Annotated in this window: 51 protein-coding genes and 3 tRNA genes (1 of these 54 cut by a window edge); 31 read left to right on the top strand and 23 right to left on the bottom strand. The window is 56.5% G+C overall.

From position 1 onward, the window contains the following. Window positions 1-16: 16 nt before the first annotated feature. The 3 genes from ACR0DG_RS01440 to pdxH all read right to left on the bottom strand — a co-directional run bounded on the left by ACR0DG_RS01440 (window position 17) and on the right by pdxH (window position 1,745). Entirely contained in the window at window positions 17-484 is a 468-nt protein-coding gene (locus ACR0DG_RS01440; protein WP_480693653.1) for a DUF192 domain-containing protein, read from the bottom strand. 6 nt (window positions 485-490) lie between these two features. Next, window positions 491-997 (bottom strand): cold-shock protein, encoded by a 507-nt coding sequence (locus ACR0DG_RS01445; RefSeq protein WP_480694959.1) that lies wholly within the window; start codon window positions 995-997, stop codon window positions 491-493. Between the two features lie 142 nt (window positions 998-1,139). Beyond that, entirely contained in the window at window positions 1,140-1,745 is a 606-nt protein-coding gene (gene pdxH / locus ACR0DG_RS01450) for a pyridoxamine 5'-phosphate oxidase (RefSeq protein WP_480693654.1), read from the bottom strand. Between the two features lie 135 nt (window positions 1,746-1,880). On the opposite strand from pdxH, the gene fabI reads away from it, so the two are divergent. The 5 genes from fabI to trpE all read left to right on the top strand — a co-directional run bounded on the left by fabI (window position 1,881) and on the right by trpE (window position 7,865). Then, window positions 1,881-2,687 (top strand): enoyl-ACP reductase FabI, encoded by an 807-nt coding sequence (fabI, locus tag ACR0DG_RS01455; protein WP_480693655.1) that lies wholly within the window; start codon window positions 1,881-1,883, stop codon window positions 2,685-2,687. Between the two features lie 4 nt (window positions 2,688-2,691). Beyond that, window positions 2,692-3,201 carry a xanthine phosphoribosyltransferase gene (gpt, locus tag ACR0DG_RS01460; RefSeq protein ID WP_480693656.1) on the top strand — a complete coding sequence of 170 codons (510 nt, stop codon included), beginning with the start codon at window positions 2,692-2,694 and terminating at the stop codon, window positions 3,199-3,201. Between the two features lie 39 nt (window positions 3,202-3,240). Beyond that, window positions 3,241-4,416 (top strand): aminotransferase, encoded by a 1,176-nt coding sequence (locus tag ACR0DG_RS01465; protein WP_480693657.1) that lies wholly within the window; start codon window positions 3,241-3,243, stop codon window positions 4,414-4,416. 84 nt (window positions 4,417-4,500) lie between these two features. Continuing rightward, the gene (locus ACR0DG_RS01470) at window positions 4,501-6,342 is read left to right on the top strand and encodes a peptidyl-prolyl cis-trans isomerase (protein WP_480693658.1); all 1,842 of its coding nucleotides are present in this window, start codon (window positions 4,501-4,503) and stop codon (window positions 6,340-6,342) included. 11 nt (window positions 6,343-6,353) lie between these two features. Beyond that, window positions 6,354-7,865 (top strand): anthranilate synthase component I, encoded by a 1,512-nt coding sequence (gene trpE, locus ACR0DG_RS01475; protein ID WP_480693659.1) that lies wholly within the window; start codon window positions 6,354-6,356, stop codon window positions 7,863-7,865. A 37-nt stretch (window positions 7,866-7,902) separates the two neighbouring features. Here the strand turns inward: trpE and ACR0DG_RS01480 are convergent, their stop codons facing one another. Further along, the gene (locus ACR0DG_RS01480; protein ID WP_480707063.1) at window positions 7,903-9,432 is read right to left on the bottom strand and encodes a divergent polysaccharide deacetylase family protein; all 1,530 of its coding nucleotides are present in this window, start codon (window positions 9,430-9,432) and stop codon (window positions 7,903-7,905) included. Between the two features lie 195 nt (window positions 9,433-9,627). On the opposite strand from ACR0DG_RS01480, the gene ACR0DG_RS01485 reads away from it, so the two are divergent. The 6 genes from ACR0DG_RS01485 to lexA all read left to right on the top strand — a co-directional run bounded on the left by ACR0DG_RS01485 (window position 9,628) and on the right by lexA (window position 14,452). Then, window positions 9,628-10,209, top strand: coding sequence for an anthranilate synthase component II (locus ACR0DG_RS01485; RefSeq protein WP_480693661.1), 582 nt, complete (start codon window positions 9,628-9,630; stop codon window positions 10,207-10,209). After that, window positions 10,206-11,225, top strand: coding sequence for an anthranilate phosphoribosyltransferase (gene trpD, locus ACR0DG_RS01490; protein ID WP_480693662.1), 1,020 nt, complete (start codon window positions 10,206-10,208; stop codon window positions 11,223-11,225). Before ACR0DG_RS01485 ends, trpD begins: the two co-directional genes overlap by 4 nt. Then, entirely contained in the window at window positions 11,222-12,034 is an 813-nt protein-coding gene (gene trpC, locus ACR0DG_RS01495; RefSeq protein ID WP_480693663.1) for an indole-3-glycerol phosphate synthase TrpC, read from the top strand. Before trpD ends, trpC begins: the two co-directional genes overlap by 4 nt. Next, a complete protein-coding gene (moaC, locus tag ACR0DG_RS01500; protein ID WP_480693664.1) occupies window positions 12,034-12,507 on the top strand; it encodes a cyclic pyranopterin monophosphate synthase MoaC in 474 nt (157 codons plus the stop codon). Before trpC ends, moaC begins: the two co-directional genes overlap by 1 nt. Further along, window positions 12,504-13,676, top strand: a complete 1,173-nt coding sequence (locus tag ACR0DG_RS01505; RefSeq protein ID WP_480693665.1) for a molybdopterin molybdotransferase MoeA — start codon at window positions 12,504-12,506, stop codon at window positions 13,674-13,676. Before moaC ends, ACR0DG_RS01505 begins: the two co-directional genes overlap by 4 nt. Window positions 13,677-13,753: 77 nt before the next feature. After that, window positions 13,754-14,452 carry a transcriptional repressor LexA gene (gene lexA, locus ACR0DG_RS01510; protein ID WP_480693666.1) on the top strand — a complete coding sequence of 233 codons (699 nt, stop codon included), beginning with the start codon at window positions 13,754-13,756 and terminating at the stop codon, window positions 14,450-14,452. On the opposite strand, the gene ACR0DG_RS01515 is transcribed toward lexA, so the two are convergent. Further along, window positions 14,446-16,491, bottom strand: a complete 2,046-nt coding sequence (locus tag ACR0DG_RS01515) for a ComEC/Rec2 family competence protein (protein ID WP_480693667.1) — start codon at window positions 16,489-16,491, stop codon at window positions 14,446-14,448. The genes lexA and ACR0DG_RS01515 overlap by 7 nt on opposite strands. 78 nt (window positions 16,492-16,569) lie before the next feature. Here ACR0DG_RS01515 and gltX point away from each other — a divergent pair, with 78 nt between their 5' ends. Then, window positions 16,570-17,970, top strand: a complete 1,401-nt coding sequence (gltX, locus tag ACR0DG_RS01520; protein ID WP_480694961.1) for a glutamate--tRNA ligase — start codon at window positions 16,570-16,572, stop codon at window positions 17,968-17,970. Window positions 17,971-18,090: 120 nt separating this feature from the next. After that, on the top strand, window positions 18,091-19,386 hold the full coding sequence (gene gltA / locus ACR0DG_RS01525) for a citrate synthase (protein WP_480693668.1): 1,296 nt from the start codon (window positions 18,091-18,093) through the stop codon (window positions 19,384-19,386). 48 nt (window positions 19,387-19,434) lie between these two features. Here gltA and ACR0DG_RS01530 read toward each other — a convergent pair whose 3' ends face one another. Next, window positions 19,435-20,502: a PA0069 family radical SAM protein gene (locus ACR0DG_RS01530; protein ID WP_480693669.1), complete on the bottom strand. Its 1,068-nt coding sequence runs from the start codon at window positions 20,500-20,502 to the stop codon at window positions 19,435-19,437. A gap of 288 nt (window positions 20,503-20,790) precedes the next feature. Here ACR0DG_RS01530 and ACR0DG_RS01535 point away from each other — a divergent pair, with 288 nt between their 5' ends. After that, window positions 20,791-21,489 carry a corrinoid protein gene (locus ACR0DG_RS01535; protein WP_480693670.1) on the top strand — a complete coding sequence of 233 codons (699 nt, stop codon included), beginning with the start codon at window positions 20,791-20,793 and terminating at the stop codon, window positions 21,487-21,489. A 136-nt stretch (window positions 21,490-21,625) separates the two neighbouring features. Next, a complete protein-coding gene (locus ACR0DG_RS01540) occupies window positions 21,626-22,288 on the top strand; it encodes a DUF1638 domain-containing protein (protein ID WP_480693671.1) in 663 nt (220 codons plus the stop codon). A gap of 10 nt (window positions 22,289-22,298) precedes the next feature. Here the strand turns inward: ACR0DG_RS01540 and ACR0DG_RS01545 are convergent, their stop codons facing one another. Further along, entirely contained in the window at window positions 22,299-22,709 is a 411-nt protein-coding gene (locus ACR0DG_RS01545) for a SufE family protein (RefSeq protein WP_480693672.1), read from the bottom strand. Between the two features lie 138 nt (window positions 22,710-22,847). Between ACR0DG_RS01545 and ACR0DG_RS01550 the strand changes: the two genes are divergently transcribed. Further along, window positions 22,848-23,372, top strand: a complete 525-nt coding sequence (locus ACR0DG_RS01550) for a hypothetical protein (protein WP_480693673.1) — start codon at window positions 22,848-22,850, stop codon at window positions 23,370-23,372. 6 nt (window positions 23,373-23,378) lie between these two features. Here the strand turns inward: ACR0DG_RS01550 and rnd are convergent, their stop codons facing one another. The 3 genes from rnd to purM all read right to left on the bottom strand — a co-directional run bounded on the left by rnd (window position 23,379) and on the right by purM (window position 26,292). Next, complete coding sequence (gene rnd / locus ACR0DG_RS01555) at window positions 23,379-24,536, bottom strand: ribonuclease D (protein ID WP_480693674.1); 1,158 nt, start codon at window positions 24,534-24,536, stop codon at window positions 23,379-23,381. Window positions 24,537-24,652: 116 nt separating this feature from the next. After that, window positions 24,653-25,249 carry a phosphoribosylglycinamide formyltransferase gene (gene purN, locus ACR0DG_RS01560; RefSeq protein WP_480693675.1) on the bottom strand — a complete coding sequence of 199 codons (597 nt, stop codon included), beginning with the start codon at window positions 25,247-25,249 and terminating at the stop codon, window positions 24,653-24,655. After that, complete coding sequence (gene purM / locus ACR0DG_RS01565) at window positions 25,246-26,292, bottom strand: phosphoribosylformylglycinamidine cyclo-ligase (protein WP_480693676.1); 1,047 nt, start codon at window positions 26,290-26,292, stop codon at window positions 25,246-25,248. Before purM ends, purN begins: the two co-directional genes overlap by 4 nt. A 107-nt stretch (window positions 26,293-26,399) precedes the next feature. Between purM and ACR0DG_RS01570 the strand changes: the two genes are divergently transcribed. Continuing rightward, a tRNA-Ile gene (locus ACR0DG_RS01570) sits at window positions 26,400-26,476 on the top strand. 544 nt (window positions 26,477-27,020) lie between these two features. On the opposite strand, the gene ACR0DG_RS01575 is transcribed toward ACR0DG_RS01570, so the two are convergent. Continuing rightward, window positions 27,021-28,340 (bottom strand): ATP-binding protein, encoded by a 1,320-nt coding sequence (locus tag ACR0DG_RS01575; RefSeq protein ID WP_480693677.1) that lies wholly within the window; start codon window positions 28,338-28,340, stop codon window positions 27,021-27,023. Window positions 28,341-28,384: 44 nt separating this feature from the next. Here ACR0DG_RS01575 and ACR0DG_RS01580 point away from each other — a divergent pair, with 44 nt between their 5' ends. From ACR0DG_RS01580 to ACR0DG_RS01590, 3 genes are all read left to right on the top strand, one after another. Next, window positions 28,385-29,299 carry an MBL fold metallo-hydrolase gene (locus ACR0DG_RS01580; RefSeq protein ID WP_480693678.1) on the top strand — a complete coding sequence of 305 codons (915 nt, stop codon included), beginning with the start codon at window positions 28,385-28,387 and terminating at the stop codon, window positions 29,297-29,299. 76 nt (window positions 29,300-29,375) lie between these two features. Then, window positions 29,376-29,450, top strand: a tRNA-Asn gene (locus tag ACR0DG_RS01585). A 127-nt stretch (window positions 29,451-29,577) separates the two neighbouring features. Continuing rightward, window positions 29,578-29,652: transfer RNA gene (locus tag ACR0DG_RS01590), tRNA-Asn, on the top strand. Between the two features lie 21 nt (window positions 29,653-29,673). Here ACR0DG_RS01590 and ACR0DG_RS01595 read toward each other — a convergent pair. The 4 genes from ACR0DG_RS01595 to zwf all read right to left on the bottom strand — a co-directional run bounded on the left by ACR0DG_RS01595 (window position 29,674) and on the right by zwf (window position 35,195). Then, entirely contained in the window at window positions 29,674-31,293 is a 1,620-nt protein-coding gene (locus tag ACR0DG_RS01595; RefSeq protein ID WP_480693679.1) for a long-chain-fatty-acid--CoA ligase, read from the bottom strand. A gap of 169 nt (window positions 31,294-31,462) precedes the next feature. Then, a complete protein-coding gene (gene pgi / locus ACR0DG_RS01600) occupies window positions 31,463-33,073 on the bottom strand; it encodes a glucose-6-phosphate isomerase (RefSeq protein ID WP_480693680.1) in 1,611 nt (536 codons plus the stop codon). Window positions 33,074-33,078: 5 nt separating this feature from the next. Further along, window positions 33,079-33,750, bottom strand: coding sequence for a 6-phosphogluconolactonase (gene pgl, locus ACR0DG_RS01605; protein WP_480693681.1), 672 nt, complete (start codon window positions 33,748-33,750; stop codon window positions 33,079-33,081). Then, window positions 33,747-35,195, bottom strand: a complete 1,449-nt coding sequence (gene zwf / locus ACR0DG_RS01610) for a glucose-6-phosphate dehydrogenase (RefSeq protein ID WP_480693682.1) — start codon at window positions 35,193-35,195, stop codon at window positions 33,747-33,749. Before zwf ends, pgl begins: the two co-directional genes overlap by 4 nt. A gap of 163 nt (window positions 35,196-35,358) precedes the next feature. Between zwf and ACR0DG_RS01615 the strand changes: the two genes are divergently transcribed. Together ACR0DG_RS01615 and ACR0DG_RS01620 are read left to right on the top strand one after the other, a co-directional pair. After that, complete coding sequence (locus tag ACR0DG_RS01615) at window positions 35,359-36,312, top strand: radical SAM protein (RefSeq protein WP_480693683.1); 954 nt, start codon at window positions 35,359-35,361, stop codon at window positions 36,310-36,312. A 94-nt stretch (window positions 36,313-36,406) separates the two neighbouring features. Then, entirely contained in the window at window positions 36,407-37,966 is a 1,560-nt protein-coding gene (locus ACR0DG_RS01620; RefSeq protein ID WP_480693684.1) for a caspase family protein, read from the top strand. A 4-nt stretch (window positions 37,967-37,970) separates the two neighbouring features. On the opposite strand, the gene ACR0DG_RS01625 is transcribed toward ACR0DG_RS01620, so the two are convergent. Beyond that, window positions 37,971-38,240 (bottom strand): usg protein, encoded by a 270-nt coding sequence (locus ACR0DG_RS01625; protein ID WP_480693685.1) that lies wholly within the window; start codon window positions 38,238-38,240, stop codon window positions 37,971-37,973. 192 nt (window positions 38,241-38,432) lie between these two features. Between ACR0DG_RS01625 and gyrA the strand changes: the two genes are divergently transcribed. Continuing rightward, window positions 38,433-41,159 carry a DNA gyrase subunit A gene (gyrA, locus tag ACR0DG_RS01630; RefSeq protein WP_480693686.1) on the top strand — a complete coding sequence of 909 codons (2,727 nt, stop codon included), beginning with the start codon at window positions 38,433-38,435 and terminating at the stop codon, window positions 41,157-41,159. Window positions 41,160-41,234: 75 nt separating this feature from the next. Here gyrA and ACR0DG_RS01635 read toward each other — a convergent pair whose 3' ends face one another. The 4 genes from ACR0DG_RS01635 to ACR0DG_RS01650 all read right to left on the bottom strand — a co-directional run bounded on the left by ACR0DG_RS01635 (window position 41,235) and on the right by ACR0DG_RS01650 (window position 45,995). Further along, complete coding sequence (locus ACR0DG_RS01635; RefSeq protein ID WP_480693687.1) at window positions 41,235-42,497, bottom strand: DsbA family protein; 1,263 nt, start codon at window positions 42,495-42,497, stop codon at window positions 41,235-41,237. A 78-nt stretch (window positions 42,498-42,575) separates the two neighbouring features. Next, window positions 42,576-44,045: a carboxypeptidase M32 gene (locus tag ACR0DG_RS01640; protein ID WP_480693688.1), complete on the bottom strand. Its 1,470-nt coding sequence runs from the start codon at window positions 44,043-44,045 to the stop codon at window positions 42,576-42,578. A 1-nt stretch (window position 44,046) separates the two neighbouring features. Next, the gene (ctaA, locus tag ACR0DG_RS01645; RefSeq protein ID WP_480693689.1) at window positions 44,047-45,192 is read right to left on the bottom strand and encodes a heme A synthase; all 1,146 of its coding nucleotides are present in this window, start codon (window positions 45,190-45,192) and stop codon (window positions 44,047-44,049) included. A 59-nt stretch (window positions 45,193-45,251) separates the two neighbouring features. Then, on the bottom strand, window positions 45,252-45,995 hold the full coding sequence (locus ACR0DG_RS01650; protein ID WP_480693690.1) for an RNA methyltransferase: 744 nt from the start codon (window positions 45,993-45,995) through the stop codon (window positions 45,252-45,254). Between the two features lie 155 nt (window positions 45,996-46,150). Here ACR0DG_RS01650 and ACR0DG_RS01655 point away from each other — a divergent pair, with 155 nt between their 5' ends. The 4 genes from ACR0DG_RS01655 to ACR0DG_RS01670 all read left to right on the top strand — a co-directional run bounded on the left by ACR0DG_RS01655 (window position 46,151) and on the right by ACR0DG_RS01670 (window position 49,360). Then, window positions 46,151-46,768 carry a thiamine phosphate synthase gene (locus tag ACR0DG_RS01655; RefSeq protein ID WP_480693691.1) on the top strand — a complete coding sequence of 206 codons (618 nt, stop codon included), beginning with the start codon at window positions 46,151-46,153 and terminating at the stop codon, window positions 46,766-46,768. Between the two features lie 45 nt (window positions 46,769-46,813). Beyond that, window positions 46,814-47,707, top strand: a complete 894-nt coding sequence (locus tag ACR0DG_RS01660) for a PfkB family carbohydrate kinase (protein WP_480693692.1) — start codon at window positions 46,814-46,816, stop codon at window positions 47,705-47,707. Further along, a complete protein-coding gene (locus ACR0DG_RS01665) occupies window positions 47,704-48,618 on the top strand; it encodes a pseudouridine-5'-phosphate glycosidase (RefSeq protein WP_480693693.1) in 915 nt (304 codons plus the stop codon). The genes ACR0DG_RS01660 and ACR0DG_RS01665 overlap by 4 nt, the downstream gene beginning before the upstream one ends. A gap of 64 nt (window positions 48,619-48,682) precedes the next feature. After that, entirely contained in the window at window positions 48,683-49,360 is a 678-nt protein-coding gene (locus ACR0DG_RS01670; protein WP_480693694.1) for a DUF502 domain-containing protein, read from the top strand. Here the strand turns inward: ACR0DG_RS01670 and ACR0DG_RS01675 are convergent, their stop codons facing one another. Both ACR0DG_RS01675 and ACR0DG_RS01680 read right to left on the bottom strand, forming a co-directional pair. Beyond that, entirely contained in the window at window positions 49,361-50,386 is a 1,026-nt protein-coding gene (locus tag ACR0DG_RS01675; protein ID WP_480693695.1) for a patatin-like phospholipase family protein, read from the bottom strand. Window positions 50,387-50,400: 14 nt separating this feature from the next. Continuing rightward, complete coding sequence (locus tag ACR0DG_RS01680) at window positions 50,401-51,174, bottom strand: 3-hydroxybutyrate dehydrogenase (RefSeq protein WP_480693696.1); 774 nt, start codon at window positions 51,172-51,174, stop codon at window positions 50,401-50,403. Window positions 51,175-51,467: 293 nt separating this feature from the next. Here ACR0DG_RS01680 and ACR0DG_RS01685 point away from each other — a divergent pair, with 293 nt between their 5' ends. Both ACR0DG_RS01685 and ACR0DG_RS01690 read left to right on the top strand, forming a co-directional pair. Beyond that, window positions 51,468-53,282: an extracellular solute-binding protein gene (locus ACR0DG_RS01685; RefSeq protein WP_480693697.1), complete on the top strand. Its 1,815-nt coding sequence runs from the start codon at window positions 51,468-51,470 to the stop codon at window positions 53,280-53,282. 510 nt (window positions 53,283-53,792) lie between these two features. Then, window positions 53,793-54,029 (top strand): hypothetical protein, encoded by a 237-nt coding sequence (locus tag ACR0DG_RS01690; protein WP_480693698.1) that lies wholly within the window; start codon window positions 53,793-53,795, stop codon window positions 54,027-54,029. Here ACR0DG_RS01690 and ACR0DG_RS01695 read toward each other — a convergent pair. Continuing rightward, window positions 54,018-54,641, bottom strand: a complete 624-nt coding sequence (locus ACR0DG_RS01695; RefSeq protein ID WP_480693699.1) for a helix-turn-helix domain-containing protein — start codon at window positions 54,639-54,641, stop codon at window positions 54,018-54,020. The genes ACR0DG_RS01690 and ACR0DG_RS01695 overlap by 12 nt on opposite strands. 65 nt (window positions 54,642-54,706) lie before the next feature. On the opposite strand from ACR0DG_RS01695, the gene ACR0DG_RS01700 reads away from it, so the two are divergent. Together ACR0DG_RS01700 and ACR0DG_RS01705 are read left to right on the top strand one after the other, a co-directional pair. Continuing rightward, the gene (locus ACR0DG_RS01700) at window positions 54,707-56,224 is read left to right on the top strand and encodes a class I adenylate-forming enzyme family protein (protein ID WP_480693700.1); all 1,518 of its coding nucleotides are present in this window, start codon (window positions 54,707-54,709) and stop codon (window positions 56,222-56,224) included. Then, window positions 56,221-56,851, top strand: the 5' portion of a protein-coding gene (locus tag ACR0DG_RS01705) for a DsbA family oxidoreductase (RefSeq protein ID WP_480693701.1). It continues 17 nt past the right edge of the window; the window shows 631 of its 648 coding nt (coding positions 1-631); it begins with the start codon at window positions 56,221-56,223; its stop codon lies beyond the right edge, outside the window. Before ACR0DG_RS01700 ends, ACR0DG_RS01705 begins: the two co-directional genes overlap by 4 nt.

The following is a 56,851-nucleotide window of genomic DNA, read 5'->3' on the forward strand; positions in this document are numbered from 1 at the left end:
TCTGATTTGAAAAGCCCTAACAGGGCCAAATTGCGGGGCCTTGCGAAAAAACTTCGTGCCGCATCTGGGTTTCGGGCGCGATAAGGTATCTATCTGCCAAACCAGCGTTGATTTCCAACACGGCGTACACCGAATCTCCACCATCGATCGGTGTCAGATCACCGGGTATTGCGTTGCTGTGCACGTGGACCACCGTTCCCGTTCGGTCCAGGAAAATCATGTCCAAGGGAATCAGTGTGTTCTTCATCCAGAACGCAACCGGCTGCGGCGGGTCGAAGATAAACAACATGCCCGACCGTTGCGGCAGTGATTCCCTGAACATCAAACCGCGTGAACGTTCCTGCGGCGATACGGCCAATTCGATATCGAAACTGACTTGAGACTTATCGTTTCTAAGGCTAACCCGATCTGGGTTACATGCGGCAGTCGCAACTCCGGCGTAGCAAGCCAAGACAGTCGCAATTGCCGCAATACCTTTGATCATCTTGGGTTAATCATCCAGCGCAGCTTCCCAGGCCAAAACCTGAGCCGCCATACGCCCCCGCTTCCCGTCAATGACGCGCATCGCAAGCGCCTCACCGGGTTGCAAATCTGCCAAACCCGATCGCCGCAGAACCTCGATATGCAAAAACACATCTTCGCCGCGGCCGAAAACATTCGCGAATCCGAATCCCTTGCCTTTGTCGAACCACTTGACCCGAGCAGCCTCGAGCGGGGCCGCAGCAATCGCCGTCGGATCCAGTTCTGCAAAATCCGCCAACATCAACGAGTCGGCTCTGGCGGGGGGATCGACACTGATCACCTCGACCGCCTGAACACCGCGATCCGTGCGGTGCGTCATGATCTCGATCCCGGCCCCATCCGCGACCGAGCTTTGACCAAAATTACGTAACACATTCACATGTAACAGAATATCCGGACCGCCTTCATCAGACACGACAAATCCGTACCCTTTGGCAGGGTCGAACCATTTTACGTGTCCATGTACACGGTACATGTTGTTCAGATCTTCTGGCACAGTGTTCCCATCGCGTGTTTTTTCAAAACGTTAAGGGTTCGATGTGTATGTGAATGGCTCACAAATTCAAGCCGAAAAAATCCTTTGTTCTCTGAGTGTTGCATTTCACGATACGTGAACGTCATGGATTCAACCTTTGCACTTGCCACCCAGCGCCTGTCTGATCACGCCGCCACTGAAACCGATCATGCAGCCGGAACGCCCCGTCTGCCCAAAACTCTATCTCTGTCGGCTCCAATCTATAACCGCCCCAAAACGGTGGGCGCGGCGGATTCGGACCCAGTTTTGCCGTTACTTTCGCAACCTCGGCCATCAGTGCGGCGCGGCTGCTCAGGGGTTGAGACTGCTTGGATGCCCAGGCCCCCAAACGGCTTTTTAGCGACCGGGATGCATAGTATTCATCTGCCTGCGGCCCGGTTTCGCGTGTTATTGTACCACGAACTCGGATTTGACGCCGCAAAGATTTCCAATGCATTACAAATGCAGCTTTTCCGGCACTGTCCAACTCGGCTGCTTTGGCGCTTTCATAGTTGGTGTAGAACACAAATCCGTTCTGCTCGATCTCTTTCAGCAATACCATACGGACGTTTGGCAAACCGTCCTGGTCCACGGTTGCCAAGGCAATCGCGTTTGGATCATTCGGTTCACTGTCCCTGGCCTCGTCCAGCCACCGAGCCGCGATTTCAAACGGATCGGTGCCGGCAAAAATGCCTTCTCTTTCGCTCATTTCCATCCCCTGGAAACTCTTGTTTTCCACCCTAGGGCGAGAACCCGCCACGAGCAAGGGCGCACGGCCTTGATGCAGCGCACCCAATGGCATAAACCATCCCAACATGACGCGAAGACAGGCGGAGAACCAAACATGTCAAATCAGTTGATGGCCGGCAAACGCGGCCTCATCATGGGACTGGCCAATGACAAATCAATCGCATGGGGGATTGCCCGCGCTTTATCCGAAGCCGGGGCCGAACTTGCATTTTCCTATCAAGGGGATGCGCTGAAAAAACGCGTCGATCCTTTGGCGGCTCAGCTTGGCAGTGAAATCGTGCTGCCATGCGATGTCAGCGACGAAGCATCGATTGACGGGCTGTTTACAGAACTCTCCGCAAAATGGGGCAAGCTGGATTTCGTCGTTCATGCGATCGGGTTCTCGGACAAGAACGAGCTTCGCGGACGTTATGTGGATACCTCGCGCGCGAATTTCAACCTGACCATGGATGTTTCGGTTTATTCTTTCACCGCGGTTATGCAACGCGCTGAGAAACTGATGACCGACGGCGGTAGCGCGATTACCCTGACCTACTATGGTGCCGAGCAGGTGATGCCGCATTACAATGTGATGGGTGTAGCAAAAGCTGCCTTGGAAGCTTCTGTCAAATATCTTGCCGAAGACTTGGGCAAAGACGGAATTCGCGTGAACGCGATTTCGGCGGGTCCGATCAAAACGCTTGCAGCCAGCGGAATCGGCGATTTCCGCTACATCATGAAGTGGAACGAATATAACTCGCCGCTTCGTAGAAACGTCACCATCGACGACGTCGGAAACTCGGCACTGTATCTTCTGTCTGACTTAAGCGGTGGCGTGACGGGCGAAAACCTGCACGTAGATTCGGGTTACCATATCGTCGGCATGAAGGCCGTCGACGCTCCGGACATTGAAAAAGGTTAATGCAATGAGCGCCAAGGACCGCCTGCCCCACGAAAAAGGCTTTCACATCAGCTGGGACCAAATCCACCGTGATTCCCGTGCTTTGGCATGGCGATTGGATGGACAAGGCCCTGATGACGGCGCGTGGCGCGCCGTGGTTGCGATTACCCGTGGCGGCATGGCCCCGGCCATGATCGTAAGCCGGGAACTGGATATTCGTACCGTCGACACCATCAGCGTTCGGTCCTACCACCATCAGGAACAAGGCGAGGCCGAAGTGCTCAAAGCGCCGGATAAAGACCTGATGGGTGACGGCACCGGCGTTCTGATTATCGATGATCTGGTTGACAGCGGTAAAACGCTTGAACTTGTACGGGCCATGTATCCCAACGCGCATTTCGCAACTGTCTACGCAAAGCCCAAAGGTCGCCCAATGGTGGATACGTTCATCACCGAGGTCAGCCAGGATACGTGGATTTTCTTCCCGTGGGATATGGCCTTGCAATATGTCGAGCCGTATCGCGGTACCGACTGATACCGCCTGCATCAATAGCCCCAAATTCAGAGAACGCGCATGAACCGGACCCGTACCGCCGCAACCTTCGCCCCTCCGGTGATGGAGGCGCGCCGCTGGTTGGAGGGCGTGCAATTCACTGAAGACCAGCCACTGATCAACGTCAGTCAGGCGGCGCCTGTCGATCCGCCTCCGCTGGCGTTGCGTCAGGCAATGGCCGAGTTTGCCGTCAGCAACGACGACGCGCATCTATACGGGCCAGTTCTTGGAAATTCCGATCTGCGCGAAGAGTTGGCGCTCCAGATCAGCCATCATTATGATGCAGAGGTCGCGCCTTCGCAGGTCGCCATTACGTCAGGCTGCAACCAAGCGTTTGCCGCTGCGATTTCGGCAATCACAGATGAAGGGGACGAGGTTATCCTACCAACCCCTTGGTATTTCAACCATAAAATGTGGTTAGATATGGCGGGCGTGGTCGCCGTAGACCTGAAAACCGGTGACGATCTGTTGCCGGACCCTGCTGCGGCGCGTGCCCTCATCACTGACAAAACGCGCGCGATATCACTTGTCACCCCTAACAACCCTGGTGGCGTAGAATACCCAGCCGAATTGGTACAGGCATTCTATGACCTGTCGCGCGAGACCGGTATTCGCCTGTTGGTCGACGAGACATACCGCGATTTCGACAGACGTAGCGGCCCGCCGCACACCTTGTTCAGCCAACCAAACTGGGATCGCACACTGGTTCACCTGTATTCATTCTCAAAGGCTTACAGGCTGACCGGTCACCGTGTCGGAGCCATGGCCACCAGCGCAGATCTTTTGGCTGAGGTTGAAAAGTTTCTGGATACGGTGGCGATCTGCCCCGGCCAAATGGGTCAATACGCAGCGCTTTGGGGCATGCAAAACCTATCGCAATGGGTATCCGGCGAACGTGATGAGATTCTGGATCGTCGCGCTGCCATCGCAGAGATGTTGCCTCGGTTAACTGCCAAGGGATGGCGGCTGCTAGGGCTTGGAGCTTATTTTGCCTATTTCGAGCACCCGTTCGGGATTGCTTCGGATGAGTTGGCCCAACGCATGGTGACAGATTGCGGCATTCTACTGCTGCCCGGTACCATGTTCATGCCAGACGAAGACCCCAACGGAAAACGCCAAGTCCGCATCGCATTTGCTAACCTTGACCGGGCGGGGCTGGAACAATTGTTCGACAGGCTCGAAGCGTTTTCCATCTAAGCTTGCCCCCCGGCTTTGCCCGTCGTATTCAGGGCCGCAACCGACGGGGCAGACACCTGCCGACAAAAGCACAAAGAGGGCACTATGGCCGCAGGCATGAAAAACCTATCGAAGACCTTTGTCTGGATACTCATGGGCCTTTTGATGCTGGGCCTTGCAGGGTTCGGGGCCACCAGCCTTTCCGGCACTGTTCGGACAGTGGCACAGGTTGGGAACGAAAGCATTTCGGTCAACGAATACGTGCGCGAGCTGCAACGAGAAATTCGCGCTGTCGAAAGCCAAACCGGGCAGCCAATGCAGATTTCGCAAGCCCACGAGTTCGGGCTTGATCAGTTGGCACTGTCGCGTCTGACTGCGCTCGCGTCTTTGGACAACGAAGTCGGTCAGTTGGGTATCTCAATCGGTGATGAAAACCTGCAAAGGGACATCGTTTCTATCCCTGCCTTTCAGGGCATCGACGGGACCTTTGACCGCGATGCATATGAATTCCAGCTGGACCAGATCGGAATGACAGACTCGGAATTCGAATCCGATCTGCGCAAGGAATCTGCGCGCACCATCGTTCAGGGTGCGATCATGGGTGGCATCGAAATGCCGCAAACGCTGACCGATGCCCTGACCGACTATGTCGGCTCCCGGCGCAGCTTTACCGTTGCGACGGTCGGACCCGATGCTTTGCCCGCGCCGATTGCCGATCCCACGGATGGCGATATCCAGACCTACTATGACGAAAATCCCGAGCAGTTCACCCTGCCCCGCACCAAAGACCTGACCTACGCTATCCTATCGCCGGACATGTTGTTGGACAGCGTCGAGGTTGACGAAGACTCGGTACGTCGTCTGTATGACCAACGTGCGGATGAGTTCCTGCAGCCAGAACGACGCCTTGTCGAGCGCCTTCCCTTTGCCGACGAATCCGCTGCGAATGACGCTATGGCCCAGCTTGCCGTTGACGGTACGACCTTTGAGCAGTTGGTTCGTGACCGCGACCTTGAACTCAGCGATGTGGATCTGGGCGATGTAACGCGCGACGATCTTGGGGATGCCGCCGATGGTGTGTTCGCGGCCGAGTTGGACACCGTCGTGGGCCCCTTGCCGTCCAGCTTGGGTCCCGCGCTGTTCCGGATCAACGGATCGCTGGCAGAGAACAATACATCCTTCGAAGACGCCGCCCCCACCCTACGCGAGGAACTGGCCGCAGACCGTGCCCGCCGCCAGATCGAGGCGCAATCCGAAGACATCAATGACCTGCTGGCTGGTGGCGCCACCCTCGAAGAAGTTGTCGCCGAGACCGAGATGGAGTTGGGCCAGATCGACTGGACCAGTCAAAGCGAAGACGGTGTGGCCGCCTATGACGGATTCCGTACTGCCGCCCAAGCGATAAACGAAGGCGACTTCCCGGAGGTTGCGTTTCTGGAGGATGGCTCGATCTTTGCCATGCGCCTGAACGAAACCCTTCCGCCCCGCCCCGAGCCACTTGAAAGCGCCCGAGACAGGGTTGCGTTGGCGTGGACCCAATCCCAGACCAATGACGCGTTGCAACAGCATGCGGCGACCGTTCTGGAACAGCTGGAAAACGACGGTGATTTCACCGCCACCGGCCTTCCGTTCCGGGTGGAAAACGCGCTGACCCGCACGGCGTTTCTAGAGGACGTACCAGCCGATTTCATGCCCCAGGTTTTTGAGATGGAGCCCGGTGAGTTGCGCGTGATCCCAGGTAATGGCTCAGCCCTGATCGTCCGTTTGGAAGAGCTGCTGCCGCCGGATGACACGGATGAGCTGCGGCAGGCGCGCGAAGCCTTGGCGGCCCAGTTGAATCAGGCTTTGGCGCAGAACATCTTTGACGCCTTTGTCCGCGATGCGCAGGTTCGCGCCCGACCGACTGTGGATCAGCGTGCTCTGAACGCTGTTCAGACGAGCTATTAAAAGAGACCACCATGGCCCTGACACCTGAATTCGACGACTTCGCCCGCGCCTATGAGGCTGGCGAAAATCAAGTCGTTTACACCCGATTGGCCGCCGATCTGGATACGCCGGTATCGCTGATGCTCAAACTGACAGGAGCACAGAAAGACGCCTTTATGCTGGAGTCCGTGACCGGTGGCGAGGTCCGCGGTCGGTATTCTATCATTGGGATGAAGCCAGACCTGATCTGGCGGTGCCGTGGCGAGACATCGGAATTGAACAGATCGGCCCGCTTCGATGCCGAGGCGTTTGTCCCGCAAGACGGCAATCCAATGGATAACCTGCGGGCGCTGCTGTCGGAAAGCCGGATCGCCCTGCCCGATGATCTGCCGCAGGCTGCCGCGGGTCTGTTTGGCTACCTCGGTTACGATATGGTGCGACTGGTCGAATATCTTCCAGACGTAAACCCCGATCCTTTGGGTTTGCCTGATGCGGTTATGCTGCGCCCATCGGTCGTTGCTGTATTGGATGGCGTCAAAGGCGAAGTCACGGTTGTTTCCCCCGCATGGGTCAGTGGCGGGCAGTCGGCCAAAGCTGCCTATGCGCAAGCTGCGGAACGGGTCATGGACGCGGTATGCGATCTTGAGCGCGCCATGCCCGCCGAGACCCGCGATTTGGGAGATGCCTCAGAAATAGCGCCGCCGGTTTCGAACTTTACCAAGTCCGGGTATATGGAAGCGGTTGAAAAAGCCAAGGAATACATCCGCGCGGGCGACATCTTTCAGGTGGTTCCCGCGCAGCGCTGGACACAGGATTTCCCGCAGCCGCCTTTCGCATTGTATCGGTCGCTGCGCCGGACTAACCCGTCGCCCTTTATGTTCTACTTCAATTTTGGTGGCTTTCAGGTTGTTGGCGCCAGCCCAGAAATTCTTGTCCGTGTTTTTGGTAGCGAAGTAACAATCCGGCCCATCGCTGGAACTCGACCCCGGGGTGCAACCCCGGAAGAAGACAAGGCGAATGAGGTCGATCTGCTTGCGGATAAGAAAGAGCTGGCCGAGCACCTGATGTTGCTGGATCTGGGCCGCAACGATACCGGGCGCGTGGCCAAAATAGGCACCGTCCGTCCGACAGAAGAGTTCATAATCGAGCGCTATAGCCACGTGATGCACATCGTGTCGAACGTGGTCGGTGAACTGGCCGACGACAAGGACGCATTGGATGCCTTTTTCGCAGGCATGCCAGCAGGCACAGTTTCGGGTGCCCCAAAGGTGCGTGCAATGGAAATCATCGACGAACTTGAGCCCGAAAAGCGAGGAATCTACGGCGGGGGTGTCGGGTATTTCAGCGCTGGCGGCGACATGGATATGTGCATTGCGCTACGAACGGCGATCGTGAAAGATCAAAAGCTGTACATTCAGGCAGGCGGAGGCGTTGTGTATGACAGCGATCCCGAAGCCGAGTTTATGGAAACAGTTCACAAGTCCAACGCCATTCGCAGAGCTGCCGCAGACGCGGCTCGTTTCACCGGTTCTGGCAACACGTGATGGCGCGGCTGGCCCCGTGGCCAGCCTGACTGCTTGCTTACTGCACTTGTTGCTTCATTACGGCCGAGATCGGCGCCATCGCCACGCGGCCACCGCGATCTTCCAGGCCCCAAACCAACAAAGCTGAGATCGTTTCAGGTCTCAGACGGCCCAGCATAACCACGGTGCCTTCCTGGCCAGCCCGGAATGCGGCTTGATCCAGAAAACGTCGCATCAACTTGGGATCCTGCCGTGCGCCGTCGATATCCCGGAAAATAACGCTCGACGGTATACCGTTCCGCGCGGCCAGTTTTTGCACGGTGTTCAGGCCATTGTCTTGCGTCACTATTCCGCGACCCGTTCCTCCAGCAATTGCGGCAACTTGATCGGCCAGTTTGCGGTTACCTTGAATGCCGGTTTCAACGCCTTCCAAAATGCCGACAGTTTCCGGCAGGGCCTCCAACCAAACGGATAACGAAACCTCAGCGTCTTGAGCGCTTGCGGCTCGTGGCATGTCAGCCAAGGCCAAAACCTCAAAACCGGCCGCGCGATGCTTGGCCATCTTTTCAGCGGCTTCCGGGTCTGATGGGCTGACTGCGAAACTGATTGGATAGGGGAAATCCTGCAGAGCTTCCGCCCCGAACGCACCCTCGTCGTCAATCAAAATGATCGACATTAGGGGCTTGTCTTCTGGGTTATCAAAATCGACTGCGTATGTGTCGATCGGTTTTCCAATGACAATGGATGTATTTGTTGCGCTGTTTCCCGAAGGAGAATTGCCACGCTCGGTCAACGGAACAACGCGCTCGCCAACTGTCGGCGGGCGTGCGCCGGCCTGCTCCGCTCCGATCTGTGGAACGGCAGCAATGCGTGGCAAGCTAGGAGTAAGGTCTTTTTCCTCACCTTCTACAGCAATGGGGTTTTCTTCTGGTAAAACCTCAGGGAGTTCCTGCGTCTCTGCCTCTGTCACTTCTGGCAACGGTTCTGGCTGCGGCTCCACCTCTGCAAGTTCTGGCAGTGGGTCCGGTTGGACTTCCGGCTCACTCTCAGTAGCACTCGGCTGAGGTTCGTCTTGCTGCGGTTCTTCGACAACAACCTCTACCGTTTCTTCCACAACGGCTTCTTCCACCACTGCCGCCGGAGGTGCAGGCGCTTCTTCAACAAGCTCAGGCTGCAGCTCCACGTACGGGGCTTGTGGCAATGGCGCAGGTGCCTGGGGGGCAGCAGGTGCTTCGGTCGAAACGACGACCTCGTTCGAAGTGGATGGCAGAGCTTCTTCTATTAGCGCGGCAGTCTGATTGACCTTAGGTTGTCCTTCGGGCGCATTTTCAATTTCCGAAAGACCAGCCAATGTATCGGTCTGTTCCTCGGTCGGTTCTGGCTCAGGGGCAGGCAAAGTAACCAGATCGGCATCACCGACTGTATCGGGTTCCTGTGACGCGATTTCTTCAGCGTCATTGACAACAGGATCCGGAGCCTGTTCCGCAAGAGCAGGTTTGCGTGTCAGGGGCGTGTTTAACGACAGCATCACACCCAACACCATTACAACGACCGCACCTGCGATCATCCCTCCTACAAATCCGCCCATTGCAATTGCCTTTCGACTTAATCCTGCTTCGATCGCCTGCGTGTCGTCTGTCGCGACACTCGCATGCAAGTGCGTCAAGGTCCGGATGTCCTCTTGACGCTGCCTCGCAAGCCTGAGCATGTATGTCCCGACATTATATCGCGGCTCGGGGCTGCATCGCCAGTCCGAAATGCCCAACCCGAGACAAGTGCCCAAATGCTGCTGCTGATCGACAACTACGACTCGTTTACCTACAACCTAGTACATTATTTAGGCGAACTTGGTGCCGAAATGGTCATCAGGCGGAATGACGCTCTTGATGTGCAAGAGGCTATGGCCATGAACCCAGCCGGAATCTTGCTCAGCCCCGGTCCATGTGACCCCGACCAGGCCGGTATATGCCTGGCGCTGACGCAAGCGGCAGCCGAAACGCAAACGCCGTTGATGGGTGTTTGCCTTGGACATCAGACAATTGGCCAAGCGTTTGGAGGCGATGTCGTGCGGTGTCACGAGATCGTTCACGGGAAAATGGGAACGATGCATCACACGGGCAAAGGCGTGTTCGCGGGTTTGCCATCGCCGTTCGAGGCAACGCGGTATCACTCGCTAGTGGTTGACCGCAACACCCTTCCGGACAGCCTTGAAATCACAGCAGAACTGGAAGACGGAACCATCATGGGGCTGCAACACAAAACGTTGCCAATTCACGGCGTTCAGTTCCACCCCGAATCCATCGCGTCTGAACATGGTCATGCTTTGCTCAAGAATTTCCTGTCTGAAATGAAAGTCCCCGCATGAGCGATACACTGAAACCCCTGATCGGAGCAGCGGCGGACCGCCCGTTGACCCGCGCGGAGGCAGAACAAGCGTTTGGCTTGCTGTTTGAAGGCGCTGCAACACCCAGCCAAATCGGCGGATTGCTGATGGCAATGAGAACCCGCGGTGAAACCGTGGACGAATTCGCTGCTGCCGCCGCCGTCATGCGGGCCAAGTGCAATGCTGTGACAGCACCCGAAGGCGCGATGGACATCGTAGGCACGGGTGGCGACGGCAAGGGCACCCTGAATATATCGACTGCGACGGCCTTTGTGGTGGCCGGTGCAGGCGTGACTGTCGCGAAACACGGCAACCGGAATTTAAGCTCAAAATCCGGTGCGGCTGACGCGTTGGGCCAAATGGGAATAAACGTTATGGTTGGCCCTGAAACCGTTGAAAAAGCGCTGAAAGATGTCGGTATTGGCTTCATGATGGCGCCCATGCATCATCCGGCGATTGCGCATGTGATGCCCACACGCCAGGAACTCGGGACGCGCACGATTTTCAACATTCTTGGGCCGCTAACCAACCCAGCGGGTGTTAAGCGGCAGTTAACCGGTGCCTTCACGCGCGACTTGATCCGTCCGATGGCAGAAACTCTGGGCGTTTTGGGGGCCGAGCATGCATGGCTCGTACACGGCTCGGACGGCACGGATGAGCTGACCATCAGCGGCGTCAGCTGGGTTGCGTCGTGGGAGAACGGTCGTGTCAAAGACGTCGAACTGCACCCAGAGGACGCCGGACTGCCGGTGCACCCGTTCGAGGACATTCTTGGCGGAACACCCGAAGAAAATGCCGTTGCATTCCGGGCACTTCTGGACGGAACCCCATCCGCCTACCGCGACGCCGTTCTGCTAAACGCAGCAGCGGCGTTGGTTGTTGCAGACGCAGCCGATAACCTCAAAGACGGTGTCGAAAAGGCAGCGCATAGTATTGATAGCGGCAAGGCCAAAAACAAAGTGACCGCTTTGGCCCGCATTACTCAGGAGGCCGCATGACCGAGACGGTTCTGGACAAAATCAAAGCCTACAAGCTGGAAGAAGTCGCGTTAGATAAAACGCGTAAGTCTTTGGAGGATTTGGAAACTGAAGCCAGAGCTGCTTCTGAGGTTCGAGGCTTTGCTTCGGCGTTGATGCGTGCCACCCGTTCCGGCTATGGGCTAATTGCCGAAATCAAGAAAGCCAGCCCGTCCAAAGGCCTGATACGGCCTGACTTTGACCCGCCGGTTTTGGCCAAAGCCTACGAGGATGGTGGTGCCGCCTGCTTATCCGTTCTGACGGACACGCCCAGCTTTCAAGGGGCGAAAGAATACCTGAGCCAAGCGCGTGCAGCTTGTGCACTTCCGGCGCTGCGGAAAGACTTTATGTACGACCCCTATCAGGTGGTGGAAGCCCGGACGTTGGGTGCGGACTGCATCTTGATCATCATGGCCTCGGTAGAGGACACTCAGGCCGCAGAATTAGAGCAGACGGCATTCGATTGGGGTATGGACGTTTTGATCGAGGTTCACGACGAAGCCGAGTTGGAACGGGCCGTAAAGCTGAAAAGCAATCTGATCGGGATAAATAACCGCAATCTCAAGACCTTTGAGACCACACTTGATACAACTCGCCGCCTGTCTAAGCTTGTACCGGGTGATCGGACGATCGTCTGCGAAAGTGGTCTAAGCACCCCCGAGGATCTGTCGGACATCGCCAGATACGGTGCCCGCTGTTTCCTGATTGGCGAAAGCCTGATGCGACAGGAGGACGTGACCGCGGCGACGCGTTCTCTTTTGGCGAACCCACTGATCCCCGGAGTGATGTAATGGCGCTTACGCACTTTGATGCCGAGGGTCAGGCCCATATGGTCGATGTATCGGATAAGGCCGTGACCGACCGGGTAGCTGTGGCCGAAGGTCACATCAAAATGGCTCAAGAAACCTTTGATTTAATTTCCGAAGGTCGTGCCAAAAAGGGCGATGTTCTGGGGGTCGCGCGACTTGCCGGGATCATGGGCGCAAAGAAGACGCCTGACCTTATTCCCCTGTGCCATCCTCTTCCCGTAACGAAGGTGGCCGTCGAGTTGACTCTGGATCCCGACCTACCGGGCGTTCAAGTTCAAGCGACCGTAAAAACCTCGGGCCAAACCGGGGTTGAGATGGAAGCGTTGACGGCTGTTTCGACCGCAGCATTGACCATCTATGACATGACCAAAGCCGTCGACAAAGCGATGGAAATCGGCGGGGTTCGCGTTTTGCTGAAAGATGGCGGAAAATCTGGACGTTACGAGGCGACATGATCACGGTTGAAGAGGCACGCTCGCTGCTTTTTGATCTGGTAGAAGCCTTGCCAGCAGAAACTGTTCCCCTTGCAGATGCCGCTGGCCGCGTATTGGCGGAAACCGTGTCGGCATCTCGTAATCAACCGCCCTTTTCGGCCTCTTCGATGGATGGGTACGCGGTCAAATCCGCCGAAGTCGAGCTGCACGCCATGTTCAAAGTTGTCGGAGAGGCAGCAGCCGGACGTCGTTTCACAGGTCACGTCGGCCCCGGACAAGCAGTGCGCATTTTCACCGGTGCACCCGTCCCCGAAGGCGCAGATTTTGTTGTTATACAGGAAGATATAGACCGACGTGGAGATGTGATAACGATCACGGATCACCCCGGTGAAAAGACCAACATACGTCCCGCCGGAGTGGACTTTGAAATTGGGGCGTCGATAACGGCCCCGCGCAGGTTACGGCCTGAAGACGTTGCATTGATGGCCGCGATGAATGTGCCCAACGTGCCCGTGTCCAGCAAACCGGTAATCGCCCTGATTTCAACGGGTGACGAGTTGGTCATGCCGGGTGAAACACCTGGCCCGGATCAGATCATTGCGTCAAATACCTTTGGTTTGAAGGCGTTACTCGAATCTGTTGGAGCAAGTGTTCGCATTCTTCCCATCGCAAGGGACACCGTACCGTCCCTCGAAACTGCGTTCAGCCTGGCTGAGGGTGCCGATCTAGTGGTCACTATCGGCGGCGCATCCGTTGGGGACTATGATCTTGTATCGGAAGTGTCAGAAGCGCTGGGTATGGAGCGGGCGTTCTACAAAATCCGCATGCGTCCGGGTAAACCTTTGATGGCGGGACATCTTCACAACATGGCGATGGTCGGATTGCCGGGAAATCCTGTTAGTGCAATGGTTTGCGGCTATCTCTTCTTAGTGCCAATGGTACGTCGCATGCTGGGTTTGGATCAAACACTGACGCCTTTCCAACATGCACGTTTGACAGCACCCATATCGGAAAACGGTCCCAGAGAGCATTACATGCGCGCCGTCGCGGACTCGGACGGGATACGCGCCTGCGATGATCAGGACAGCTCGCTGCTCAGCGTACTGGCCCAGGCAAACGCTCTATTGGTTCGCCAACCCCACGACCCCGCGAGGGCCGCTGGCGACGAAGTGACGTACCTTCCGATCTAAACAAGCTCAAATCCGTTGACACAAAACGTGAACATGCGTAGAACAAAAGAAAACGCATGACCTGCGAGGTGTGAGCAATGTTGACCAAGAAACAGTTGGATTTGTTGGAATTCATCCACAAACGCGTGCAGGCGGATGGTGTTCCGCCCAGTTTTGACGAAATGAAAGCCGCGCTTGATCTGCGGTCAAAGTCAGGCATCCACAGATTGATCACCGCACTGGAAGAACGCGGGTTCATTCGACGACTGGCCCACCGCGCGCGGGCCATAGAAATTTTAAAACTGCCCGAAAGCCTTGGAGGAGAGCCAACTGCTGCCTTCAAACCTCGGGTCATCGACGGCGACAAACCTGACGGCCCCCGCCCAGCGAATTTCGAACCGGTCACGGTAGACGCGATGGAGTTACCGGTCATGGGCCGCATTGCCGCCGGTGTTCCGATTGAAGCGATCAGCCACGTGTCACACCGTGTAGCGGTGCCGGGCTCGATGGTGTCAGGCAAAGGTGAACACTACGCGCTAGAAGTCCGCGGCGACTCGATGATTGATGCAGGGATCAATGATGGCGACGTCGTTGTTATCCGGGAAACTTCGGTTGCCGATAACGGCGACATCGTGGTCGCGCTCGTCGAAGATCAGGAGGCGACGCTGAAACGGTTCTTCAGACGCGGGCACGCCATCGCGCTCGAGGCTGCGAACCCGGCATATGAGACCCGCGTCCTGCCTGAGGAAAAGGTCAAAGTACAAGGTCGGTTGGTAGGCCTAATTCGCAGCTACTGACGGTTTTTGATGCTGCGGTCCCCCTGCGAGCTGGGGGACCACAGCCTGCTCCCCGTGAATTCGGCACTGGTGGTGATGACATCGCCGCTCAGCGCGAGGCTTCCGGTTTTCATCAAAGCATCGGGGTCGAAAACCGCACATTTTCCTTCTAACTTAACCGGCACCGAAGAAATGATGAATTGATGTTCTGCGCATTCCTTTAGGCTAAGCGCAGATTTTTTTCCTGTAAGGTGGACTACTTCGAGACCCCCTACTGGATATCTTCGGACAGAATTCTGCGTGTCAGCCCACCTTCCTGCCGCAATCCTCTGATCGACACCGTCACCGTCGTTTTCCAGCCAGACCGTGGCCACAAAACCGCTGCCCTTTTCCTTGCTAAGCGCCCTTCCCTTGTCGGTCATCACGCCAACTAAACCTCCGGACTCGGCGACCAGAACGTCTGGTCGATTCCCCTGCCCCCACATCAAAAAACTTGCTGCGATAGCCAGGCATCCGATCCACCGCGCCTTTCCCTGCCAAAGCACCAGCCACAAAGCCCCCATCGCGCATACGGGCAAGGCATAGGTAGGAGGGCTGGCAACATACCCCTGCGCGCCATCCAAGGTCGAAACATACCCGGATACTGTCAAAATCCACTCTAGCCCAAGGCCCATGACCGCTAACGGCAAAACCTCTAACCCGAAGGGGGCCAGCAATGCGGCGACTACTGCCGAAGGGACAACAACGGACCCCATCACCGGAACGGACAGCATGTTCGCGAGCAATCCATAGTGGGATACCGTGTTGAAATGGGCCGCGCCGATTGGGGCCGTCGCAAGGCCAGCTATGGCGGATGACATCAACAGGCCTACAACAGACTTCAGCCATTTGGGACCAGGCATGGGGCCAAAATCCCTGAGTTGACCAAATACTGCGACAAGCGCGGTCGTCGCTGCGAAGGACATCTGGAACCCCGGGCTCAAAAGGGATTCGGGACGCAAGATCAGGACAATAAGCGCGGCTACCGCAACTGCCCGCAAAGAGATAGCTCGGCGGTCAATCAGAACTGCGCCCAACATGACGCTGGCCATGACAAAGGCGCGTTCCGTGGCCACGTTCCCGCCAGACAACATCAAATAGACTGTCGCGGCGATCAGGGCGCAGCCAGCTGCCAATTTGCGTGTAGGCCAACGCAGAGCAACAAAAGAAATCGCGGCAAATCCCCCCCTACAAAGCAAATAAACAAACCCGGTCAAAAGGCCCATGTGCAGGCCCGAAATAGCCAACAGATGCGCAAGGTTCGACGCACGTAGCGCATCGAGAGTATCTTGCGCCATTCCACTTCGGTCGCCCGTCGTTACCGCGGCTGCGAAACCACCAATCTGTCCGGGCAGGATAGCGCGCACGTGGTTAGAGATCGCCAACCTCAAGGCCGTAATGCGAACGCCCTGCACTTCCTGATCAGCAATCAACAATACCGGTACGCGCGTGTACCCCACGGCACCCAGCCCCTGAAACCAAGCATGCCGACGAAAATCAAAACCGCCGGGCTCCACAGGACCTTGGGGTGGAGACAAATGCCCAGTTGTCATGATCCGTTGCCCCGGCACCAAATCAGCCTCACCCCCGTGCAGGGACAGTCGGACGCGCTGGGGCCGGCGTTCCAACGGCACATCCCCTAGCCGCACCTGGTCCAGCGTAACCCGCAGCGCGTCCGACGCAGAGCGGTCCAGGGCTAGAACCCGCCCCTCGATCGGGCCGTAATAGCGCCATGATAGCACCGGCTCTGCCACCGTATGAGCGCGCGCACCCGCCAGAACAAATCCGACGGCAATCAGCACGCACCCTGTTACTAACGACGACCAACCAGAGCGCGTTCCCCGGATCAACCACAAAACCGCCAGGGCCAGACCCACCAAGCAGGCGTAGATCGGCAACCCCGGCTCGAACCGGAGAGAGAAATACAGACCGATCCCAATCGCCAAACAGACCGGAGACCATTGAAACAAATGTCCGGATTGGTTCAGCAATGCCGCCTCGACCCGTGCCAGAACACGCATGGTTGCCCCCGTCCTTCCGGCTCGTTAGACAGGCGCAAAACTATGCCAGACACGGTTACCAAAAGGTTAATCCAAAACATGTCCGATCAGGTCGTCACTCGCTTCGCTCCTTCTCCAACTGGATTTCTGCATATCGGCGGTGCGCGAACCGCGTTGTTCAACTGGCTATTTGCGCGCGGCAGCGGGGGTAAATTTCTGCTAAGGATCGAAGACACGGATCGCGAGCGGTCAACCCCCGAGGCGACCGCTGCCATCCTTCAAGGTATGGCTTGGCTCGGTCTGGACCACGATGGCGAGGTGATCAGTCAGTTTGAGGGTGCCGCGCGTCACGCCGAAGTAGCGCAACAGCTTTTGAACGAAGGCAAAGCGTATAAGTGTTTTTCTACCCAAGAAGAAATCGCTACGTTTCGTGAACAAGCGCGTGCCGAAGGTCGATCAACTCTGTTCCGCAGCCCTTGGAGGGATGCTGACCCCGCCACGCACCCCGATGCACCCTACGCGATCCGCATCAAGGCACCGCAGGATGGAACGACCGTCATACGCGATCAGGTTCAAGGCGACGTATCGATCCGAAATGACCAGTTGGATGACATGATCATTCTCAGGTCAGACGGAACGCCAGTATACATGCTCGCCGTGGTGGTCGACGATCACGACATGGGCGTGACGCATGTCATACGTGGGGATGACCACCTGAACAACGCCGCGCGTCAAATGATGATCTATGAAGCGATGGGTTGGACTGTTCCCGTTTGGGCGCATATCCCACTTATACATGGTCCGGACGGCAAAAAGCTTTCGAAACGCCATGGTGCCCTTGGCGCGCAGGAGTATCAGGCGATGGGATATCCGGCAGCCGGGATGCGCAACTATCTGGCGCGCTTGGGTTGGAGCCACGGAGACGACGAATTCTTTACGGACGAACAAGCCAAAGAGTGGTTTGATCTCGATGGCATTGGTAAAAGCCCTGCGCGTTTCGACTTGAAAAAGCTCGAGAATCTGTGTGGCCAGCACATTGCAATCGCAGAAGATGCCGCATTGCGGCACGAAATCCAAGGATACCTCGCCGCAGCCGAATTGCCTGCTCTCACCGACACACAATCTGGTGATCTGGAACGTGCGATGTATTGCCTCAAGGATCGCGCGCGCACTTTCCCGGAACTTCTTGAAAAAGCGCACTTTGTCCTTGCGTCCCGCCCTATTGAACCCGACGAAAAGGCGGCAAAGGCCCTAAGCACTGTATCCGATGGTATACTGAATGAATTGACGCCGCATGTGCAAAATGCTAGCTGGACGCGAACCGGACTGGAGGAGGCCCTGAATTCGTTCGCCGAAGCGAAAGGGGTTAAGTTTGGCAAGCTTGCGGCGCCACTGCGCGCCGTGTTGGCAGGTCGGGCGGTTACACCTTCGGTTTTTGATATGATGCTCGTGTTGGGGCGGGATGAAACCCTGGCCCGGCTTTCTGACGCAGCGACTTAAACCAAATCTTCACATTTGGGTAACGCTGCTCCGCTAACACCCGGACTGCGCGCTCGCGCGCATCCGTTGCCCGCAGGATCGGACAGCGATCTGATTGCGCATGAATGAGGAAGGGACAATATGACCGACAGCAATAAATCAGCCACTCTGACAGTTCATGGCGAAACATACGAGTTGCCGGTTCATTCGCCAACTGCGGGACCCGATGTGATCGACATCCGCAAGCTTTACGGCACCGCCGGTGTGTTTACGTATGACCCTGGTTTTACATCTACCGCCAGCTGCGACAGCACCATCACCTATATCGATGGGAACAAAGGTGAATTGCTGCATCGCGGTTATCCGATCGACCAACTTGCCGCAAAATCGCACTTCCTAGAAGTCTGCTACCTGCTGCTGTACGGAGAGCTGCCTTCGGCCCCAGTTCTGGAGAAGTTTGAAACCACCATCACACGCCACACAATGCTGCACGAACAAATGCAGTATTTCTATCGCGGGTTCCGCCGGGATGCGCACCCAATGGCGATTATGGTGGGTGTCGTTGGTGCGATGTCCGCGTTCTATCACGACTCGACCGATATCTCGGACCCGCATCAGCGCGAGGTCGCCTCGCACCGCTTGATCGCTAAGATGCCGACCATCGCGGCTTGGGCCTACAAGTACCACACTGGTCAGCCCTTCGTATATCCGCGCAACGATCTGGACTATGCGTCGAACTTCCTACGCATGTGCTTCAGCGTTCCGGCTGAAGAGTATGAGGTCAACCCGATCCTCAGCCGCGCGATGGACCGTATCTTTACCCTGCATGCCGACCACGAGCAGAACGCCTCGACCTCGACCGTCCGTCTTGCGTCAAGCTCTGGCGCGAACCCATTCGCCTGTATTGCGGCCGGTATTGCTTGCCTCTGGGGTCCTGCGCATGGCGGCGCCAACCAAGCCTGCCTTGAGATGCTGGAAGAAATCGGCAGTGTTGAGCGTATACCGGAGTACATTGAACGCGCCAAAGACAAGAACGATCCGTTCCGCCTGATGGGCTTTGGCCACCGCGTCTACAAAAACTTTGACCCGCGTGCCAAAGTGATGAAGCAATCCGCGGACGAAGTTCTGGACTTGCTGGGTATCGAAGACAACCCCAAGCTTCAGGTCGCGAAGGCGCTGGAAAAACAGGCGCTTGAAGATCCATATTTCGCCGAAAAGAAACTGTTCCCGAACGTTGACTTCTACTCGGGTATCATCCTCGAGGCGATGGGCTTCCCGACTTCGATGTTCACTCCGATCTTCGCTCTGTCGCGGACCGTTGGCTGGGTCAGCCAGTGGAAAGAGATGATCGCGGATCCACAGAACAAAATCGGGCGTCCGCGTCAGTTGTATCTGGGTGAAACCAGCCGTGACTATGTGGATATCGAAAACCGCTGATACTCACCTAAATTGTTTAAAAGCTCCGGTTCTTGAACCGGGGCTTTTTTATTGGAATAGCTGTAGCTGATCACCAGCTTGCGGCGGCTTTTCGAACAAATCGCACCGCAACTGGGGTGTCCGCGTTGCCAGCCCCAAGCGTTTGACAGCTAACGAGAATCGCTTGGCGACAAGCGCGGCATACTCGCCCTCACCCCGCATCCGATGACCCCAGCGCGGATCATAATCCCGGCCGCCGTGCATCTCGCGAAGCTTGGACATCACCTTTTCGGCACGCGCGGGTTCATTCGATTTCAACCAGTCTTGCCAAAGCTCTGATACTTCTCGCGGCAGACGCAGCATGATCCAGCTCGCCGCATTTGCACCAGCATCACGCCCGGCCTCTAGAAGAGTCTCCAGTTCGTGATCGGTCAAACCAGGAACCAAGGGCGAAGTCATCACCCGGACTGGTATCCCTGCCCGGACCAGTTTCCGAATGATCTCCAGTCGTCGCTTTGGTGAAGGGGCGCGTGGCTCCATCCGGCGTGAGAGATCGGCGTCCAACGTGGTCAAGGAAATGCCGACCCGGACAAGCCCGACTTTCGCCATTTGCGCGAGGATATCAATATCACGCTCGACCAACGTTCCTTTGGTTACAATTCCAATCGGATGCTTGAATTCCAGCAGCACCTCAAGGCACTTGCGGGTAATCGACAGGTTCTTCTCAATCGGTTGATATGGGTCCGTATTCGTTCCCAATGCGATTGGGGCCACTTTATACGCTTTTGACGACAGCTCTTTGCGCAGAACCGTAGCGGCATTTGGCCGGGCGATCAGGCGGGTTTCGAAATCAAGCCCCGGCGAAAGCCCTAGATACGCATGAGAGGGCCGCGCAAAACAGTAAACGCAACCGTGCTCGCACCCCCGATACGGGTTGATAGAACGATCAAATGGCAAATCGGGCGAGCGGTTATAGGTTATCAAGCTACGCGCCAGTTCCTCACTAACTTCGGTCCGAAGTGGCGGCAACTCTTCTTCGATATCCCATCCGTCATCGCAAGCAACGGTGTCAAAACGCTCAAACCGACCGGTGGTATTTGTTGTCGTTCCTCTGGCACGGATACGCGGCGTTTGCATTATTTGTTCCCATTTTGTTCTTGTTCTTTCATACAACTCGCCAAAGGTATGCGCAAGCGACAGACAGGCTTTCAAACCTTTACGCAGCCAGTGATTTTCACACCAGCGTGAACGAACTGCAGGAACTTCATGCAAAAAATGACGTCGAGTTGATCAAGAAATTGTCCTATAGGTCGGTCCCGGAACGACCTTGGTCGCAATCGTCACAGTCGAACTGCGACGTTTTAGCCAAAACGGAAAAAATGCCACCCACGGGCGCAATGCGCCCAAAGCTCAGGGAAACGCTCCATGTCCGATGAAGAAGACATCGTCCTGTCCGAACTGAACGACGAAGAACTTGTCGAACAAATGTTCGACGATCTCTACGACGGTCTGAAAGAAGAGATCGAAGAAGGTGTAAACATTCTGCTGGAACGCGGATGGACCCCTTACGACATCCTGACCAAAGCTCTGGTCGGTGGCATGACGATCGTTGGCCATGACTTCCGCGACGGCATCCTGTTCGTTCCCGAAGTTCTGCTGGCCGCGAATGCCATGAAGGGCGGCATGGCGATCCTGAAGCCGCTGCTGGCCGAAACCGGTGCTCCTCGCGTTGGCAAGATGGTTATTGGCACCGTCAAAGGTGACATCCACGACATTGGCAAGAACCTTGTGTCGATGATGATGGAAGGCGCAGGTTTCGAAGTGGTCGACATCGGAATCAACAACCCGGTTGAAAACTACCTTGAGGCGTTGGAAACAGAACAGCCCGACATCTTGGGTATGTCGGCCCTGCTGACCACCACCATGCCTTACATGAAAGTGGTGATCGACACGCTGGTCGAACAAGGCATGCGCGAAGAGTACATCGTTCTGGTTGGCGGCGCGCCTCTGAACGAAGAGTTTGGCAAAGCCATCGGTGCCGACGGATACTGCCGCGACGCAGCCGTCGCTGTTGAGATGGCCAAGGACTTTGTTTCGCGCAAGCACAATCAGCTGGCCGGTTGATCGGAGCACATTCCGAATTCAAAGGCCGTCCGGCATCCGGGCGGCCTTTTTTGCGCGAAGGCGCCAGCAGGTTCAAAAACGAACGGCGCAAACCAATATTACCAATTCGTGCTAAGCCACCGAACAGAGGCCGATCATGACCGAGGAACACTTTCCAGACGATAACAGCCTGACGACGCAGGGTTATCAGGAACAAAAAACGCAGGAACAAATTCTGCTTCTGGCGTGCGGGGCGCTTGCGCGCGAGATATTGGATCTCAAAAAGCGCAACGGTTGGGAACATATGGCACTGACCTGCCTGCCCGCGATTTTGCACGTGCACCCGGAACGGATCACCCAAGCCGTTGAGGACGCGGTGTCAAAGCACAAGGACCAGTACGACAAGATTTACGTCGTTTATGCCGATTGCGGCACCGGAGGTCTGTTGCAAAAGGCCTGCGAAAACATGGGGGTCGAGATGATCAAGGGCCCACATTGTTATTCGTTCTTCGAAGGCAACGCAGCTTTTGACGCCCGAGGGGACGATGAAACAACGGCCTTCTACCTGACAGACTTCCTGGCCCGACAATTCGACGCCTTCGTTTGGAAACCCTTGGGACTGGATCGCCACCCCGAACTACGCGACATGTACTTTGGCAACTACACCAAGCTGGTTTATCAGGCGCAAACAGACGATCCTGACCTGACAGAGCGCGCCCGTGAATGCGCCGATCGCATGGGGCTGGCTTTTGAGCGCCGTTTCACGGGCTACGGGGATCTTGAAACGACCCTCAACGAATGGGCGCAGCGCCCGCTATAGCTGCGGCGTTTCAGGCATTTTCCTGCGCAACTTCGCGGATGCGTTCGATCATCGAGCGCAACCCATTTGATCGCTGTGCCGAAAGGTGGTCGTTCAGCCCCAAACGTCCCAGTTCTGCTGCGGCGTCTACCTTGGGGACATCGCCAACAGGCAGGTCGTTGTACAACGCACGCAACACGGCAATCAGTCCGCGCACGATCAACGCATCGCTATCCCCATCAAACCGGAATACACCGCCTTCGATAACAGGATGCAACCAAACCTGACTGGCGCAGCCATGCACCTTGGTGGCAGGAACCTTTAGCGCATCGTCCAGAGGCTCCATCGCTTTGCCCTGATCAATGACATGGCGGTACCGGTCTTCCCAGTCCTCCAGAAACTCGAAATCTTCGACAATTTCCTCAAAGGCAGGCGTTGCCATCTTGGGGCGGTCCTTTCATTGCGTTCACATCTGTGAACTATGCCTATGCCCCCGGCCTGTCCAGACCCGGCGTGGGTTTTCAAAGCCACGGTTTTGCGATAACCCGTTGCTGATATTACTGCTCTGAGCGTTGGGTCCATGCAAAAAACACTGTCTGCACTTTTGGTCGCCACTTTGGCGCTGTCCGCCTGCAATAACTGGCGTGACTCGCGGGCAAACCCGTCCAACTGGTTCGGGTCGAGCACTCCGGCGCCCAGCACAACCGATCCCAACGATGCAAACGTGCTTGTTCCTGAGCAGCGCGAGGGCATAGGCCTGTTTTCCCGGCCGGATGCCCCCGACAACAGCGTGCCAATCGCCAGAATTGACGAGTTGCGAATAGACCCCACACCATCCGGCGCGATCATTTTTGCAACCGGAACCGCAGCGCGACAAGGTGCCTATGACGCGCGGCTTGTTCTTGTGGAAAACGAAGAGAACCAGAAAAACGGTATCCTCGAATACACGTTCCGCGTCAGCTACCCCAGCTATACAACCAACCAAGGTAATGACAGGTCGCGCCAGGTTTCAGATGCAACCAACGTGAGCCTTGAACAGCTTGAGGGCGTTCGACTTGTGCGGGTTATTGGGCAGCAAAACGCGCTGGAATCCCGGCGGCGCTGACCGCTGTTACAGCGCGACAACCTCGACGGACTGTCCTTTGGCCGCCAACGCGATCTTACCCTCGCATAGCTTCAGGGCATCTTCGCCAAACACTTCGTAACGCCACCCGGACATCGCCGGAAGCTCACGCTCACCGGCGGCGATCTGGTCCAATTCGGAACTCGTGGCGATAAGCTTAGCTGCAACGCCCGAGCTTTCCGTTTTGGACTTCAGCAAAACGCGCAACAGATCCGAAAGCGCCGGGTTGACCTTGAGCTTGTCGCGACTGTTATCCACGCGCGGCATTTGATCCGGCGGACATCCGACGCCCTTCTTAACTGCCGAAAGAATCCCTTCGGCAATCGCCCCTTTGCGGGCTTCGCGCAACAAAAGGCGCGACCCGCCCAAGTCGGACGCGTTCTTTGGCTTGGTCGAAGCAAGCTCGATCAAAGCGTCATCCTTGAACACCCTACTACGCGGAACGTTGTTTTCTTGCGCATAAGCCTCACGGAAATGCGCAAGCTCTCGAACAACAGCCAGGAATTTGGACGAATTGGTCCGGGTTTTTACACGTTTCCACGCGTCCTCGGGCCGAATTTCGTATGTTGCCGGTTGCGTCAGTATCCGCAATTCTTCGGCCACCCAATGACTACGCTTGGTCTTCTGCAACTCTGCAGCAAGATGTTCGTAAATCTGACGAAGATGCGTTACATCAGCCAGCGCATAGCTCTTTTGTGCGTCGGACAAAGGACGTCGGGACCAATCGGTAAAGCGCGAAGTCTTGTCGACACCCTGCTTGCAGATTTTCCGAACCAGCGTTTCGTACCCAACCTGCTCACCAAAGCCGCAGACCATCGCGGCAACCTGCGTGTCGAACAGCGGTTTGGGAAACACGCCAGCCTCAACCCAGAAAATCTCAAGGTCTTGCCGTGCGGCGTGAAATACCTTGACGACATTCTCATTGGCGAAGAGTTCGAACAAAGGATCCAGCGACATGCCTTCAGCCAATGGATCGACCAATACTGCGCTGTCTTCTTCTTGGGATGGTACCGCCATCTGCAGCAGGCACAGTTTGGAGTAATAAGTCCGCTCGCGCAGAAATTCGGTGTCTAGGGTGACATAGTCATGGTCCGCAGCGGCCTTGCAGAAGTCGGCCAGCTCTTGCGTCGTTGTAAGGGTCTTCATACGCGGTGCTGTTCTTGCTCTTGTTCTTTGTGGCTGCCCGTCGCTTTCATACCGTACCGAGCGATTACGCAGACCATAGGCCGAATAGCACGGGCGTGTAAATCACCCCGCCTCGGTCAAGGCATCGACACCCTTGATCTGTCTCCGGCGGCAAATCGCTTCAAAACCGCAGGGTAAAGTTTGTGCTCCCACACCAGCACCCTTGCCGCCAATGTTTCCGGGGTGTCGTCGGCCTCTATTTTCAAGCGGGCCTGCCCCAGTATCGGGCCATCGTCCAAAGCGGCCGTGACCTCATGCACCGAACAACCGTGTTCGGGGTCTTGGGCCGCGATGGCACGCGCATGGGTGTTCAGGCCCTTGTATTTCGGCAACAGTGACGGGTGGATGTTCAGCATACGCCCCTGAAACCGCGATACGAAATCCTCGGTCAGTACCCGCATGAAACCAGCGAGGCACACAATATCAGGTTGCGCGGCCTCTAATGGTTTGAGCAGTTCCGCCTCAAATGCAGCGCGGTCCCCGCCAAAGGGTCGGTGATCTACAGCGGCAGTGGGAATGCCACGATCGGCTGCTTTTTTCAAACCACCCGCTTGTGGGTCATTGGACAATACCAAACACGCACGCGCAGGATGATCCCCTGTCATACTGTCGACAAGCGACTCCATGTTCGAGCCCCCGCCCGAGATCAGGATGGCAACGCGCTTGTGGCTCACAGCAGGGTGCCCGCGTAGGCGACGCCCGGGGCATTGGTCACCGTACCGATACGCGCGACGGCTTCACCGGCCTCACCCAACAAGGTGGCCAGCTCATCTGCACGATCCTCGGCACACACAACGATCATGCCGATGCCGCAGTTGAAGGTCTTCAACATTTCGCCTTCGGCAATACCGCCAGTTTCCGCCATCCAGCGGAAGACGGGTGGCAAGTCCCAGGCATTAAGGTCGATTTCTGCGCCCAGCCCTTCGGGCAGAACGCGCGGTAGGTTTTCGGTCAACCCACCACCGGTGATATGGGCCAACGCATGTACGCCCCCTGCCCGGATTGCCTGCAATGCAGGCTGCACGTACAGGCGCGTTGGTGTCAAAAGCGCTTCGCCAAGCGAGCCGGTTCCGAAGGGTGAGTCGGCCTCCCAACCAAGACCCGACATCTCAACCAGTTTACGCACCAGCGAATACCCGTTGGAGTGCACACCGTTTGAGGCCAAACCAAGCAGCACATCACCTTGCTGCACGTCGGCAGGCAAATGCGCACCACGTTCCATGGCACCAACAGAGAACCCGGCAAGATCAAAGTCACCGTCCGGGTACATGCCAGGCATTTCAGCCGTTTCGCCCCCGATCAACGCACAGCCAGACTGCACACAACCTTCAGCAATGCCTTCGATGATCCTGGCGGCGGTATCAGAGTCCAACTTGCCGGTTGCGAAATAGTCCAGAAAGAACAAAGGCTCAGCGCCTTGGCAGATCAAATCGTTGACGCACATGGCAACAAGGTCAATACCAACACCGTCGACCACACCGGTGTCGATCGCAATCCGCAACTTGGTGCCAACCCCATCGGTCGCGCCCACCAGAATCGGGTCGGTGTACCCGGCGGCCTTGAGGTCGAACAAAGCGCCAAAGCCGCCAAGGCCGCTCATGACACCGGAACGGTTGGTCCGTTTGGCCGCCGGCTTGATCCGGTCTACCAACGCGTTCCCTGCATCAATATCAACGCCCGCATCAGCATAGGTAATTCCGTTCTTGCCCGCAGTCATGGCCAGCCCCTTATCAATGGTTCTCGCGCGGGTTAGTCGATTGTGCGCCATGTTGCAACGGTCAGGCTTGACGCGGGCGTTCACCGTGATACGGAATGCGCTTAGGCGGGCCTGTAGCTCAATTGGTTAGAGCAGAGCGCTCATAACGCTTTGGTTGGGGGTTCGAGTCCCTCCGGGCCTACCACAATTCAATATTTTGAATGGCTTACTTGCATGTTAGCCATTCAATTCTGGCTAACCATAGTTATTGTGTAAAGAAATCAGATACATACTGGCTAGCCGCTAGGTCTAAAAGGGCTTGCACCCCTTCGCATCCTCACCATCCGGCTTTAATATACATTTTTTAGGCGAATATTTTTGTCTGAATATATATTTTTGGTTGAATGTAATTTCCCAAGATGATTACTAGGCGTGTCAGCCGTGCGTAGGAACAGGTTCGCCTGTAGCATGTTCCGACTGGGTACCTCCGATGTGTCTTCTCAGGCCTGCATTGGAGGTACCATTTCAATTGCTCACCAGCTATTCGACACCAATTTACTTTTACCGCAAGGCACCATGCGCAGACCTGAAATAAGAAGCTTGAAGTCAATTTGTTCTAAGCCCGGTTAGCCATAACATGTCTACTTTTACTGCGAAGTTAGCCACATTAAGTAATTGTTATTGCACAATTCACATGACCCCTCCGGGCCTACCACCGTCCCCGCAGATGTCGACAAAAGACGTTATTTTTATCGCCCGACGATGATGTCAGCGCTTAGCCCTCCAAGGGTTTCGCTTTGCCCCAGACGCAATACCCCCCCATGCGCGCGCGCTATGTCAGCAACGATAGCAAGGCCCAGGCCCACACCACTGCCCTGATTCTGATTTCGAGCCGGATCGAGGCGCGAAAATGGTTTTACTGCCTCGGTCCTTTGTTCCGCCGGAATACCCGGGCCGTCGTCTTCAACCCTTATTCTCAGCGACTTGGACGTCATGGAAAGACTCACTTCAGCTTTGGTTCCATAACGAACTGCGTTGCCGATCAGATTTTCAACGGCGCGGCGGATAGCCGTGGGGCGTAACATGGCCGTGCCCTCGCCTTCGACCGAAACCAAAGTCGCGGCGTAGCCCGCTCTTTGCGCATCATCCACGATCTTTCGCAGTAATGCCTCAGGCTCCACCTGTTCAGGCTGGCCTTCTGCGGTACCGCGGGAAAAATTCAGAAACGCATCAAGAAGCAATTGCATCTCGTCCACGTCCTTTTGCAATGGCTCTGCTTCATCTTCCGGCAACATCGACAGGCCAAGCTTTAGACGCGTCAAAGGAGTCCGCAAGTCGTGGCTTACCCCGGACAACATCATTGTTCGCTGTTCAATCTGCCGCTCTATTCGCGCACGCATGTCCAGAAACGCGCTGCCAGCGGCCCGGACTTCCATCGCGCCTCCGGGTACATAGGGCACCACCCTGCCCCGTCCGAACGCCTGCGCAGCGTCGGCCAGCCGCGTGATCGGTCGCAGCTGGTTGCGCATGTAGAGAAATGAAATAGACGTCATGACGACGGCAAAAAACACCATTGTAACGATCAACTGATGCGGTGCTGTGGGGGACAGACGTCGACGATCCATCGTCAACTGCAGCAAACCAAGATCGGTCTGCAAATATAGCCGGGCTTCATCTCCACTGGGCAACGCAATCGCCACAAGGTCCGGAAGGTGGGCATGCAAATCCGTTTCAACCTGCGGTGCGATGAAATCGTACCAACGGCGGTATCCGATCATCGGGCTATCATTTATGCCCAAAAAACGCACCTGCATCTCAAGCGCGCTCAGGTCAGGCCGAATGGCCGCCAATGCCTGCTGCTGTGTTTCAAACCCCTCCATCGTTTCAGTGACCAGCATCACTTCGCGCGAGGCCGTGCGCGTCATTTGCCCCGTGACGTCCTCAAGGTGCTTTTGCAAAAAAGCGATACCCACCACCAACAGCAACACGATAACAGGCAGAACAAGAATCAAGGCTGCACGGGTGTACAGGCTGCGTGGCATATATGATTTGAGCCATCTACTCGACATGCGCTAAACCTAACGGGCTGATCCGAAATGAGAAAGAGCGCAAAATGCAGGCCCCCGACGATTTCAACCCGCCCGCGGGTCAAGCCACGACAGTACAGCCGGGCTTGCGCCGTATTCTGGCTCCGAATCCCTCGCCCATGACCTACCGCGGAACCAATACATATCTGTTGGGAGACCGCGATTGCGCGGTTATCGACCCCGGCCCCGAAAGCAATACACATCTTGAGGCGATTCTGGCGGCATTAAAACCAGGTCAAAGGGTAAGCCATATCATCGTCACGCACACGCACCTTGACCACTCACCTCTGGCAAAACCGCTGGCCGAGCGTACCGGCGCCCCGATTTACGCATTTGGAGGCCCGGAGGCCGGTCGAAGTGAAGTCATGGCGGAATTGGCCAAGCAAGGTCTGGCGGGTGGCGGCGAGGGAATCGATACAGCCTTTCGCTTCGATGTCGAGGTTTCGGATGGCGATGTCATCGAAGGAGAGGATTGGCAGCTTGAGGTCATCCACACGCCCGGTCATCTTGGCAATCATATTGCGCTGGGTTGGGCAGACGTGTGCTTTACAGCAGATCATGTCATGGGATGGGCCAGCTCGTTGGTATCCCCCCCGGACGGCGACCTCACGGATTTCATGCAGGCCTGCCATAAACTTCGCGCCCGAAAGTGGACAGTGTTTCATGCAGGTCACGGAGCGCCAATCGCGGATCCTGCGGCCCGGCTGGATTGGCTGATCCATCACCGATTGTCGCGCGAAGCACAGATTCTTGACGCTCTGGCAGATCAACCCGGTACAGCGCGACAACTGGCAAAACGGATATACACCGAAACCCCTGTTGCCCTGCTTGGAGCAGCAGAGCGGAACGTTTTCGCCCAACTGGTCGATTTAACCGGAAGATCAACGGTTTCGCCAGATGGTCCACTTTCCGCAAATACGGTTTTTCGCAGGCTGGCTTAACCTCAAAAACTTTTTCGGCATTTGGGGTCGATCCCCTCTGGACGACCAAAATCCGTGTTGTTATACGCCACTCAGTTCCGGCGTAGCTCAGCGGTAGAGCAGTTGACTGTTAATCAATTGGTCGTAGGTTCGATCCCTACCGCCGGAGCCAAAATTCCCAAGAATACCAACATCCATACAATGCGATTGACGTTGAATTTGGCCCAAGATTTTTCGACGAAAAATCTTACGCGCCCTCTGGACGCCACAGAAACGGATTGCTATACGGCGCGAACCGTTCCGGCGTAGCTCAGCGGTAGAGCAGTTGACTGTTAATCAATTGGTCGTAGGTTCGATCCCTACCGCCGGAGCCATTTCCCCCTGATTTCAAACTCTTATCCAGTCAATTCGGATTCGAAGTCTGCCCTTAGGTTGCGTTTCAAAACTTTGCCCGTTGCATTCAATGGCAGCGCATCGACGAAAACCACCTTGTCCGGAACTTGCCACTTTGCGATTTTGCCGTCGAAAAAGGCCAGCAGTTCGTCTTCGCTTGGATTTTCCCCCTCGGCTTTGACTGCGACCAATAGCGGACGCTCATCCCATTTCGGGTGCGGAACCCCGATCACGGCAGCGGTCGCCAATTTCGGGTGGGCAACAGCGATGTTTTCCAGCTCGACCGAACTGATCCACTCACCACCCGACTTGATGATATCCTTGGACCGGTCCCGGATGGTCATAAAGCCGTCGGGATCCAACGTCGCCACATCTCCTGTCGCGAACCAGCCATCCTGCAGCAAGTCCTGATCCTGCATCTGAAAATAGCTGTCCAGCACCCAATGACCGCGGACCATCAGGTCGCCTTGCGTTTCTCCGTCATGAGGTAATTCCTTGCCGTCATCGTCCACAATCTTGAGTTCGACACCGTAACAGGGGCGACCTTGGCTTTCGCGAACGCGGTGTTGATCCTCCACCGGCAGTTTTGAGTGCTTGGCCAACGGATGGTTTGCGGTGCCGAGCGGGCTCATTTCGCTCATGCCCCAGGCGTGGATCGTGTCGACGCCATAAACCTCGCGGAAGGTTTCGATCATCGAGGGCGGACACGCCGCGCCACCGATCACAGTGCGCTGCAGGCTTGTTAGTTTACTGCCCGAACTTGCGGCATGCGCCAAAAGACCCTGCCATATGGTCGGCACGCCCATTGCAATGGTAACGTCATATGTGTCGATCAGATTGACCAAGGCTTCGCCATGCAGCCCCGGTCCCGGCAATACCATCCGAGACCCCGACATTGCACATGCATAAGGCGATCCCCACGCGTTGACGTGGAACATCGGCACCACCGGCAGCACAACGTCCATGGCCGAATATCCGATTACATCACGCGTGTTCGAACCAAAGCTGTGCAGAACGGTCGAGCGGTGCGAATACAGTACACCCTTGGGGTTGCCCGTAGTCCCTGAAGTATAGCACAGGCTGGACGCGGTGTTTTCGTCAAAGCTTGGCCATTTGAAGCCTGCGTCGCCCGTTTCGATGAATTCGTCATAGAATTGAACGTTCTGAACCTGTGCGACCGCTTCCTCGTTCCGCGGACCCATCAAAATAAAATGCTGAACCTCGGTCAGATGATCCTGCAACGCTGCAACCAAGGGAATAAAGGTCGCGTCAAAAAACAGAACACGGTCCTGCGCATGGTTGATGATGTACGTTAGCTGTTCGGGGAACAGCCGGGGGTTTACTGTATGGCAAACAAAACCAGCACCGGATGTTCCGTAGTAAATCTCAAGATGGCGTCGGTTGTTCCACGCCAAAGTGCCGACACGAGCCTGAGGATCAAGCCCCAGATTCGTCAATGCCGAAGCCAGCTTGCGCGCGTTGTGCGCCACCTGAGACCAACTACTTTCAGTAACGCTTCCATCCGTTTCAACCGAGATTATTTCGGTCTGGCCGTGATAGCGATCGGCGTGCTCAATCAGCGACGAGATCAGCAACGGCTGCGTCATCATTTGTCCCAGCATGGACATCCTCCCTATGTCTGTGCCGCTTCTGCGTGGCAGCACCTCGTTCTAGCCCTGCCCCATGTCCGGGCAAGGGAACAGGGGCGGCTCTTCACAAAGAACCCTGCCAATCATTTAATTGTCTGACAATAAAAGAATGCAGACTATGGTGGTTCCAAGCTGCGTTTTTTCAGTCCCGGTGTCGCAACGCGTAAGCAACCAGACCTGCGGTTGAACCATCCTTTTGCGCCGCGCTCTCTTCGCCATCCACGATAGGAGCCAGAGACGTCGCCAGCTCTTTTCCCAATTCAACACCCCATTGATCGAACGAGTTTATGCCAAGCAAAACGCCCTCGACGAACACGCGATGCTCATACAACGCAATGATCTGGCCCAATACAAACGGGGTGAGCTGTGGATAGATCAGCGTGGTGGACGGACGGTTCCCGGGGAAGACACGGTGCAGGGCCTGACGCTCAAGCTCGGCCCCTTGCAGCCCTTTCTCCACCATCCGCTGCCGCGCTTCTTCGAAGGTTCGTCCGCGCATCAGCGCTTCGGATTGCGCGAGGCAGTTGGCCAAAAGCAGACGGTGATGATGCGCCAGTTCAGGTTCATGTCCTTGGGCAGCAACCATGAATTCGCACGGAATGACGTCGGTGCCCTGGTGGATCAACTGATAAAAGGCATGCTGACCGTTTGTACCGGGTTCCCCCCAGACAATTGGCCCCGAGGGCACCGTCAACGCACTGCCATCCATGGCGACAGATTTTCCGTTGGATTCCATTTCTAGCTGTTGGAAATATGCCGGCAAACGCAACAGACGTTGGTCATATGGCAATACAGCGCGGCTGGAATAGCCCATAACCTGCCGATGCCAGATACCCACGAGCGCCAGCATAACCGGCATGTTGTCGGCCCAGTCGGCGGCTCGAAAATGCACATCCATCGCCTGTCCGCCGCGCAGAAACGCGTCAAAGGCGTTGGAGCCGACCGCAATCATCACCGGCAGCCCCACAGGCCCCCAAACCGAATAGCGTCCGCCAACCCAATCGGCGAAACCGAAAACGCGCTCTTCAGGAATGTCGAACGCCTCGGTCTTGTCCAACGCACTGGATACGGCTGCAAATTGGCGCGTCGGGTCACCACCCCCTTCGGTCATCCAAGCGCGCGCTGTTCTGGCGTTGGTCATTGTTTCGATGGTGGTGAAAGTTTTTGACGCAACAATCACCAGCGTGCGCGTCGGGTCCAGTTGGCGCAATGTATCGGCGATGTGTGCACCATCTACGTTCGAGACATAATGCACCCGGGGGCCATCGTGATAAGGGGCCAGAGCATGCGTTGCCATGACAGGACCCAGATCCGAACCCCCGATACCGATATTAACGATGTCAGTGAAACTGCCCCCTGCCCCGACGGTTGTTCCACCGCGAACCTCTTCGGCGAAAACGCGCATTCTTTGCAACGTGTCCAGAACATCTGGCATGACGTCCAAACCGTCGACCTCAACAGGACCACCGTCCAGATTGCGCAGCGCGGTGTGCAACACGGACCGGTTTTCGGTTTCATTGATCCTTGCGCCGCTGAACATCGCCTCGCGTTTGTCGGCAAGCGCGGCCTGATCACACAGCGCTATAAGCGCAGATCGCACATCCGCGTTGATACAGGTTTTCGAATAGTCAAACCGCAGGTCGCCGGTCGAGGCGGAAAACCCATCTGCGCGATCAGCGTCTTGTTCAAACAGGTCCAGAATGCGCCAGTCTTTCGCGTCACTTGCCAGAGAATTGAGTTCATCCAATTTCATCACGATCACTCCGCCCAGTGTACGGTCATACCACTTAATACTGCCGCGATTGGGGCTTCTTCCGGCGGCAGGCGCATCGCGCGGTCCAACGCCTCGCGTTTGGACGCCCCGAGAATCACCAGATGCTTAGACAAGGCCCCGTCCAAAACCGGAGCTGTCAGCGAAATCCGTGCTTCGGGTTGCGTTTCCGGTCTGGCAATCGCCAGCGTCGGCGCGTGGCTGTCTAATGCTTCGGCCAATCCAAGCATCCCCGGAAATAACGAGGCGGTGTGCATATCATCCCCCATGCCTAACACGAGAACCGACAAAGGTAGCACTGGCGTAATTAGGCTTTCGATCTCTGGCAGCACGTCATCCGGCTCTTTTCCTTCAAGATACAAAGGAACGTATTCTGCTACCGAGGCGCGGTTGGTCAGCAGACGTTCCCGGATCAGACGTTCGTTCGACCGTTCACTGTTGCCCGGAACACATCTTTCGTCCGTTGGCAGCACACGAACACGATCCCATTCCAGATCTGCAGCGCATAGGCTGTCAAAAATAGGGCCCGGCGTGGTGCCTCCGGGTACGGCCAGCGATACCTTATCGTGGTGCAGCAAGGCGGCCTCCAGATCTCCAGCCAGCACGTTGGCGACGTCGATGGCCAGCATGTCCCTGTCGGCGTATTCCTGTATGTTCATGGGTTTATTCCTTGCCATCGGCGACCATCACGCTTCATCAGCAGCTCGGCGTCGCCGGGGCCTGTGCTGCCAGTCTCATAGGGTTTCGGCACATCGCTGCGGGCTTGCCATCCTGCGATGATCGGATCGGTCCAGGCCCAGGCGGCCTCGACCTCATCCCCGCGCATGAACAGGGTCTGATTACCGCGGATCACATCCATCACCAAGCGTTCATATGCGTCAGGTGGATCCTGATTTTCCGGTCCCAATGCCTCGGCAAAGCTCATGTCCAAAGGAACATCGACCAACCGCATTCCACCCGGACCAGGTTCCTTGATCGTGACCTTAAGGGTAATGCCTTCATTCGGTTGCAGCCGGATGGACAGGACGTTTGCGTGACGCCCGGCCTCTTCGCCAAAGATTGAATGAGGCGCATCCTTGAACATCACATTTATCACCGATGACCGAGCGACCAGCCGTTTACCCGTTCGCAGATAAAACGGCGTCCCGGCCCACCTCCAATTGCTGACATGGGCCTTCAGCGCCACGTAGCTTTCCGTGGTCGAACGCGGATTGCCCACAACCTCACGGTAACCGTCACTGTCGCCGTCGAATTGGCCGCGAACGATGTGATGCGGTTCGACCTGATCAAGCGCGCGAATGACCTTGAGCTTTTCGTCACGCACGGCGTCCGGGTCGAATTTGGCCGGTGGTTCCATCGCGATCAGACACAACAATTGCATCAGATGGTTCTGCATCATATCGCGCATGGCGCCGGCGCGGTCATAATAATCCTCGCGCCCATCAATCCCCACAGATTCGGCAACCGTAATTTGGATATGGTCGACGTACTGACTGTTCCACAAAGGCTCGAACAGCATATTGCCGAACCGGACCGCCATAAGGTTCTGAACGGTTTCTTTACCCAGATAATGGTCGATCCGGTAAATCTGCTTTTCGCTGAAATACGAAGCCAGCGTCGCATTCAATGCCCGCGCACTGTCAAGATCGTGCCCAAAGGGTTTTTCAACAACAATCCGCGTAAGCGGCGTTGCCAGCTCGTGCGCTTCGATCCGTTCGGCCAATGGCCCGAACAAGCGCGGACCGACCGAGAAATAGAATGCCCTAACGCAGTCGAGCCTCAGTTTTTCGGCAAGCTGTGTCCACCCATCATCCGCTGCTCCGTCCAAAGACACGTAGGACACACGCTGCAAAAACGACTGCAGCGCAGACACATCCTGGCATTGCCGCGAGGCATGTTCCTTTAGCGACGCGGAAACCAGATCGCGGAACCCCTGATCGTCATGCGCTGATCGCGCAGCCCCGATAATCTGGACATCATCATCCCACTGGCCTGCACAAAAACGACGGTACAACGCCGGCAGAATCTTGCGCTGAGCCAGATCGCCGGTTCCGCCAAATATGACCAGATCAAACGGATCCACAGGTATGACGCGAGAAACCATGTGTTTTCCTTACCTTGCCCCGAAGGTCATGTCCAATGTTAGCGCAACCATTTTTATAATTCCTATCGTCATCAAAACTCTGTCAGGTTCGACATGTCGCACTTAACGAACCTCAACCAAAGGGCTAAGTCTTGGCGAAGTTTTCAAAGAACCGGATACCGGAATGAAAGACAACGCCCCACTTAATGCCAATATTGGTAAGTTTCAGGACAAATTAGTGACTGCGGACGGTCAAAACCGTGCGTCTGTGGCGTTGGAGAACCCCGAAACACTTTGGTTTAACACCGGAACTCTTTGCAACATCGAGTGTCAGAACTGCTATATCCTCAGCAGTCCCACAAACGATGCGCTGGTCTATATCACCGCCGACGAGGTGCGCGACTATCTGGACCAGATCGAAGAGCGTAACTGGCCGGTGCGTGAGATCGGGTTTACCGGTGGCGAACCCTTCATGAATCCCCAGATGATCGAGATGACGCGCGCCGCGCTTGAGCGTGGGTATGAAGTTTTGATTCTGACCAACGCTATGGTGCCAATGATGCGCCGCAAAATGCGCGAGGGGTTGATCGAGCTGCAGCGTGAATATGGCGACAAGCTGACGTTACGCATTTCAGTCGACCACTACCGCCCCGACCTACATGACGAAGAGCGCGGAGCGGGTAGTTTCGAAAAAACCGTAACCGGCATGGAATGGTTGCGCGACAATGGCTTCAACATGGCAGTCGCCGGTCGCACCGTTTGGGGTGATACCGATGCGCAAAGCCGTGCGGGGTATGCGGCATTTTTTGAAGCCCACGGCTTTAATATTGATGCCCAGAATCCTGCGCAGACAGTGTTGTTCCCGGAAATGGACGAAACAGTTGAAGTTCCTGAAATAACTACAGCTTGCTGGGGTATTCTGGACAAGTCACCGAACGCGGTGATGTGTTCGAACGCGCGGATGGTCGTCAAGCGTAAAGGGGCAGAAAAACCTGCTGTCTTAGCCTGTACCTTGCTTGCCTATGAACCCGAATTCGAAATGGGCACCACGCTGGCCGAGGCCGAGGCAGATGTGCATCTAAATCACCCGCATTGCGCCAAATTCTGCGTCCTTGGGGGTGCGAGCTGCTCGGGCTAACCCCAAACGCAAATCACTAAGTAAACAAAGTCACTGTGGCCGTCTCAGGTTTTCCGTTATCTTTAAAGCGGATGTTGGAAAACCGGGTTTCAAGATGAAGTGGCTGATTTCCTTTTGGTTCGTTATTTGTGCGGCACCACTTTGGGCGCAAGAGCGCTTGGCGCTGGTTATTGGCAACAACCAATACGAATCCGTACCCACTTTGCAAAAGGCCGTTGCCGACGCCGAAGCTGTTGCGCGGCAACTGAGAACGTTAGGCTTTGAGACCTTTGAGGGTTTGAACCTCGACCGACGGGGAATGAATCAGCGAATATCAGAGTTCACCGCGCAACTAGAGGCCGGAGATACTGCCTTTGTGTTTTTTGCCGGGCACGGTGTTGAAATTGACGGTGAAAACTATCTGCTGCCCACGGATATCGAGACTCCATTCGCTGGTGAGACTGATTTCGTCAAATCCGAGTCCATCGCCCTGTCGAACCTGCTGAACCGCGTGCGCGGCACAGGGGCCCGGACATCCATCGCGATTATCGACGCATGTCGGGACAACCCTTTTGAAACCACCGCCGGACGCAGCATCGGCGGCACCCGCGGCTTAGGTCGCATCGACGCGCCACAAGGCATGTTTGTCATTTTCTCAGCCGGGGCCGGCCAGATGGCGTTGGATCGGTTGCATGACAATGAGGCCGAGCCGAATTCGGTCTTTACCCGTGCCTTGTTGCCACGATTGGCAGAACCAGGGCTTGAGCTGCGCAGCATGGTTGCCGACCTAAGGCGCGAAGTGCGGGATTTGTCCCGTACCGTGCAACACAACCAAATCCCCGCCTATTATGATGAACTATTGGGCGAGTTCTACTTCACCCCTGCGGTTGTAGAGGTGCCATCTGTCGACACAGTTGCGCAACCGATTGAAAAGATGCGCGCCGATCTGGAATTGGCTCGCTCGGTCGGCACGGCGTCGGCATTGGACACATTTCTTGAGAAATACGCGGACCGTTCCACCGACTATACCTATGAAATCGCGTTGCAACTGCGCGCAGGGTTGGAAGGGCCCGCCGCTGGCGAGAACCCCGAAACATCCCCGGAATCGACGACGTCACCCACGATAATTCAAGATTCGAAAGACGTGATGCGCGCCACCCAAGCGGCACTGAATGCACTGGGGTGCAATGCTGGTGGGGCCGACGGCGTCGCGGGCCCTCGCACGAAACGCGCCTTTGCGAACTACCGCAGGGCCAGCAAATCCACCCTCGGAGCAGATGATCTAGGCACGCGCCATGCTCTGGAAGAACTGGAAAGCAAAAGCGGAACCGTCTGTGTCCCGGCACCTGCAACGACCGCTTCACAAACCGCAGCCTCGTCCGCTGTTTCACTCGCCGGAAGCTGGAGCTTCAAGGCGACATGCGCTTTCGTTGTGAATGTGACCGGGTCCGTGCGCTATACCCGCGCTGGTGACAACAAGTATACCGGCAGCCTGACGGACTCGTTGGGTCAAAAGGCCAACACGGTTGTATACCTGAACGAACAGGAGCTCAACGGAACGGACTATTTCCCGGCGATTACCGTCAAATGGCGCGGACGAATGGCCGAGGACGGCAACAGCTTTACTGGATCGGGATCAACCGGCTGCTCTGTTTACGCTTGGCGGGTTGGTTGAAAGGCTAATTCACCCGAAACTCACCGACCATGTGTTGCCACTCGCCTGGCGCTATCATTTTACGGTGGGTGAACCGCACCGAGTGCAAAGGCCCTTCGATTTCACGTTGCCAGAACTCAACGAATTCAAAGAGCTTTGGATGATCAGGGGCCAAGTCGTAATCCTGCCAGATGAACGTGTTCAACACGTGAATATAGTCGGGCATGTGATAGAAGAATTCTGCTGTTGTCAGCCCGTACCCTTTTAGCATTAGTTCGGTTTCGCTTTGCTTCATGCAGACCTCCGATTTCTTGCAAGGTCCTTTGAGGGTATCACACGCAACACTGAACCCTTATATAACAATATGTTACCCCGGTGTTACCGTGACTTTTTATTGGAAATGATCAGCTTGCTTGCACCTTATGTACCGGGTCTGATAAGGTGCACCCACAAGATATAGACCCAAGCCAAAGAACGGGCAGTTTACGTGAGCGATACGCCAGAAACCCCAGAAAACATGGATGAAACCCCGCCAGAGCGCCCCGTTTACGACGGCCCGACGGTATCCATCGAATCCGAGATGCGCACATCCTATCTGGACTATGCCATGTCGGTCATCGTCTCGCGCGCGATCCCTGATCTGCGTGATGGGTTAAAGCCTGTGCACCGCCGAATTCTCTATGCCATGCACGAAACCGGCAACACTCACGACAAGGCGTATCGGAAATCGGCCCGCCCGGTTGGCGATGTGATGGGTAAGTACCACCCGCATGGCGACAGCGCGATCTATGACGCGCTGGTGCGGATGGCGCAGGATTTCTCGATGTCGCTGCCGCTGCTGGACGGTCAGGGCAACTTTGGCTCGATGGACGGCGATAACCCGGCGGCCATGCGCTATACCGAAGTGCGGATGGACAAGCCCGCCGCCTCCCTGCTGGCCGATATTGAAAAAGAGACGGTCGATTTTCAGGACAATTACGATGGTAAGGACAAAGAGCCGACCGTTCTGCCCGCCCGGTTCCCGAACATGCTGGTCAATGGCGCGGGCGGTATCGCCGTGGGTATGGCGACCAACATTCCTCCGCATAACTTGGGCGAAGTGGTCGATGCGACGCTGGCCCTTATTGATGATCCGGACCTGACGTCCGAGCAGCTGATCGAATACGTCCCCGGCCCTGATTTCCCGACCGGCGGCGTGATGCTGGGCCGGTCCGGTGCGCGCAAGGCATATCTGGAAGGCCGTGGCAGCGTTATCATACGCGCGAAAACCCGTGTCGAGGAAATTCGGCGCGACCGTTACGCTATCGTGGTCGATGAAATCCCCTATCAGGTGAACAAAGCGGCGATGATCGAAAAGATCGCCGAGGCAGTGCGCGAAAAGCGTATTGAAGGCGTCGCCCATGTACAGGACGAATCTGACCGCAACGGCGTGCGCGTCGTTGTGGAGCTGAAGCGCGATGCAACGCCTGAGGTAGTTCTGAACCAGCTTTACCGTTTCTCGCCAATGCAGACTTCTTTTGGCTGCAACATGCTGGCCCTGAACGGTGGTCGGCCTGAACAGCTGACCCTGCGCCGTTTCCTGACCTCGTTTATCGACTTCCGCGAAGACGTGGTCGCCCGCCGCACCGCTTATGACCTGCGCAAAGCACGCGAGCGCAGCCATATCCTGTGTGGTCTGGCCGTGGCCGTATCGAACGTGGACGAAGTGGTTGCCACGATCCGCTCGTCCGCCGATGCCGCCGAGGCGCGCGAGAAACTGATGACCCGTCGCTGGCCTGCGGCCGAGATCGAAGGCTATCTGCGCCTGATCGACGATCCTCTGTCCAAGATGAACGATGACGGCACTTACAACCTGACCGAGATTCAGGCCCGTGCCATCCTCGACCTGCGCTTGCAGCGCCTGACCCAACTGGGGGTCAAAGAGGTCACGGACGAACTGGAAGAACTGGCCGCCAAGATCAAGGAATATTTGGATATTCTGTCATCGCGCGAGCGTATCATGTCGATCATCGGCGATGAGCTGCGCGAAGTCCGCGACCAATTCGCCGTGCCCCGTCGCACCGAAATCGTCGATTGGTCCGGCGACATGGAAGACGAGGACCTGATCGAACGCGAAGACATGGTCGTGACCGTCACCTCTGGCGGTTACATCAAGCGTACCCCGCTGGCTGATTTCCGGGCGCAAAAGCGTGGCGGCAAGGGGCTGTCGGGAATGCAGACTAAGGAAGAGGATGTGGTCACCACCCTCTTCGTGGCCAACACTCATACGCAGTTGCTGTTCTTCACCACCGAAGGCATGGTCTACAAGCTCAAGACCTGGCGTCTGCCGCAGTCCAGCCGCACCGGCAAGGGCAAGGCCATCGTCAATATCCTGCCTATTCCAACCGGCGTTTCGATCGCAGCGATCATGCCCGTGGATGTACCTGATGAGGAATGGGAAAACCTGCAAATCGTCTTTGCCACCAGCGCGGGTGACGTGCGGCGTAACCGCTTGTCGGATTTCACCAATGTCCGTCGCAACGGTAAGATCGCGATGAAACTGCCGGATGATGTGGAACTGGTGAACGCCCGCATCTGTTCGGAAGACGAAGACGTGATGCTGGTCACCAATTCCGGCCGTGCGATCCGTTTCCGCACCACTGATGTGCGCGTCTTCAACTCGCGCGAGTCCACTGGCGTGCGCGGCATCAAACTGACCAACGGCGACCGTGTCGTGTCGATGTCAGTCATCCGTCATTTTGAGGCCGGACCAGAAGAACGGGCAGCCTACCTCAAGATGCGCCGCGCCGTTGCAGGCATTGCAGATGATGGCGAGACGGACGAGGATGAAGTGGCACCCGGCGCGATCACGCAGGAACGCTATGCCGAGATGTCTGCCGCAGAAAACCTGATCCTGACCATTACCAAAGGTGGTGCAGGCAAGCTCAGCTCCAGCCACGACTACCCTGTTCGTGGGCGCGGCGGCATGGGCGTTGCTGCAATGGACAAGGCCATGCGCGGCGGCGAGCTGGTTGCCTCATTCCCGGTTGAGATCGATGATCAGATCATGCTTGCCACCTCAAAAGGCCAGTCAATCCGCGTTCCTGTCGAAGGTATCTCATTCCGGTCCCGCAGTGCGGGCGGCGTACGGGTCTTTAACACCGGCAAGGGTGAAGAAGTCGTCAGCGTGGCATGGATCGCCGAACAGGCGGATGAGGAAGACGAAACTGAATAAGCTCTTTCGGTTTCAGCGTTTGAGCCCCTGCGACCGTCATCGTGGGGGCTTTTTCATACGGTGCTGACCGGGCTATCAACTTTGGTTATTTTGGGTCCGCATCAGGTCCTCCAGTACCCAAAGCCTATCCTGACCCCAAACGGTCTGACCGTTCAGGTGGAAACTAGGAACACCCCATAGGCCGATCTGCTGAAGTCTGTCTTGATTGGCCTCAACGCGCGCGCGCCAATTCGTATTGCTTAACTGCGTCTTTGCCTTAGCCCAATCCAGCCCGGCCATAGCAGCGATGTCGCTCAGCCCGGTATCGGTACTGGCATCTATGCCCTGCGACCACACAGCGGTCATAAAGGCCGAGCAGTATTCAGCCAATCGGCCATTCTCTTCGGCGAGATCAAAAAGCGCATAGCCTCTCTCGACACCGGCACCCAATGGATCACTGATGCAACCGAAAGGGATATCCAGACGACGCGCCTCGCGTGCGCAATCGCGGAGTATGTAAGAGGATTTCACCTTGGGAACAGGCAGCCCTCGCATCAGCATGGGCAAGACCGGGCGCAGTACCAGCTTTGCGCCACTCCGAGCAGCAAGCTCCCTTACACGGTCAAACGCGAGGTAAGAATACGGGCTGCGAAACGAGAAAAAGAACTCCAGCTCTTGCCCCTCAGCGTTCGGGGTTTCCCCGCTGTACTCGGGCAGGATGAACGAACCCTGCGGCCCCGTTCGGAAAGCGTCAAGACGTGTTTCCAGATACGCAAGACGGTCCGGCCCCCAATAACATTCGCCGCCATATGCAAAGCATCCGCCAAAAAAGTGCCCGACCTCAGCCAAGGCTTGATCGCCCGCCGCTTGCGCTGCTGAGTAATCCGATTGCGGCCCCTCGGGTATATCTTCGCCCGACCACAAAGCGTTACTGATTTGCTGTGCACGGCTTGTGAAATCCTGCTTATGCAGCTCGGCAGCAAGACGGCGCGAAGCCTGCGCAATTGCGCTTTCTGAAGTTTTGGATATGGCAGGTGACGTCAGACCCAAACGGTTTGCCCATCGCCTGGTATCCGTCAGCGCATTCTGCAAATAGGCCTCTGGCGCCGGCAGGTTTTCCGGCGTCGGGCCAGAAATCAGGTAGGGTTCAATCTTGATATCGTAGTGCTTTTGAAAAAGGGCCAGCAATTGCAGGCTTACGTGGCAATACGGGTCTGCCACGTCGTGAAAATACTGAACGACGCGCGGTTGCCCCTTCATACGCCGCCGGGCCTCAAACGCGCCCCGCTTGGCGGTTTGCAAACCAGTACCTGTCAAAACCATCGCAGCGCGAGATCTTACCATATTTCTAAGCGTCACGTGCCCCCTCCCAAGTCGGTTTGGGCACTCTATCTTGCGACGCTCAGAATGCTATGCCAGTACACTGGAACGTGAGGGTTACAGCGCGTAAAGCGCGCCGAATTTCTCATCAAGGTATTGCAACAAGGGCTCTGGTCCAGGTTCCTGCCCACCAGCACGACGAATGACGTCGCGCGGCGCATAGAGCCCGCCGTGCCTTTGAACGTTTTCGCGCAGCCAGCCCGTTGCGCCAGATGTATCACCCTCCGCCAATTGTTGATCCAACGCAGGGACGGCCTTGCGCAACGCCTGATACAGACAGCCAGCATAGACATTACCCAGCGAGTAGGTTGGGAAATAGCCAAACAGTCCGACCGACCAGTGGACGTCCTGCAGGCACCCATTTGATGGCATGTCTACTGCATAGCCAAAATCAGACAGGAACCGGTCATTCCACGCGGCCTCAAGATCATCCACGTGCAGGTTCCCGGACATCAGCGCGCGCTCCAGATCAAAACGCAACATGATGTGCAGATTATACTGCACCTCATCAGCCTCGGTTCGAATATAGCCGTTGTGAACACCGTTCACTGTTGCGTAGAACGCGTCAGCGTCGGGGATACCAAAATCTCCGAACGCGTCTTTCATCTGGCCGTACAGCCAACCAGTGAATGCGCGAGACCGGCCCAACTGGTTTTCGTAAATGCGGCTTTGGCTTTCGTGTACCCCCATGGATACCCCACTGCCCAACGGGCTAAGGCCGAAATCCGGGTTTATTCCCTGCTCATACGCGGCGTGACCGACCTCGTGAATGGTGGAATAAAAGCAGTTGAACGGGTCGCTTTCACTGGTTCGCGTAGTAATGCGCACGTCAAGTCCGCTACCCGAACTGAACGGGTGAACCGCCTTGTCGACGCGCCCAGTGTTCAGGTCGTACCCAAACGCAGTGGCCAATTTCTGCGACAACCGCATTTGTGTCAGCTCATCGAATGTTCCCGACAACGCTATGGGTGCGGGCTTTTCCAAGACCGCGGCCCTGAGTGCGACCAGTCTTGGGCGCATCTGGTCGAAAATCTCAGAGATTTGGGCACCTGTCGTATAGGGCTCGTAATCTTCAACCATCGCGTCATACACGTCGCCACCTTGCGCTAGGGCTGTGCCCTCTTCGCGCTTTAGGGCCACAACCTCTTGCAGAACGGGAAGAAAGGCTGCCACGTCCTCATCCGCGCGGGCTTGTGCCCATGTGCCTTGCGCGGCCGATGTGACGCGCGCAATGGCCTTGGCCAAATCAGCAGGCACCTTGATCGTCCGTTCATAAGACCGGCGGATTTCTCGTAGCTGAGCCTGCCCGACTTCGTCTGACGCTTCGGCGTTTTCCAACCATTCGGCAACGCGCGGATCCGAACGGCGCGCATGTAGGACAGCCTCGATCGCGGCCATTTCCTCGGCTCTTTGGGGTGCGGCACCACGCGGCATAACCGTTTCCTGATCCCAACCCAGCCGACCGGCTATCTGCCCCAGCGCCGAGGTTTCGCGTTGAAATGCCATCAGATCGTCGAAAGCGCTCATATCAAGCTCCGCGGATGGAGGTTGCAATGGGATAGGCCGTCAGGAAACGCGCCCGCAGGATCAACGTCCAGACAACGACAGCCATGAACTGGTGGAAAATCGCGATCTGCCAGGGAGCTGCGTAGACAACGGTGATGATGCCAACAACAACTTGCAGCGACAGAGCCGCAAACATGGCGTTGAAGGCGAACCGCGTCTGGGGATGTGCACTGGTTCCGCCGCGCCGCCAAACCATGATACCGAACGCAAACAGCAGATATCCGGCGCACCGGTGAATGAACTGAACAAGGCCCGGACTTTCAAAGAAGTTGCGCCACATAGGTTCCAAAGCAGCTGCATCTGGCGGCAGCAACTGACCACCAATCAAGGGCCAATCGGTATAGGAGCGGCCCGCATCAATTCCGGCAACCAAAGCGCCGATCAGAATCTGCAGGAACGCAAAGTGCATGAGGCCAGTCGACAGCGAAAATAGCTTTGCCTCTTTCGCGCGGCGGGCCTGCATGAGGTCACGCTCGGCCCGGCCAAGCTCGAAAACATACCAAGCAAGGAATCCGAGTATGACGAAAGCCAAACCCAGATGGACCGCTAGACGATAGCTGGCGACTGCTGTCATCCCCTCGCCCTGTGTCACACCTGATGCAACCATCCACCATCCGACAACGCCCTGAACACCGCCTAACGCGCCGGGAATCAACAGCTTGCCGGTCCATCCGGTCGGGATTTTCCGCGCCGCGAGGAACCCAAAGAAACCTATGGCCCAGACCAGACCAATCACGCGGCCCAGTTGCCTGTGACCCCATTCCCACCAGTAGATGAATTTAAAGTCGTCTAACTCCATCCATTGATTTTGAATGCGCCACTGGTCGATTTCCTTGTACTTGTCGAACTCGGATTGCCAGTCCGCCTCGTTCATCGGAGGGATCGCACCAGTAATGGGCCGCCATTCGGTAATCGACAGGCCGCTGTCGGTCAGACGGGTCAGACCGCCCACTGCAATCATGACAACCACAAGTGCGAACAGGATCATCAGCCACGTTCTGATGCCGCGCCGGGCATCGCCGCGACCGCGGTCGATCATGCCGGGTTGAACCGCTTCCTGTTTCTGGTCACCCGAGACCTCTTCGAAGATGCTGCGCTTACCGCTCATGCTGTCCTCATGTCCTGATTTTGTCGCAAGCTAGGGCTTGGGTGCAGATAGGTCCAGCCTTAGCCTTTTTCCTTCCAGCGGACCATCTGACGCATCACCCCGTGCAACATCTGCACATCCGCGCGCGTCATGCGCATCCGCGACCAGAGGTTGCGCAAGTTGGTTTTCATACCGTCTGCTTTTTCGGGTGGATAGAAAAAGCCAGCCTCCTCCAACCGGTCTTCGTAATGTTCGACCAGTTTTTCAACCTCGATCCCTGTAGCCCAATCGCCCTTGCCCAGATCGGTGGACTCATGCACCACATCTCCGGTCTGGCGCATCCACTCATACGCAGTCAACAGCACGCATTGACCAAGGTTCAACGAGGCATATTCGGGGTTCACAGGCACCGAGATTATGGCGTTGGCTTTGGCAATATCCTCGTTTTCCAGCCCTGCCCTCTCTGGTCCGAACAAGACAGCCACCTTTTCGCCCGCCGCAACCTTTTCTGCCGCGATCTGCATGGCGCGTTCGGGGCTGTAGACCGGTTTGGTCAAGCCTCGTTGCCGCGCGGTTGTCGCGAAAACAAAGGTACTGTCCGCAAGCGACCCGGCCAGATCGTCAAACAACTGTGCTTCGTCCAGCAAGCGACCGGCACCGCTGGACATGGCCACCGCTTTGGGGTTCGGCCAGCCATCACGTGGTGCCACAATCCGCATCCGGTCCAGCCCGAAGTTCCACATTGCACGTGCAGCGGCACCGATGTTTTCGCCCATTTGCGGACGCACGAGCACGAAAGAGGGCTGAGATTTTTCGCTGGGCATGGCTGTCTCCGGAAAACTTCGGCTTGCTGTAATCGGCACAGATGCGCAGGGCAAGGCGTTGGCGCAAGCAATTGCGCATGAATCCGGCATAAAAGTTTGCTTCCCCCGCGCAATCCGCTAAACCCCGCCAAAGACTGAAAGCCGAAGGACGCGCCATGGACACCCCTGAGCAGCCGCAGATTTATCTGATTTCGCCCCCGACCATCGCGCTAAGCACCTTCCCAGATCAATTGGGCCGCGTGCTGGACGCAACCGAAATTGCCTGCATCCGGCTGGCTTTGGCGGGCAATGACGAAGACACCATCGCGCGTGCTGCCGATGCCTGTCGCGAGGTTGCCTTTGCGCGCGATGTGGCAATCGTCATATCCAACCACGTTCTTTTGGCCCAACGCCTTGGCCTGGACGGGGTTCATCTGGATGATGCAGCGCGTTCTGTGCGCAACGTGCGCAAAGAGCTGGGTGCTGATGCCATCGTCGGTAGTTTTTGCGGCAACTCCAGCCATGACGGAATGACTGCAGGCGAAAACGGGGCCGACTACGTGGCCTTCGGTCCGGTCGGCGCGAGCACTTTGGGCGATGGCAGCATCGCCGAGAAAGACCTGTTCCAATGGTGGTCTGAGATGATCGAGGTTCCTGTTGTCGCCGAAAGTGGTTTGACGCCAGAGCTGATCGGCGAACTTTCACCGCACACGGATTTCTTTGGAATCGGGGATGAAATCTGGTCCCAAGACGACCCGGTTGCCGCCCTGAAATCGCTCACCGACGCGATGTGAGCGTTAACCCTTGCGCCCGCGCCGGGGCTACGGCATGACACCGTCATGACTCAGAACAGCAACATCCTGTGTATCGGCTCGGTCCTGTGGGACGTGATCGGGCGGTCGGCCAGCGCCATGCGCCAAGGCTCGGACGTGCCGGGGCGGATCACCCGTCTGCCCGGTGGTGTAGCCATGAATATCGCGATGACACTGGTGCGCTTTGGGATGACCCCAACCCTGCTGACCGCCATAGGGCGCGACCCCGAGGGCGACGAATTGGTCAACTCCTGCGCCCGTTTGGGTATGATCACAGATCACGTTTACCGCTCGCAAGACTTGCCGACCGACAGGTATATGGCTGTCGAAGGCGCAAACGGCTTGATCGCAGCTATTGCAGATGCGCATTCCCTTGAGGCAGCGGGTGCCAAAATCCTGCGCCCTTTGATGCACGGGCCGTTGGGCTACGAGAATACGCCTTACGAGGGGCCCATCGCACTGGATGGCAACCTGACGCTAGACTTGCTGGAAGACATCGCCCAAAGTCCTGCCTTTGCCAAAGCTGACTTGCGCGTTGCGCCTGCATCCCCCGGCAAAGCAGAGCGGTTGCTGCCTTTTCTCAAACATGCCCGCGCAACGCTTTATGTGAACCTCGAAGAGGCCGGTATCCTGTGTCAGCGAGAGTTCACGGATTCCGCTTCTGCAGCGCAAGGTCTGCTGGATCGCGGCGCATTGCGGGTGCTGGTCACCGATGGCGGAAACTCGGCCACTATCGGCAGCGCGAATGAAATCCTGACCCAAACGCCCCCATCGGTGCTGGTTACACGTGTGACCGGTGCGGGCGACACTTTCATGGCGGCCCATATCGCCTCAGAATCCGGCGGCGCGTCCAGCGGCGAGGCTTTGACCCGCGCCCTACACGCCGCCGCCACCTATGTTTCCGGAGAAACCCCACTGTGATCGACCTCAAATACTCAGCAGAAGTCCGCGCCGCAAAGGAAGCGGGCCAACCCATCGTCGCGCTTGAAAGCACCATCATTACCCACGGGATGCCCTACCCTCAGAACATCGAAGTGGCGGCACAGGTTGAACAGGATATCCGCGATGAAGGTGCGGTGCCGGCGACCATGGCTGTCATCAATGGAACGTTGCATGTAGGGCTTGAAGCCGATGAATTAAAAGCGCTGGGTCAGGCACAGGGTGTCGCGAAAATCTCTCGTGCGGATATGGCTGCGTGCATTTCCACCGGCGGCACAGGTGCCACGACCGTCGCAGCCACGATGATCGCGGCGCAATATGCAGGCATCGACGTGTTTGCCACAGGCGGCATTGGCGGCGTGCATCAAGGGGCCGAAACCTCATTCGATATATCCGCCGATCTGCACGAACTGGCTCAGACCTCGGTCACGGTTGTTGCGGCTGGTGCAAAGGCGATCCTGGATCTGGCAAAAACTCTCGAGGTGCTCGAGACGCTCGGCGTTCCGGTGATCGCTTATGGTCAGGATGAGTTCCCCGCCTTCTGGTCTGCTCAATCGCCCTATACGGCCCCGCTGCGCATGGACACGGCAGAAGATATCGCGAAAGCGCATGCAACCCGCCGTGCGCTTGGCTTGCCCGGTGGGCAACTGGTTGCGAACCCGATCCCGTCCGCGGATCAAATCCCGTCCGAAGAGCTGGCTCCGATTATCGCAGCCGCGCAGGCGGACGCCGATGAACACCGGATCACGGGAAAAGGCGTTACACCCTATCTGCTGCAGCGCATCTATGAGCAAACAGACGGGCGTTCACTGATCGCCAATATTGCACTGGTCAGAAATAACGCAAAATTGGCTGCCGGAATCGCCAGGGCGCTGGCCAAACAGTCGCAGTGAGATAAACCTATTGTACCAAGGCACCGGACTGCTTAACTAATTCCGCAAACCACTCAGGACCGCAATGAACACGCCGTTTGACGAAGAACCGAACCGCCGACCGGGCTTATTTTCCCGGCTGCGTGCGTCTTTCTTGACGGGTATCGTCGTCATTGCGCCGGTCTGGTTGACGGTATGGCTGATATGGTCCGTGGTTGGCTGGATCGACAGCGCCGTTCTTCCCTTGGTGCCGCAGCAATTTCATCCCGAACAATATGTCGGAATAAACCTGCGCGGCGTTGGCGTCGTAATCTTCCTGATCTTCACGGTTCTGGTCGGATGGATCGCCAAGGGCATTCTGGGGCGGTCCCTGATTCACTTCGCCGAAAGCCTTGTGGACAGAATGCCCGTTGTCCGCTCGGTGTACTCTGGTATCAAACAGATTTCTGAGACCGTCTTTGCGCAAACTGAACGCTCGTTTGAGAAAGCCTGCCTGATCCAGTATCCGCGACGGGGTATTTGGGCGATTGGGTTCGTGTCGACCACGGCCCGTGGCGAGGTCAGTGAACGCGCCGAGACCGGGGGCAACTTGCTGAGCGTTTTCGTACCAACGACGCCAAACCCGACCTCAGGGTTCTTGCTGTTTTTCCCCGAAGAGGATGTCATCCTGCTGGACATGTCCATCGAAGACGCCGCCAAACTGGTGATATCGGCTGGCCTTGTCTATCCGAACGAGAAAGACCCGACGCAACCGCCTGAATGATCAGCCGAACATCTCGGGCAAGTTTACAGTACTACGTGCGCCAAGATCGTCTTTATGATCCGTCAAGAAACGATCCGCCGCCCGGCGCCCCGCGTCCTTGAGTTTGTGCAGGATCACAGGATTGGGCACCGTTTTCGTGGCCACTGACAGGTCATTCATCAGTGCGTCATCCGCGATCATGTGAACCAGCACCCGGTTCATTTCGCCAGCCTTCAGCTTTCCATCAGCCAAGAGCCGTTGAACGAAATTGATTGCCCGCAGCTCTCGGAACAACGACGAATTAAAGCTGATCTCATTGATCCGGTTCTGAATTTGCTGCGGCGTCTTGGGAACTTCGTCGCGCTCGAGCGGATTTATGTTCACGATCACCACATCATCCGGCAGATCATCATCGAATAACGGATACAGCGCTGGATTGCCCGTATAACCGCCATCCCAATACGCTTCGGTCCGACCTGATTTTGGGTCATAAATCTCTACCGCCTGAAACAGGCTGGGCAAACAGGCCGAGGCCAGAATGGCATCGGTCGAGATTTCGTCACCAGTGAACACCCGAATCTTTCCGCTACGTACGCAGGTTGCGCACACATGCAGTTGCGGGCCGTCATCTGCACAAATGTCGTCAAAATTGAAACGGTCCACGACCGGCTCCAAAGGATTGCGATACATCGGTCCGTAGGCATAAGGCGACACCAGACGCGACCATGCATCCCCAACCGAAAACGGCAGTGAGTACTCCATCGCCTGGGCGATCTGCGCTGGTTCGACGGCCTGCATCCAATTGGCCAATCGCATATCGCCGACAGCACCCATCCGTGCCCAAAGCCCATCAAGGTTGGCGCGGGCGCCGTCCCGCCCATTGCGCACCATACCGGATTTGAACGCGGCGCCATTCAGCGCCCCAGCCGATGTTCCTGTGATCGCCGCGACTTCGATATCGTCCTCGTCCAGCAGGCGATCAAGAACACCCCAAGTAAAGGCGCCATGCGCACCGCCGCCTTGCAGCGCTAGATTGATGCGTTTCACTGTCGCCTCCTAAATCAAAGTGCGGTCCAGCCCCCATCCACCGAGATCGTCGTTCCGGTGATCTGCGCTGCAGCGTCTGAACATAGAAAGATCGTAGTGCCGCCAAGCTGCTCAACTGTGGCGAATTCTTTGGAAGGTTGCCGTTCGAGCATGACGTTCTTGATCACGTCTTCGCGGCTCATGTTGTATTCTTTCATTGTGTCCGGGATTTGAGCTTCGACCAAAGGGGTCAACACATAGCCCGGGCAAATTGCGTTGCAGGTAATCGGCTCTTGCGCAGTTTCCAAAGCGACGGTTTTGGTCATGCCTACAACGCCGTGCTTAGCCGCGACATAAGCTGCTTTGAAGGGCGACGCCGTCAGACCATGCGCTGACGCAATATTGACGACCCGGCCCCAGCCCGCCTGACGCATCATAGGCAATGCGGCCGCAGTTGTGTGAAAGGCCGAGTTCATGTTGATCGCGATTATCGCATCCCATTTGTCGACCGGAAATTGATCAATTGGGGAAACGTGCTGAATGCCCGCGTTATTTACAAGAATATCGCAGGCGCCCGCTTGCTCGATAAGGGCGCGGCATTCGTCTCCTTTTGACATATCCGCTTTGATGTAACGCGCTTGTGTTCCGGTTTCTTTGGAAATCTCAGCGGCCAGAGCGTGATCTTCGTCCCGATCCGTAAAGGAATTCAAAACCACGTTTGCGCCAGCCTTCGCCAATTCACGCGCGACCCCCAATCCGATCCCCGAATTTGATCCAGTGATTACTGCTGTCTTGCCCGAAAGGTTCATACGTTTTCTCCCTCAGAAATCCGTGTTGACGACACAGTGCCATGCTGCAAGTGCAAAGAAAACGGTGAATGCGCCAGGCTGCGCGAACGGCGGAAAATGCGCACAAAAAAACGCCCGCACAAGGCGGGCGTTAAGTTATTGAGGCAGGTTTCATACAGGCAAGAAACCTATCGAGCAGTGCACCCTTTATAAGCAATTCCACGCCTTCGTCCAAGCTAAAAGTTTGATAATAAGAAAAATCATCGGTACGATGAATCCCAACAAAATAAGGCCAGAGCAGGATTGTTTCCAAAATGAGCCCTAATTTTCTACGCCCCGTCCGCTTTGTGATCACGGGAATCGCTGCCGTTTTTGCCGCAACGGTCGCCAATGCAGAATCGGCTCATGGCATAGCTATGTACGGAGACCCGGCCCTGCCACCGGATTTTGTGTCTCTGCCCTATGCAAATCCAGATGCACCGAAGGGCGGAAAGGTCGTTTTTGGAAATACCGGCGGCTATAACAGTTTGAACCCGTTTGTGCAAAAAGGCACCCCGCCCTGGCAATTGCGTTTTTGGACCCACGAAAGCCTTATGGGCCGGTCTTGGGACGAACCTTTCACCCTTTATGGCCTTTTAGCCGAATCAGTTGAGACAGCGCCGGACCGGTCCTGGGTCGAATTCACACTACGTGAGAACGCACAGTTTTCAGACGGAACGCCGGTTACTGTCGAAGATGTGATTTGGTCATACGAGATTTTGGGCACCGAAGGGCATCTTCGGTATCGCGGGTTGTGGGGTAAGATCGACAGTATCGAACAAACCGGTCCCCGGACCGTCAGGATTACTTTTAACGAGGCCGACCGTGAACTGGCGCTGATCGCCGGTCTGCGACCGATCCTGCAAAAAGCCCAGTGGGACGGTAAAGACTTCGCCAATGCCCCCCTGCAGGAAATCCCAGTTGGAACCGGCCCGTATGTCATCGACAGCTATGAAGCTGGCCGATACGTCAACCTGCGCCGAAACCCGGAATACTGGGGCGCTGACCTTCCGTTCCGCCGCGGCACTATGAACCTGGATGACATCAGGATTGAATTCTACGGTGACGGAACCGTCCTGTTCGAAGCCTTCAAGGCTGGCGAACTGACCGCCGTTCGTGAATTCAACGCCGACAAATGGGACACCCAATACAGTTTTCCAGCCGTACAACGCGGCGATGTGGTCAAAACCGAAATTCCCCATGGCAAGCCATCGGGGATGACGGGTTTCGTCATGAACACGCGCAAGGCCCCCTTTGATGACTGGCGCGTGCGCGAAGCCCTGATATTGGCGTTCAACTTCGAATTCATTAACGACACCATCACCGGCAGCGCGCAACCAAGAATCTCATCCTATTTTTCGGGATCTGAACTGGCCATGCAGCCGGGCGCAGCGACAGGTCGTGTAGAAGAGCTCTTGCTGCCCTTTGCGGATGACCTGCCACCCGGCACGTTAGAAGGGTACACTCTTCCTGTCAGCGACGGCTCGGCCCGCAACCGTTCAAACATTCGCAAAGCCATGCAACTGCTGGGTGACGCGGGTTGGACCATACAAGATGGAGTGCTGCGCAACGCCAATGGCGACACGTTCACACTGACCGTTCTGCTTCAGCAAGGCGACAGCGAAAGCGAGACTGCAATCGAGATCTATTCTCGCGCGCTCGAGCGGTTGGGAATCCAGATCAAAACGGAACAAGTCGATAGCGCACAATATGCAGGGCGCACATCTGAGCTTGATTTTGATATGACCTTCTTCCGGCGCGCCCTGTCCTTATCACCCGGCAATGAGCAACGCCTGTATTGGGGAAGCGAAAACGCTGACACACCCGGAACACGAAACCTGATGGGGATCGCCTCACCTGCCGTTGATGGGCTGATCGACGCAATGCTTGCATCCGAGAGCCGGGAAGATTTCATAGCGGCCACCCGAGCGCTGGATCGGGTTTTGACCGCCGGTCGCTATGTCATTCCGATTTGGAACTTTGATGTCGGTCGAATCGCGCATGCAAAAGAACTAAAGCTGCCTGAAACACTGCCAATTTATGGCGACGGGCCAGAATACATGCCTCAGGTGTGGTGGTTCGAAGAATAGCCTCGCAATAATGACCACCCAAACCGAACACATTTGGTAACGGTTTAGTGCAAAAACACGCGTTGGTGATGCTTAGACGCCACTCGGCGGAAAACGGCACATTGCCAGATTTATCTATATATTGCGCATTGTTGGATGCAGTTCCGCTATAATTCGTTGTCGCCACTATTTTCAGTCGCAATTTTCGCTCGCAACACAAATAGCTTTACGAAATACATCTTTGCGTTGTAGCCTAGCGGTGAAATTACGCTTTGTGCGACCAAATTATTGCTTTGAATTTCACTACATAGCTTTCGTGCGGCCGCGCAGCGCTCAGGATTTACGGACCAACCACCACTCACTCCAAAACTCGGTCCGTTTGCCCGTTGCGGTTTGCCTGCAACGGGCATTTTGTTCCTTGCATCTTCGACTACAGGGTGCGACATTTTGTCATGCACAGAGTTTCCTGACTGGTTCGTAACCTTTTGGTGGGCCGAGCAGCCGTGAAACCTGAAACCGGAAAGCTTGCAGATGTTGAATTGGAATGATCTGACGCAAGACTGGGACGCCACGTATGCGCGCGCGCAACGCCGTTTTCCGAACCTGCGGGAAAAAGACAAAACGCGGCTTTGCAAGGATCGCAAAGGGTTCGAGGCCTACCTGGCTGAGCGTCACCAACTGACTGTGACGGAAGCTCGAGAAGAGCTGGAAGATTTTCTGTTTACCGAAGGCCTGAACCGCGAATTCGACCGGTCTTTAAGTAAGTGATGTCACCCAAAGGATCATGGCGTCTTCGTCACTGACTGAGACGACGTTGTGCCCCATGCTACCGTCGTAATACGCGCTGTCGCCACGGCGCATTTCAACGGGTTCATAGAATTCGGTATACAGGCGCACAACACCGGTTAGGACATACAGGAATTCTTCGCCATCGTGACGCACCCAACCGTCGAACTCATCCATGGACCGGGCGCGAACGCGCGCGCGGTAGGGCAGCATCTGTTTCTTGGTCAGTGTTTCGGCCAGCAACTCATGTTCATAGGTGGTCGTAGGGTGCGCCGCGCCTTCCCCCATGCGCGTGACAGCCATACGTCCTATCACCTGTTCGCGTTGCGGTGGCGTGAACAGTTGCGGCACCGAAATCTCTAACCCCGTCGCCAGTTTCTTGAGCGCATCATAAGTCGGAGACATTTGCCCGTTTTCGATTTTGCTGAGCGTCGACCGCGCAAGTCCGGCCTGATTGGCCGCTTGCTCCAAGGTCCAGCTGCGCGCCTTGCGCAGCTCACGTACACGCGCGCCGAGGTCCAGCGGTTCAAGTTCGGTATGCTCTCCGGAATCGCGTGCGATGCGGATCAGGGATGTCTGGTCTTGGGTGCTCATGCGTCATTCTATAGGATGAGCCTGTCCTGCTTGCAACGCGTCTGTCGCCACGGTAGCCAATCGGTATGCTTTCGGTTTTCGATCAGGGCCCGTTTGAGGCTTGCCCATCTCCGTTCAACCTGACTGCGCATGTTCTGCGTGCTGCGGATCGCAACGCGGAGAAAACGGCGCTTTCGGTCCTTGGGCATCCGAGCGCGCAACACTGGACCTATGACGCATTGAAACGTGCCGTTCTGGGAACCGGGGCCGGGTTGCTGCGGTCTGGGCTTAAACCCGGCGACATCGCGTTGATGCGGCTGGGCAATACAGTAGACTTCCCAATCGCCTATCTAGGCGCGATCGCCGTCGGGGTGATACCGGTTCCAACCTCGTCCCAACTGACCGAACCGGAAACGGACAAGATTATCCAAAACCTAAACCCTGCGGCAGTCCTACGCGATCCGAGTGTCTCTTGCGCGAGGCACCCGCACCAGATCACTGTGTCTGAACTGACAGCAATGCGAGATCTTCCGCCCGCTCAATTTGAATTGGGTGATCCCAACAGGATGGCCTACGTCGTCTATACATCGGGCACATCTGGTAAACCACGTGCTGTGGCCCACGCCCACCGCGCCATCTGGGCCCGTCAAATGATGGTAGACGGCTGGTACAGCCTGCGCGAGACGGATCGATTGTGCCACGCCGGGGCCTTTAATTGGACCTACACACTCGGGACCGGTCTGATGGATCCGTGGACCATCGGGGCGACCGCGTTGATACCTGAACCGGGTACGGATTTCACCGCGCTGCCCACTTTACTGCGCCAGCATCGCGCCACGATCTTCGCCGCGGCGCCGGGTGTCTTCCGAAAGCTTCTGCACAAACCTGACGAATTGCACCTGCCCGATCTAAGGCATGGGCTGTGTGCTGGCGAAAAGCTCTCGCGTCACCTGCACCAGAACTGGGTTACAGCCACGGGAACCGAATTGTTCGAAGCCTACGGAATGTCCGAATGTTCGACATTCATCTCATCCAGCCCGGATCACCCAGCCCGCGGGGACGCCTTGGGTCAGCCACAACCCGGTCGCCGTGTCGCGATCCTTGGCCCCGATGGGCCGGTTCCGCAGGGGCAAGAGGGCACAATTGCAATCCATCGCTCAGATCCCGGGCTCATGCTGACCTATCTGAACGCACCGGATGAGGCACAGGACAAGATGCAGGGCGATTGGTTCCTGACCGGCGATCAGGGTGCAATGGCTATCGACGGCCAGATTACCTATCTGGGTCGGGACGATGATATGATGAACGCAGGTGGGTACCGTGTGTCGCCGGTCGAAGTTGAAGCCGCCTTGTCCCGTTTCCCGGGTATCACGCAGGTGGGTGCTGCCTGTGTCGAGGTCAAACAGGACACATTCGTGATTGCAGCCTTTTATACCGGACCGGAAAAACTGGACGAAAGCGCCCTGCGCTCCTATGTCGAAGAAAACCTGGCGCGCTACAAACAACCGCGCGCCTTTGTTCATCTGCCTGAACTGCCCAGCGGCGGTAACGGGAAACTCCTGCGCCGGGCGCTTCCGGCCTATTTCAAGGCGACCAACGAATGACCCAGACCGTCAAGCTCGATATCATGTCCGACCCGATTTGCCCTTGGTGCTATATTGGCAAGACGCATCTGGACAAAGCGCTGGCCGCCATTCCTGACCACCCGTTCGTGATTGAATGGCACCCATTTCAGCTGAACCCGGACATGCCGGACGCCGGGATGGATCGGCGTGAGTATCTGGAACGCAAGTTCGGAGGCAAGGAAGGTGCGGTCCGGGCTTATGCACCAGTCGTAGAGCATGCCGAGAATGCAGGTCTGAGCATTGACTTCGAAGGCATGAAGCGTACGCCGAACACGTTGGATGCGCATCGCCTGATCCACTGGGCCGGGATTGAGGGCAAGCAAAACGAAGTCGTTGATGCCCTGTTCGACGCCTATTTCGTCAAGACCCGTGACATTGGCGATCATGAGGTTCTGGCCGATATCGCCGACAGCGTCGGCATGGATGCGGCAGTGGTTCTGAAGCTGCTCAAATCCGAAGCGGACCGGCAGGATATCAGCGACCGGGACACACATTCGCGCCAGATGGGCGTAAACTCTGTTCCGACATTTATCGTTGCAAACCAACACGCTGTTCCCGGTGCTCAGCCACCTGAGATGTGGCAGCGCGTGATCGGGGATATAATGT

This window comes from Ruegeria sp. BG8 (assembly GCF_056538325.1).

What these genes read in the sequence shown, in the direction of transcription:
- ACR0DG_RS01650 (WP_480693690.1), bottom strand. Translation starts at nt 45,995, where the DNA reads ATGCCCAGCGAAAAATCTCAGCCCTCTTTCGTGCTCGTGCGTCCGCAA.
- ACR0DG_RS01575 (WP_480693677.1), bottom strand. Translation starts at nt 28,340, where the DNA reads ATGTCGAGTAGATGGCTCAAATCATATATGCCACGCAGCCTGTACACC.
- ACR0DG_RS01545 (WP_480693672.1), bottom strand. Translation starts at nt 22,709, where the DNA reads ATGGCAACGCCTGCCTTTGAGGAAATTGTCGAAGATTTCGAGTTTCTG.
- pgl (WP_480693681.1), bottom strand. Translation starts at nt 33,750, where the DNA reads ATGAACATACAGGAATACGCCGACAGGGACATGCTGGCCATCGACGTC.
- ACR0DG_RS01580 (WP_480693678.1), top strand. Translation starts at nt 28,385, where the DNA reads ATGCAGGCCCCCGACGATTTCAACCCGCCCGCGGGTCAAGCCACGACA.
- trpC (WP_480693663.1), top strand. Translation starts at nt 11,222, where the DNA reads ATGACCGAGACGGTTCTGGACAAAATCAAAGCCTACAAGCTGGAAGAA.
- ACR0DG_RS01615 (WP_480693683.1), top strand. Translation starts at nt 35,359, where the DNA reads ATGAAAGACAACGCCCCACTTAATGCCAATATTGGTAAGTTTCAGGAC.
- ACR0DG_RS01445 (WP_480694959.1), bottom strand. Translation starts at nt 997, where the DNA reads ATGTACCGTGTACATGGACACGTAAAATGGTTCGACCCTGCCAAAGGG.
- ACR0DG_RS01655 (WP_480693691.1), top strand. Translation starts at nt 46,151, where the DNA reads ATGGACACCCCTGAGCAGCCGCAGATTTATCTGATTTCGCCCCCGACC.
- moaC (WP_480693664.1), top strand. Translation starts at nt 12,034, where the DNA reads ATGGCGCTTACGCACTTTGATGCCGAGGGTCAGGCCCATATGGTCGAT.
- ACR0DG_RS01470 (WP_480693658.1), top strand. Translation starts at nt 4,501, where the DNA reads ATGGCCGCAGGCATGAAAAACCTATCGAAGACCTTTGTCTGGATACTC.
- ACR0DG_RS01690 (WP_480693698.1), top strand. Translation starts at nt 53,793, where the DNA reads ATGTTGAATTGGAATGATCTGACGCAAGACTGGGACGCCACGTATGCG.
- gpt (WP_480693656.1), top strand. Translation starts at nt 2,692, where the DNA reads ATGAGCGCCAAGGACCGCCTGCCCCACGAAAAAGGCTTTCACATCAGC.
- ACR0DG_RS01660 (WP_480693692.1), top strand. Translation starts at nt 46,814, where the DNA reads ATGACTCAGAACAGCAACATCCTGTGTATCGGCTCGGTCCTGTGGGAC.
- gltA (WP_480693668.1), top strand. Translation starts at nt 18,091, where the DNA reads ATGACCGACAGCAATAAATCAGCCACTCTGACAGTTCATGGCGAAACA.
- ACR0DG_RS01640 (WP_480693688.1), bottom strand. Translation starts at nt 44,045, where the DNA reads ATGAGCGCTTTCGACGATCTGATGGCATTTCAACGCGAAACCTCGGCG.
- ACR0DG_RS01480 (WP_480707063.1), bottom strand. Translation starts at nt 9,432, where the DNA reads ATGGGCGGATTTGTAGGAGGGATGATCGCAGGTGCGGTCGTTGTAATG.
- pdxH (WP_480693654.1), bottom strand. Translation starts at nt 1,745, where the DNA reads ATGAGCGAAAGAGAAGGCATTTTTGCCGGCACCGATCCGTTTGAAATC.
- ACR0DG_RS01540 (WP_480693671.1), top strand. Translation starts at nt 21,626, where the DNA reads ATGACCGAGGAACACTTTCCAGACGATAACAGCCTGACGACGCAGGGT.
- ACR0DG_RS01530 (WP_480693669.1), bottom strand. Translation starts at nt 20,502, where the DNA reads ATGCAAACGCCGCGTATCCGTGCCAGAGGAACGACAACAAATACCACC.
- ACR0DG_RS01440 (WP_480693653.1), bottom strand. Translation starts at nt 484, where the DNA reads ATGATCAAAGGTATTGCGGCAATTGCGACTGTCTTGGCTTGCTACGCC.
- ACR0DG_RS01535 (WP_480693670.1), top strand. Translation starts at nt 20,791, where the DNA reads ATGTCCGATGAAGAAGACATCGTCCTGTCCGAACTGAACGACGAAGAA.
- ACR0DG_RS01620 (WP_480693684.1), top strand. Translation starts at nt 36,407, where the DNA reads ATGAAGTGGCTGATTTCCTTTTGGTTCGTTATTTGTGCGGCACCACTT.
- ACR0DG_RS01550 (WP_480693673.1), top strand. Translation starts at nt 22,848, where the DNA reads ATGCAAAAAACACTGTCTGCACTTTTGGTCGCCACTTTGGCGCTGTCC.
- ACR0DG_RS01595 (WP_480693679.1), bottom strand. Translation starts at nt 31,293, where the DNA reads ATGCTGGGACAAATGATGACGCAGCCGTTGCTGATCTCGTCGCTGATT.
- gltX (WP_480694961.1), top strand. Translation starts at nt 16,570, where the DNA reads ATGTCCGATCAGGTCGTCACTCGCTTCGCTCCTTCTCCAACTGGATTT.
- pgi (WP_480693680.1), bottom strand. Translation starts at nt 33,073, where the DNA reads ATGAAATTGGATGAACTCAATTCTCTGGCAAGTGACGCGAAAGACTGG.
- ACR0DG_RS01670 (WP_480693694.1), top strand. Translation starts at nt 48,683, where the DNA reads ATGAACACGCCGTTTGACGAAGAACCGAACCGCCGACCGGGCTTATTT.
- rnd (WP_480693674.1), bottom strand. Translation starts at nt 24,536, where the DNA reads ATGAAGACCCTTACAACGACGCAAGAGCTGGCCGACTTCTGCAAGGCC.
- purM (WP_480693676.1), bottom strand. Translation starts at nt 26,292, where the DNA reads ATGACTGCGGGCAAGAACGGAATTACCTATGCTGATGCGGGCGTTGAT.
- ctaA (WP_480693689.1), bottom strand. Translation starts at nt 45,192, where the DNA reads ATGAGCGGTAAGCGCAGCATCTTCGAAGAGGTCTCGGGTGACCAGAAA.
- ACR0DG_RS01515 (WP_480693667.1), bottom strand. Translation starts at nt 16,491, where the DNA reads ATGCGTGTTCTGGCACGGGTCGAGGCGGCATTGCTGAACCAATCCGGA.
- ACR0DG_RS01505 (WP_480693665.1), top strand. Translation starts at nt 12,504, where the DNA reads ATGATCACGGTTGAAGAGGCACGCTCGCTGCTTTTTGATCTGGTAGAA.
- ACR0DG_RS01685 (WP_480693697.1), top strand. Translation starts at nt 51,468, where the DNA reads ATGAGCCCTAATTTTCTACGCCCCGTCCGCTTTGTGATCACGGGAATC.
- trpD (WP_480693662.1), top strand. Translation starts at nt 10,206, where the DNA reads ATGAGCGATACACTGAAACCCCTGATCGGAGCAGCGGCGGACCGCCCG.
- trpE (WP_480693659.1), top strand. Translation starts at nt 6,354, where the DNA reads ATGGCCCTGACACCTGAATTCGACGACTTCGCCCGCGCCTATGAGGCT.
- ACR0DG_RS01700 (WP_480693700.1), top strand. Translation starts at nt 54,707, where the DNA reads ATGCTTTCGGTTTTCGATCAGGGCCCGTTTGAGGCTTGCCCATCTCCG.
- ACR0DG_RS01485 (WP_480693661.1), top strand. Translation starts at nt 9,628, where the DNA reads ATGCTGCTGCTGATCGACAACTACGACTCGTTTACCTACAACCTAGTA.
- ACR0DG_RS01625 (WP_480693685.1), bottom strand. Translation starts at nt 38,240, where the DNA reads ATGAAGCAAAGCGAAACCGAACTAATGCTAAAAGGGTACGGGCTGACA.
- ACR0DG_RS01465 (WP_480693657.1), top strand. Translation starts at nt 3,241, where the DNA reads ATGAACCGGACCCGTACCGCCGCAACCTTCGCCCCTCCGGTGATGGAG.
- lexA (WP_480693666.1), top strand. Translation starts at nt 13,754, where the DNA reads ATGTTGACCAAGAAACAGTTGGATTTGTTGGAATTCATCCACAAACGC.
- fabI (WP_480693655.1), top strand. Translation starts at nt 1,881, where the DNA reads ATGTCAAATCAGTTGATGGCCGGCAAACGCGGCCTCATCATGGGACTG.
- zwf (WP_480693682.1), bottom strand. Translation starts at nt 35,195, where the DNA reads ATGGTTTCTCGCGTCATACCTGTGGATCCGTTTGATCTGGTCATATTT.
- ACR0DG_RS01680 (WP_480693696.1), bottom strand. Translation starts at nt 51,174, where the DNA reads ATGAACCTTTCGGGCAAGACAGCAGTAATCACTGGATCAAATTCGGGG.
- ACR0DG_RS01695 (WP_480693699.1), bottom strand. Translation starts at nt 54,641, where the DNA reads ATGAGCACCCAAGACCAGACATCCCTGATCCGCATCGCACGCGATTCC.